The 57,671-nt window shown below is 70.6% G+C and carries 47 protein-coding genes (2 of these 47 cut by a window edge); 29 read left to right on the top strand and 18 right to left on the bottom strand.

Annotated features, from left to right (window positions below):
• The 5 genes from uvrB to FB157_RS01065 all read left to right on the top strand — a co-directional run.
• Positions 1-1,885, top strand: the 3' portion of a protein-coding gene (gene uvrB / locus FB157_RS01085; protein ID WP_145874986.1) for an excinuclease ABC subunit UvrB. It extends 263 nt beyond the left edge of the window; only the last 1,885 of its 2,148 coding nucleotides appear in the window; its start codon lies beyond the left edge, outside the window; its stop codon occupies positions 1,883-1,885.
• Positions 1,886-2,042: 157 nt separating this feature from the next.
• Positions 2,043-2,621 (top strand): TerD family protein, encoded by a 579-nt coding sequence (locus FB157_RS01080; RefSeq protein ID WP_145874984.1) that lies wholly within the window; start codon positions 2,043-2,045, stop codon positions 2,619-2,621.
• Between the two features lie 50 nt (positions 2,622-2,671).
• Positions 2,672-4,600 (top strand): TerD family protein, encoded by a 1,929-nt coding sequence (locus FB157_RS01075; RefSeq protein WP_145874983.1) that lies wholly within the window; start codon positions 2,672-2,674, stop codon positions 4,598-4,600.
• Positions 4,601-4,824: 224 nt separating this feature from the next.
• Positions 4,825-5,826 carry a TerC family protein gene (locus tag FB157_RS01070; protein ID WP_145874981.1) on the top strand — a complete coding sequence of 334 codons (1,002 nt, stop codon included), beginning with the start codon at positions 4,825-4,827 and terminating at the stop codon, positions 5,824-5,826.
• Between the two features lie 157 nt (positions 5,827-5,983).
• A complete protein-coding gene (locus tag FB157_RS01065) occupies positions 5,984-7,084 on the top strand; it encodes a calcium:proton antiporter (RefSeq protein WP_145874979.1) in 1,101 nt (366 codons plus the stop codon).
• 14 nt (positions 7,085-7,098) lie between these two features.
• Here FB157_RS01065 and FB157_RS01060 read toward each other — a convergent pair whose 3' ends face one another.
• On the bottom strand, positions 7,099-8,370 hold the full coding sequence (locus tag FB157_RS01060) for an MFS transporter (protein ID WP_145874977.1): 1,272 nt from the start codon (positions 8,368-8,370) through the stop codon (positions 7,099-7,101).
• A 208-nt stretch (positions 8,371-8,578) separates the two neighbouring features.
• On the opposite strand from FB157_RS01060, the gene aroQ reads away from it, so the two are divergent.
• The gene (aroQ, locus tag FB157_RS01055; RefSeq protein WP_145874975.1) at positions 8,579-9,052 is read left to right on the top strand and encodes a type II 3-dehydroquinate dehydratase; all 474 of its coding nucleotides are present in this window, start codon (positions 8,579-8,581) and stop codon (positions 9,050-9,052) included.
• Between the two features lie 12 nt (positions 9,053-9,064).
• On the opposite strand, the gene FB157_RS01050 is transcribed toward aroQ, so the two are convergent.
• The 5 genes from FB157_RS01050 to FB157_RS01030 form a co-directional block, all read right to left on the bottom strand.
• Positions 9,065-9,832 carry an amino acid ABC transporter ATP-binding protein gene (locus FB157_RS01050; RefSeq protein WP_145874973.1) on the bottom strand — a complete coding sequence of 256 codons (768 nt, stop codon included), beginning with the start codon at positions 9,830-9,832 and terminating at the stop codon, positions 9,065-9,067.
• Positions 9,829-10,770 carry an amino acid ABC transporter permease gene (locus FB157_RS01045; protein WP_145874971.1) on the bottom strand — a complete coding sequence of 314 codons (942 nt, stop codon included), beginning with the start codon at positions 10,768-10,770 and terminating at the stop codon, positions 9,829-9,831. The genes FB157_RS01050 and FB157_RS01045 overlap by 4 nt, the downstream gene beginning before the upstream one ends.
• Positions 10,767-11,642, bottom strand: coding sequence for an ABC transporter substrate-binding protein (locus FB157_RS01040; protein WP_145874969.1), 876 nt, complete (start codon positions 11,640-11,642; stop codon positions 10,767-10,769). The genes FB157_RS01045 and FB157_RS01040 overlap by 4 nt, the downstream gene beginning before the upstream one ends.
• 374 nt (positions 11,643-12,016) lie before the next feature.
• Positions 12,017-12,673, bottom strand: a complete 657-nt coding sequence (locus tag FB157_RS01035) for an MBL fold metallo-hydrolase (RefSeq protein WP_145874967.1) — start codon at positions 12,671-12,673, stop codon at positions 12,017-12,019.
• Between the two features lie 46 nt (positions 12,674-12,719).
• Entirely contained in the window at positions 12,720-13,406 is a 687-nt protein-coding gene (locus tag FB157_RS01030; RefSeq protein ID WP_145874964.1) for a maleylpyruvate isomerase family mycothiol-dependent enzyme, read from the bottom strand.
• A gap of 225 nt (positions 13,407-13,631) precedes the next feature.
• Here FB157_RS01030 and uvrA point away from each other — a divergent pair, with 225 nt between their 5' ends.
• The gene (gene uvrA, locus FB157_RS01025) at positions 13,632-16,661 is read left to right on the top strand and encodes an excinuclease ABC subunit UvrA (protein WP_145874962.1); all 3,030 of its coding nucleotides are present in this window, start codon (positions 13,632-13,634) and stop codon (positions 16,659-16,661) included.
• A 170-nt stretch (positions 16,662-16,831) separates the two neighbouring features.
• On the opposite strand, the gene FB157_RS01020 is transcribed toward uvrA, so the two are convergent.
• Together FB157_RS01020 and FB157_RS01015 are read right to left on the bottom strand one after the other, a co-directional pair.
• Positions 16,832-17,743, bottom strand: a complete 912-nt coding sequence (locus tag FB157_RS01020) for a carbohydrate kinase (RefSeq protein ID WP_145874960.1) — start codon at positions 17,741-17,743, stop codon at positions 16,832-16,834.
• Positions 17,740-18,876 (bottom strand): LacI family DNA-binding transcriptional regulator, encoded by a 1,137-nt coding sequence (locus FB157_RS01015; RefSeq protein WP_145874958.1) that lies wholly within the window; start codon positions 18,874-18,876, stop codon positions 17,740-17,742. The genes FB157_RS01020 and FB157_RS01015 overlap by 4 nt, the downstream gene beginning before the upstream one ends.
• A gap of 267 nt (positions 18,877-19,143) precedes the next feature.
• Between FB157_RS01015 and FB157_RS01010 the strand changes: the two genes are divergently transcribed.
• Positions 19,144-19,578: a ubiquinol-cytochrome c reductase iron-sulfur subunit gene (locus tag FB157_RS01010; RefSeq protein WP_145874956.1), complete on the top strand. Its 435-nt coding sequence runs from the start codon at positions 19,144-19,146 to the stop codon at positions 19,576-19,578.
• Positions 19,579-19,701: 123 nt separating this feature from the next.
• Here FB157_RS01010 and FB157_RS01005 read toward each other — a convergent pair whose 3' ends face one another.
• A complete protein-coding gene (locus FB157_RS01005; RefSeq protein WP_145874954.1) occupies positions 19,702-20,649 on the bottom strand; it encodes a hypothetical protein in 948 nt (315 codons plus the stop codon).
• A gap of 433 nt (positions 20,650-21,082) precedes the next feature.
• Here FB157_RS01005 and uvrC point away from each other — a divergent pair, with 433 nt between their 5' ends.
• The 12 genes from uvrC (at position 21,083) to pgi (ending at position 36,811) form a co-directional block, all read left to right on the top strand.
• On the top strand, positions 21,083-23,170 hold the full coding sequence (gene uvrC, locus FB157_RS01000; RefSeq protein WP_145874952.1) for an excinuclease ABC subunit UvrC: 2,088 nt from the start codon (positions 21,083-21,085) through the stop codon (positions 23,168-23,170).
• Positions 23,167-24,156: an RNase adapter RapZ gene (gene rapZ, locus FB157_RS00995; RefSeq protein ID WP_145874950.1), complete on the top strand. Its 990-nt coding sequence runs from the start codon at positions 23,167-23,169 to the stop codon at positions 24,154-24,156. The genes uvrC and rapZ overlap by 4 nt, the downstream gene beginning before the upstream one ends.
• A complete protein-coding gene (gene yvcK / locus FB157_RS00990; protein ID WP_145874948.1) occupies positions 24,153-25,247 on the top strand; it encodes a uridine diphosphate-N-acetylglucosamine-binding protein YvcK in 1,095 nt (364 codons plus the stop codon). Before rapZ ends, yvcK begins: the two co-directional genes overlap by 4 nt.
• Complete coding sequence (gene whiA / locus FB157_RS00985; RefSeq protein ID WP_145874946.1) at positions 25,238-26,227, top strand: DNA-binding protein WhiA; 990 nt, start codon at positions 25,238-25,240, stop codon at positions 26,225-26,227. Before yvcK ends, whiA begins: the two co-directional genes overlap by 10 nt.
• Before the next feature lie 152 nt (positions 26,228-26,379).
• Entirely contained in the window at positions 26,380-29,334 is a 2,955-nt protein-coding gene (locus FB157_RS00980) for a M14 family metallopeptidase (RefSeq protein WP_145874945.1), read from the top strand.
• 319 nt (positions 29,335-29,653) lie between these two features.
• Positions 29,654-30,664: a type I glyceraldehyde-3-phosphate dehydrogenase gene (gene gap, locus FB157_RS00975; RefSeq protein ID WP_145874943.1), complete on the top strand. Its 1,011-nt coding sequence runs from the start codon at positions 29,654-29,656 to the stop codon at positions 30,662-30,664.
• 147 nt (positions 30,665-30,811) lie between these two features.
• On the top strand, positions 30,812-32,023 hold the full coding sequence (locus tag FB157_RS00970) for a phosphoglycerate kinase (protein ID WP_145874942.1): 1,212 nt from the start codon (positions 30,812-30,814) through the stop codon (positions 32,021-32,023).
• Positions 32,024-32,064: 41 nt separating this feature from the next.
• Positions 32,065-32,820 carry a triose-phosphate isomerase gene (tpiA, locus tag FB157_RS00965; protein ID WP_145875681.1) on the top strand — a complete coding sequence of 252 codons (756 nt, stop codon included), beginning with the start codon at positions 32,065-32,067 and terminating at the stop codon, positions 32,818-32,820.
• Positions 32,821-32,916: 96 nt separating this feature from the next.
• Positions 32,917-33,153 carry a preprotein translocase subunit SecG gene (secG, locus tag FB157_RS00960; RefSeq protein ID WP_020939321.1) on the top strand — a complete coding sequence of 79 codons (237 nt, stop codon included), beginning with the start codon at positions 32,917-32,919 and terminating at the stop codon, positions 33,151-33,153.
• Positions 33,154-33,410: 257 nt separating this feature from the next.
• Positions 33,411-33,698 carry an RNA polymerase-binding protein RbpA gene (locus FB157_RS00955; RefSeq protein ID WP_007448238.1) on the top strand — a complete coding sequence of 96 codons (288 nt, stop codon included), beginning with the start codon at positions 33,411-33,413 and terminating at the stop codon, positions 33,696-33,698.
• 159 nt (positions 33,699-33,857) lie between these two features.
• Entirely contained in the window at positions 33,858-35,084 is a 1,227-nt protein-coding gene (locus tag FB157_RS00950) for an MFS transporter (RefSeq protein ID WP_145875679.1), read from the top strand.
• Positions 35,085-35,158: 74 nt separating this feature from the next.
• Positions 35,159-36,811, top strand: a complete 1,653-nt coding sequence (pgi, locus tag FB157_RS00945; protein WP_145874940.1) for a glucose-6-phosphate isomerase — start codon at positions 35,159-35,161, stop codon at positions 36,809-36,811.
• A 41-nt stretch (positions 36,812-36,852) separates the two neighbouring features.
• Here pgi and FB157_RS00940 read toward each other — a convergent pair whose 3' ends face one another.
• From FB157_RS00940 to FB157_RS00930, 3 genes are read right to left on the bottom strand one after another with little or no spacing between them, the layout of a single operon-like run.
• Complete coding sequence (locus FB157_RS00940) at positions 36,853-39,135, bottom strand: FtsX-like permease family protein (protein WP_145874938.1); 2,283 nt, start codon at positions 39,133-39,135, stop codon at positions 36,853-36,855.
• A 35-nt stretch (positions 39,136-39,170) separates the two neighbouring features.
• Positions 39,171-39,920: an ABC transporter ATP-binding protein gene (locus FB157_RS00935; protein WP_145874937.1), complete on the bottom strand. Its 750-nt coding sequence runs from the start codon at positions 39,918-39,920 to the stop codon at positions 39,171-39,173.
• Positions 39,917-40,432, bottom strand: a complete 516-nt coding sequence (locus tag FB157_RS00930) for a PadR family transcriptional regulator (protein ID WP_066992223.1) — start codon at positions 40,430-40,432, stop codon at positions 39,917-39,919. The genes FB157_RS00935 and FB157_RS00930 overlap by 4 nt, the downstream gene beginning before the upstream one ends.
• 129 nt (positions 40,433-40,561) lie before the next feature.
• Between FB157_RS00930 and FB157_RS00925 the strand changes: the two genes are divergently transcribed.
• From FB157_RS00925 to FB157_RS00905, 5 genes are all read left to right on the top strand, one after another.
• Complete coding sequence (locus tag FB157_RS00925) at positions 40,562-41,827, top strand: ABC transporter substrate-binding protein (protein WP_145874935.1); 1,266 nt, start codon at positions 40,562-40,564, stop codon at positions 41,825-41,827.
• A 131-nt stretch (positions 41,828-41,958) separates the two neighbouring features.
• Positions 41,959-43,626 (top strand): alpha-amylase family glycosyl hydrolase, encoded by a 1,668-nt coding sequence (locus FB157_RS00920; RefSeq protein WP_186581272.1) that lies wholly within the window; start codon positions 41,959-41,961, stop codon positions 43,624-43,626.
• A gap of 38 nt (positions 43,627-43,664) precedes the next feature.
• On the top strand, positions 43,665-44,990 hold the full coding sequence (locus FB157_RS00915; protein ID WP_145874931.1) for an ABC transporter substrate-binding protein: 1,326 nt from the start codon (positions 43,665-43,667) through the stop codon (positions 44,988-44,990).
• An 8-nt stretch (positions 44,991-44,998) separates the two neighbouring features.
• Positions 44,999-46,360, top strand: a complete 1,362-nt coding sequence (locus tag FB157_RS00910) for an ABC transporter permease subunit (RefSeq protein WP_145874930.1) — start codon at positions 44,999-45,001, stop codon at positions 46,358-46,360.
• Between the two features lie 8 nt (positions 46,361-46,368).
• On the top strand, positions 46,369-47,208 hold the full coding sequence (locus FB157_RS00905) for a carbohydrate ABC transporter permease (protein WP_145875677.1): 840 nt from the start codon (positions 46,369-46,371) through the stop codon (positions 47,206-47,208).
• 33 nt (positions 47,209-47,241) lie between these two features.
• Here the strand turns inward: FB157_RS00905 and pgl are convergent, their stop codons facing one another.
• The 5 genes from pgl to tkt are packed head-to-tail and all read right to left on the bottom strand — an operon-like array spanning position 47,242 to position 53,843.
• Positions 47,242-48,024 carry a 6-phosphogluconolactonase gene (gene pgl, locus FB157_RS00900; RefSeq protein ID WP_145874928.1) on the bottom strand — a complete coding sequence of 261 codons (783 nt, stop codon included), beginning with the start codon at positions 48,022-48,024 and terminating at the stop codon, positions 47,242-47,244.
• Complete coding sequence (gene opcA, locus FB157_RS00895; RefSeq protein ID WP_145874926.1) at positions 48,021-49,067, bottom strand: glucose-6-phosphate dehydrogenase assembly protein OpcA; 1,047 nt, start codon at positions 49,065-49,067, stop codon at positions 48,021-48,023. The genes pgl and opcA overlap by 4 nt, the downstream gene beginning before the upstream one ends.
• Complete coding sequence (zwf, locus tag FB157_RS00890; RefSeq protein WP_145874924.1) at positions 49,064-50,602, bottom strand: glucose-6-phosphate dehydrogenase; 1,539 nt, start codon at positions 50,600-50,602, stop codon at positions 49,064-49,066. Before zwf ends, opcA begins: the two co-directional genes overlap by 4 nt.
• A gap of 1 nt (position 50,603) precedes the next feature.
• The gene (gene tal, locus FB157_RS00885) at positions 50,604-51,722 is read right to left on the bottom strand and encodes a transaldolase (protein ID WP_145874922.1); all 1,119 of its coding nucleotides are present in this window, start codon (positions 51,720-51,722) and stop codon (positions 50,604-50,606) included.
• Between the two features lie 33 nt (positions 51,723-51,755).
• Positions 51,756-53,843, bottom strand: a complete 2,088-nt coding sequence (gene tkt / locus FB157_RS00880) for a transketolase (protein ID WP_145874920.1) — start codon at positions 53,841-53,843, stop codon at positions 51,756-51,758.
• A gap of 377 nt (positions 53,844-54,220) precedes the next feature.
• Between tkt and FB157_RS00870 the strand changes: the two genes are divergently transcribed.
• From FB157_RS00870 to FB157_RS00855, 4 genes are all read left to right on the top strand, one after another.
• Entirely contained in the window at positions 54,221-55,207 is a 987-nt protein-coding gene (locus tag FB157_RS00870; RefSeq protein WP_385169270.1) for a heme o synthase, read from the top strand.
• A gap of 73 nt (positions 55,208-55,280) precedes the next feature.
• Positions 55,281-55,613 (top strand): hypothetical protein, encoded by a 333-nt coding sequence (locus FB157_RS00865; protein ID WP_145874919.1) that lies wholly within the window; start codon positions 55,281-55,283, stop codon positions 55,611-55,613.
• A gap of 174 nt (positions 55,614-55,787) precedes the next feature.
• Positions 55,788-56,894, top strand: coding sequence for an amidohydrolase family protein (locus FB157_RS00860; protein WP_145874917.1), 1,107 nt, complete (start codon positions 55,788-55,790; stop codon positions 56,892-56,894).
• Positions 56,895-56,912: 18 nt separating this feature from the next.
• A complete protein-coding gene (locus FB157_RS00855; protein WP_145874915.1) occupies positions 56,913-57,650 on the top strand; it encodes a nucleotidyltransferase domain-containing protein in 738 nt (245 codons plus the stop codon).
• On the opposite strand, the gene FB157_RS00850 is transcribed toward FB157_RS00855, so the two are convergent.
• Positions 57,605-57,671: the final stretch of a heme A synthase gene (locus FB157_RS00850; RefSeq protein ID WP_145874914.1), read on the bottom strand. The gene runs 953 nt beyond the window's last position; only the last 67 of its 1,020 coding nucleotides appear in the window; its start codon lies off the right edge, out of view; the stop codon is at positions 57,605-57,607. The genes FB157_RS00855 and FB157_RS00850 overlap by 46 nt on opposite strands.

Below are 57,671 nucleotides of genomic sequence, written 5' to 3'. Positions count from 1 at the left end.
GCTCCTCCCGAACAACGCGGTCGAGTACTTCGTCTCGTACTACGACTACTACCAGCCCGAGGCCTACGTCCCGCAGTCGGACACCTACATCGAGAAGGACTCCTCGATCAACGAGGAGGTCGAGCGCCTGCGCCATTCGGCGACGAACTCGCTGCTCACCCGCCGCGACGTCATCGTGGTCGCCTCGGTGTCCTGCATCTACGGCCTCGGCACTCCACAGGAGTACGTGGACCGGATGGTCCCCCTCCGCGTCGGCGACGAGATGGACCGCGACGAACTGCTGCGCCGCTTCGTCGACATCCAGTACACGCGCAACGACATGGCCTTCACCCGCGGCACCTTCCGGGTCCGCGGCGACACCATCGAGATCTTCCCGGTCTACGAGGAGCTCGCCGTCCGCATCGAGATGTTCGGCGACGAGATCGAGGCCCTGTCCACGCTCCACCCGCTCACCGGCGAGATCATCAGCGACGACCAGCAGCTGTACGTCTTCCCCGCCTCGCACTACGTCGCCGGCCCCGAACGCATGGAGCGGGCCGTCAACGACATCGAGAAGGAACTCGGGGAGCGCCTGTCCGAGCTGGAGAAGCAGGGCAAGCTGCTCGAGGCGCAGCGTCTGCGGATGCGCACCACGTACGACATCGAGATGCTCCGCCAGATCGGCAGCTGCTCCGGTGTGGAGAACTACTCGATGCACTTCGACGGCCGCTTGCCCGGCTCGCCGCCCAACACCCTGCTGGACTACTTCCCGGACGACTTCCTGCTCGTCATCGACGAGTCGCACGTCACCGTCCCGCAGATCGGCGCCATGTACGAGGGCGACGCCTCCCGCAAGCGGACCTTGGTCGAGCACGGCTTCCGGCTGCCCTCCGCCCTGGACAACCGCCCCCTGAAGTGGGAGGAGTTCCAGGAGCGCATCGACCAGACGGTCTACCTGTCGGCGACCCCGGGCACCTACGAGCTGTCCCGCGGCGACGGCGTCGTCGAGCAGATCATCCGCCCCACCGGCCTCGTCGACCCGGAGGTCGTGGTCAAGCCCACCGAAGGGCAGATCGACGACCTGGTGCACGAGATCCGCAAGCGCACCGAGAAGGACGAGCGCGTCCTGGTCACCACGCTCACCAAGAAGATGGCCGAGGACCTCACGGACTACTTCCTGGAACTCGGCATCCAGGTGCGCTATCTGCACAGCGACGTCGACACCCTGCGCCGCGTCGAGCTGCTGCGCGAGCTGCGCTCCGGCGAGTTCGACGTCCTGGTCGGCATCAACCTGCTCCGTGAGGGTCTCGACCTGCCCGAGGTGTCACTGGTGGCGATCCTCGACGCTGACAAGGAGGGCTTCCTGCGCTCCGGCACCTCGCTGATCCAGACCATCGGACGCGCGGCGCGCAACGTCTCCGGCCAGGTCCACATGTACGCCGACAAGATCACCCCGGCGATGGAGAAGGCCATCGAGGAGACCAACCGCCGCCGGGAGAAGCAGGTCGCCTACAACAAGGCCAACGGCATCGACCCGCAGCCGCTGCGCAAGAAGATCAACGACATCGTCGCGCAGATCGCCCGCGAGCAGGTCGACACCGAACAGCTGCTCGGCTCCGGCTACCGCAAGCAGAAGGACGGCAAGGGCGCCAAGGCCCCCGTCCCGTCGCTCGGCGACAAGGCGGCCAAGGGTGCGAAGGGCGGCAAGGCCGCCAAGGGCAAGGCGGGGGCCGCGGTGCCCACGGACCGCCCGGCGGCCGAACTCGCCGAGCAGATCGAGGAGATGACGGAGCGCATGCGCGCCGCCGCCGCCGAGCTGCAGTTCGAGATCGCGGCCCGGCTGCGCGACGAGGTATCCGAGATGAAGAAGGAACTGCGCCAGATGCGGGAGGCGGGCCTCGCCTGACCCCTTGTGCCCCTGCCGGACCTCGGGATACGCGCCTCGTGTTGCAACACCGACACAAAGCGCGAGCCGGGGTTCGGCACTGTCACTGCCCCTGCGTAGGGTTCTGGACAGCCGCCCACTGTGCGGCAACAGGGGACCATTGAGAGGGGAATCAGCCGTGACCGTCAATTTGACCAAGGGTCAGGCCATCAGCCTGGAGAAGAAGGACGGGGCCACCCTGACCGCGGTCCGCATGGGTCTCGGCTGGCAGGCGGCGAAGCGGCGCGGCCTGTTCGGCTCGCGCACCCGCGAGATCGACCTGGACGCCTCCGCGGTTCTCTTCGCCGATAAGGAGCCGGTCGACGTCGTCTTCTTCCGGCACCTGGTGAGCGACGACGGCTCCGTGCGCCACACCGGCGACAACCTCGTCGGCGGCGTCGGCCAGGGCGGTGACGACGAGGCCATCCTCGTGGACCTGCAGCGCGTCCCGGTCCACATCGACCAGATCATCTTCACCGTGAACTCCTTCACGGGCCAGACCTTCCAGGAGGTGGAGAACGCGTTCTGCCGCCTCGTGGACGAGACCAACGGCCAGGAGCTGGCCCGCTACACGCTGGCGGGCGGCGGCGAGTACACCGCCCAGATCATGGCCAAGGTGCACCGCGTGGGCTCGGGCTGGACGATGACCGCCCTGGGTGAGCCGGCCAGGGGCCGCACCTTCCAGGACCTGATGCCGGCGATCCGGTCGTACCTGTAGGACCGCCCGACGCGGCGCGCACGACAACACGACACAGGGGGGCGTCGGCGATGACGGCCGAGCTGGTGCGGGGACAGAACCACCCGCTGTCGCAGGTCCGGCTTGAGATCCGGATCTCTGCCGGGGTGCCGGTCCTGGCGGGAGCCACACTCGGCGACGAGCACGGCTCAGTCCACGGTGCCGAGTGGGTGGCCCACCCCGGCGCCCCCACGCTGCCCGGGATCGAGGTCTCCGGGCAGGCCGCCGCCGACCACCGGCTCGCCGTCGACCTGGCCGCCCTGCCCGAGGCGGTCCACCGCGTCACCGTGCTGCTGGCCCTGCCCACGCAGCCGGGAGGCGCGCTCCGGTTCGGCGCTGTCGCCGCCCCGCGCACGGCGGTCACCGGCCTCGACGGCGCCGAGATCGTCCGCTTCAACCTCACCGGCCTGGACGCCGAGTCGGCCGTCGTCGCCCTGGAGCTGTACCGGCGGCAGGACGCCTGGAAGGTACGTGCGGTCGGCCAGGGCTACGCAGGCGGCCTCGCCGCACTCTTCACCGACCAGGGCCTGCCCCGGCCCGAAGCACTCGCGGCGGGTATCCAGGAGGCGGTGTCCCGAAGCCTCGCCCGCGCGATACCGGTGCCACAGCCGCAGGACACCGCCGGCTCTTCGGCGTCACGGCCGACACAGCCGTACGACGCGCAGGACGCGCAGGACGCCCGGACTTCGGGTGGTCCGGTCGACGCTCGGGCATCGGGCGGTGCGGTCGACGCCCGAACGCCGGGCGGCCCGATCGACTACACGCACCCCGGCCGCCGTACCCCCCTGGCCCCGCCGCCCCCGGCGTCCCCGGCCCCGGACGGGCAGCCTCCCCAGCCCGTAGCCGGTGACGCGGTGGGCTGGTCGATGGAGGAGCGGCTGTACAACCAGGTCTGGGGCATGTTCGAGGATCTGGCCCGCACCACGGCCGCGTACCGCAGTGCCGTGGACTTCGCCGGTGCCCGTCTGGAGAAGGAACTCGACCAGGTCCTCGCCGATCCCCGCAGCCGGCTCGGCGCGGCGGGCCAGGCCACGCGCGAGACGGCCCACGCCCGGCACTCCCAGCTGGTCGACCGGGCACGGGTCGTGTTCGACCGGGATCTCGCCCAGCTCACCGCCGAGTCCGAGGTCGTCGAGCCCGCGCTGCCTCCGGCGTACGCCCGCTGGGACAACCCCGTCTGGCACGGCTACCGGGTGCCGGACGAGCCGCCCATGGCCGTGCGGCTCGGCGATCTCCACCTGCCCGAGAGCGTGCCGCTGCGCATTCCCATGCTGGTCAGGCTGCCGCTGGAGCGGGGGCTGTGGATCGACAGCGGCCCGGTGGAAGGACCTGATGACACCTTCCTTGACTCCGCCGAGACCCGCCGGCTGGCCATGGACGCCGCGGTGGCGCTCGCGGTCCGGCTGCTCGCCGTCCACCCGGTGGGGGAGTTCGCCGTGCAGGTCGTCGACCCGGCCGGTGCCGGGGTCCAGGCGCTGCTGCCGTTGACGCGGGCGGGGGCTGTGGCGGTGCCCATCGCGAGCGGCGCGGCGGGCGTGGCGGACATGCTGGGACAGCTCATCCGTCGTGTCGACCTGACGCAGATGGCGGTGCGCGGCGGCGCGGCCGAATCGCTGCCACCCGACGTCGACACCGCCCAGCAGCTGCTGATCGTCAACGACTTCCCGCACGGCTTCGACGACCGGGCGGTGACCCAGCTGCGCTATCTCGCCGACGAGGGCCCGGCCGTCGGCGTGCATCTGCTGATGGTCGCGGACCGCGCGGACGCCGAGGCCTACGGCCCGTTGCTCGACCCTCTGTGGCGTTCGCTCATGCGACTCACCCCCGTACCCGACGATCATCTCGCCGATCCCTGGGTCGGCCACACCTGGACCTACGAACCCTCGCTCGTGCCGCCCGGCAGCGGGATCCTCCAGCAGGTGCTCTCCGAGGTGACGGCGGCCCGCATCAAGTATCAGTAAAGGGCCTCTGAACAGGAAGTTTGGTCTTTCTTTTACCAGTCACTTTACCTTTCCTTGGTAATTGGGGTACTGTCTTCCCAGCGGAGGGGAGTACTCCCTGACTGCGACGCACCCGTCAGTACGGATCGATGTGGATCCCGGGGCGTCGGCCCATCGCGGGTGGAAGAGACCTCCGGCAGCGACAACGCTGAAAACGTTTGCCGTTACGAAATGCCGGAGGTGCAGTGGAAGTCTCTGTGACCCTGTGGGTCCTGACCATCGCGGGTCTCGCCGCCCTGATCGCGGTCGATTTCTTCATCGGGCGCAAGCCCCATGACGTGTCGATCAAAGAAGCCGGCATCTGGACCGTCGTCTGGATCGCCCTCGCCGGACTCTTCGGCCTCGGTCTGCTCGTCTTCGGTGGCGGTCAGCCGGCCGGTGAGTTCTTCGCGGGCTTCATCACCGAGAAGTCGCTGAGCGTCGACAACCTCTTCGTCTTCGTCCTGATCATGGCGAAGTTCGCGGTGCCCTCGCAGTACCAGCAGCGGGTCCTGCTCGTCGGTGTCCTCATAGCCCTGGTCCTCCGGGCCGTCTTCATCGCGGCCGGAGCCGCGATCATCGCCGGCTTCTCCTGGGTCTTCTTCCTCTTCGGTGCCTTCCTGATCTGGACCGCCTGGAAGCTCGTCCAGGAGGCCCGCGCCGACGAGGGCGACGAGGAGTACGAGGAGAACAAGCTGCTGAAGGCCGCGGAGCGCCGGTTCGGCGTGGCCGACCGGTACCACGGCACCAAGCTCTGGATCCAGGAGAACGGCAAGCGGATCATGACCCCGATGCTGGTCGTGATGCTCGCCATCGGCACCACCGACGTGCTGTTCGCGCTGGACTCCATCCCCGCGATCTTCGGCCTGACCCAGGACCCGTACATCGTCTTCACCGCCAACGCCTTCGCCCTGATGGGTCTGCGCCAGCTGTACTTCCTCATCGGCGGCCTGCTCAAGAAGCTGGTCCACCTGTCCTACGGCCTGTCGATCATCCTCGGCTTCATCGGCGTCAAGCTGGTGCTGCACGCACTGCACGAGTCCGGCGTCCATGTCCCCGAGATCAGCATCCCGGTTTCGCTCGGCGTGATCTGCGCGGTCCTCGTCGTGACCACTGTCACCAGCCTCATGGCCACCAGGAAGCAGGCGGCCGCCGAGGCGGCGCACGGCGAGAGCGAGGGTGCCGCGAAGGACAGCGTCGACGCCTGACGGAAGAGGGCGACGCCGGACGGCACGGGACGCGAGAACCGTCGATCGACCCGCGGGGCACCAGCCGGATCGGCGCTGGTGCCCCGCACGGAAAGGATGAGAAGGGATCCGAAAAGAACGGAATGCGAACCCTGTACGTGTCTGTCACGATCGCTTCGTGATCGCTCGGCTCAGGTCGCTCACCACCCGGTGGACGCTCCTCGTGCCGGTGCTCGCGGTCGTCCTCCTGATCTTCACCTGGGGCCGTGATCTGCCCGGCGCGGTCGTCGCGCTGGTGACCCTGGTCCTTGCGGGGGCCGTTCTCGCGGCGGTGCACCACGCGGAGGTGGTCGCCCACCGCGTCGGTGAACCCTTCGGCTCCCTGGTGCTCGCCATCGCCGTCACCGTCATCGAGGTGGCCCTGATCGTCACCCTCATGGCCGACGGCGGCGACAAGACGTCCACTCTCGCCCGCGACACCGTCTTCGCCGCCGTGATGATCACCTGCAACGGCATCGTCGGGCTCTGCCTCCTCGTCGCCTCCCTGCGCCACGGGACCGCGGTCTTCAACCCCGAGGGCACCGGTGCCGCCCTGGCGACCGTCGCGACGCTGGCCACGCTCAGCCTGGTGCTGCCGACCTTCACCACCAGCAAGCCGGGCCCCGAGTTCTCCACCGTGCAGCTGACGTTCGCCGCGCTGTCCTCACTGATCCTCTACGGCCTGTTCGTGGCCACCCAGACCGTGCGGCACCGCGACTACTTCCTGCCGATCACCCGGCAGGGCGAGGTCGTCACCGGCAACGACCATGCCACGCCCCCCTCCGAGCGCGCCGCCCGGACCAGCCTCGGCCTGCTCGGCCTCGCCCTGATCGGCGTGGTGGGCCTGGCCAAGGGCGTGTCGCCCACCATCGAGTCCGGTGTGGAGGCGGCCGGGCTCAACCAGGCGGTCGTCGGCGTGATCATCGCCCTGCTCGTCCTGCTGCCCGAGACGATCGCCGCGCTGCGCTCCGCCCGGCGCGACCGTGTGCAGACCAGCCTCAACCTCGCGCTCGGCTCGGCCATGGCCAGCATCGGTCTGACCATCCCGGCCGTCGCCCTCGCCTCCATCTGGCTGTCCGGGCCGCTCGTCCTCGGTCTCGGACCGACGCACATGCTGCTGCTCGCGCTGACCGTGATCGTCAGTTCCCTGACGGTCGTGCCGGGCCGGGCCACCCCCTTGCAGGGCGGCGTGCACCTGGTGGTGTTCGCGGCCTACCTGGAGCTGGCGATCAACCCGTAGCGCGGCCGTCCCGGTCAGCCCGGGGCCGGCTCCACCGCCGGCACGGGCACGGGCCGCGTCTCCGGCAGCAGCGCGAAGCAGGCCAGGCTCAGCAGGGCGATGCCCGTCAGATACACGCCCACACCCCACGGAACGCGCCCGCCGTGCTCCGCCAGGGCCGTGGCCACGATCGGGGTGAGGGCGCCGCCCAGGACCCCGCCGAGGTTGTAGCCGACCGCGGCCCCCGTGCAGCGCACCCGCGCCTCGAACAGCTCCGGCAGATACGCGGCGATCACCGAGAACATGATGACGAAGGCGATCAGCGCGCCCAGGATGCCGAGGAACATCAGTAGCGGCTCGCCCGTCGCCAGCAGGGCGACCATCGGCAGCATCCACAGGGCGCATGCCGTGCACCCCACCAGGCACATCGGCCGGCGTCCGTAGCGGTCGCCCAGCAGTGCCATGAGGGGCGTGAGCGCGCCCTTCACCACCACGGCGGCCATGACACACGTCAGCATCACGGTGCGGCTCACCCCGAGCCGTTCGGTCGCGTACGCCAGCGACCACGTCGTCACCGCGTAGAACACGGCGTACCCGACGGCCAGCGCCCCGGCCGTCAGCAGCACCAGCCGTCCGTGGTGCCGTACGACCTCCACGAGCGGCACGCGCGCGTGGTCGTCGATCTCCAGGAACCCGGGAGTCTCGGTGAGCGACGAGCGCAGCCACAGCCCGGCCAGAGCCAGCACACCGGCCGCCCAGAACGGAACCCGCCAGCCCCACTGCGCGAACTGTGCGTCGGACAGCGCCGCCGACAGCGCGAGCATCACCCCGTTGGCGAGCACGAAGCCGAACGCGGGCCCCACCTGAGGGAAGCTCGACCACAGGGCGCGCCGTCCCGCGGGCGCGTGCTCGGCGGTCAGCAGTACCGCCCCGCCCCATTCACCGCCGAGCCCGAGCCCCTGGAGGAAGCGCAGGACGAGCAGCAGCACGGGGGCGGCCGTACCGATGGACCCGTACGTCGGCACGCACCCGACGGCGACCGTCGAAGCGCCGGTCAGCAGCAGGGAGATGACCAGCACCGGCCGCCGTCCGCGCCGGTCGCCGAGGTGCCCGAACAGCACCGAGCCCAGCGGCCGGGCGACGAACCCCACCCCGAACGTCACGAACGCCGCCAGGGTCCCCGCCACCGGCGAGAACGTCGGGAAGAACAGCGGCCCCAGGACCAGGGCCGCCGCTGTCCCGTAGACGAAGAAGTCGTAGAACTCGATCGCGGTCCCGGCGAGCGAGGCGGCCGCGAGCCGTGGCATGGAAGGGGCCCTTACGGCCTGTACATCGTGCACACCGCGTCAACTACCCACCGTGATCAAGGGTTACGGGGGCGCATGGAGGTGATCAACAAGCCGTGGCGCGCGCCGAGGCGGCCGGAGCGGGCGCACCTCGCCCGCGCCACGCGCCGTGATAGACCGGGTTCGAGCGAGCGGTCGTAGAAGCCGCCCCGAACGGACCGGAGGAACCGTGCCCCGCACCCTGGCCAACGCCCCGATCATGATCCTCAACGGGCCCAACCTGAACCTCCTCGGCCAGCGCCAGCCCGAGATCTACGGCAAGGACACGCTCGCCGACGTCGAGGCGATGTGCGCGAAGGCGGCGGCGGCACGCGGCGGCACGGTGGACTTCCGGCAGTCCAACCACGAGGGCGAGCTGGTCGACTGGATCCACGAGGCACGGCTCACCCACTGCGGGATCGTCATCAACCCCGGCGCCTACTCGCACACCTCGGTCGCGATCCTGGACGCGCTCAACACCTGCGACGGCATGCCCGTGCTGGAGGTGCACATCTCCAACATCCACCAGCGCGAGTCGTTCCGGCACCACTCGTACGTCTCGCTGCGCGCCGACGGCGTGATCGCGGGCTGCGGCGTGCAGGGCTACGTGTTCGGCGTGGAGCGGGTCGCCGCCCTGGTGGGGGCGGCGCAGGCCGACGCGTAGCCTCCACCGGCCCTACAGGCGGCCGGACTCCACGATCCGCCGCAGGAAGCGGCGCGTGCGCTCCTGCTGCGGATCGCCGAACACCTGCTCGGCGGTGCCGCGCTCCAGCACGACCCCTCCGTCCAGAAAGCAAACCTGGTCGGCGACGTCCCGGGCGAAGCCCATCTCGTGCGTCGCCAGCACCATGGTCATGCCCTCGTCCTTCAGACCACGGACCACTTCCAGGACCTCACCCACGAGTTCGGGGTCCAGCGCGGCGGTGATCTCGTCGAGCAGCAGCAGCCGGGGCCGTGCAGCGAGGGCCCGTACGATTGCCACACGCTGCTGCTGGCCGCCGCTCAGCCGATCCGGGTAGGCAGCCGCCTTTTCGCCCAGTCCGAGGCGCTCGAGCAGCTCCCTGGCCCGCTTCTCGGCCTCCGCGCGAGAGACGCCGTGCACCCGGCGCGGGGCGAGCGTGATGTTGTCCAGCACGGTCATGTGCGGGAAGAGGTTGTACGCCTGGAAGACCACGCCGATACGGCGGCGTACCGCGTCCTGGTCGACGCGCGGGTCGGTGATCTCCTCGCCGTCCAGCCAGATCGCGCCGTCGTCGATCTCCTCCAGGAGGTTGGCACAGCGCAGCAGCGTGGACTTGCCCGAGCCGGAGGCGCCGATCAGCGCGGTCACCGTGTGCGGGGCGACCTCCAGATCGACGTCCCGCAGTACGACGGAACCCCCGAAGGTCTTGCGGACGGACTCCATCCGCAGCACCGGCGAGCCGTCCTCGCGTGCCGTACTCATATCGATCCTCCCTGGGCCCGCTGCCGGTCCATCCTGGCCGTCACCCAGTCCGTGAAACGCGTCATCGGGATGGTCAGCGCGACGAAGACCAGGCCCGCGACGATGTACGGCGTGTAGTTGAGGCTCCGGCCCACGATGATGTCGGCGGCCCGAACCGCGTCCACCGCGCCGCCGATCGACACCAGGCCGGTGTCCTTCTGCAGCGACACCAGGTCGTTGAGAAGCGGTGGCACCTGACGGCGCACCGCCTGCGGCAGCACGACGTAGCGCAGGGCCTGCCGGTTGGTGAGGCCCAGCGAGCGGGCCGCGGCGCGCTGCGAGGGGTGGATGGACTCGATGCCGGCCCGGAACACCTCGGCCACGTACGCCGAGTACGTCAGCGTCAGCGCCGTACCGCCGAGCAGCACCGGATCCACGGTCACGCCCTGCAGCCGCAGCGCGGGCACGCCCAGCACCACGATCATCAGGTTGATGATGAGCGGCAGACCGCGGAAGAAGTCCGTGTACGCCGCCGCCAGCACGCGCAGCGGGAAGAACACCGGGCCGCGCAGGGTGCGGGCCACGGCGATGAGCATGCCGAGGACCAGTACGGCGGCACCGCACACGATCAGGAGGCGGACGTTCAGCCACAGGCCCTCGAGGACCTTGGGAAACGCCTCGCGCGCGTACTGCGCGCTGAAGAACGTCTCCTTGGTGCGCGGCCAGCCGGGCGCGTCGACGACGACCAGGTAGAGCACGGCGGCCGTGACCAGGGTGGAGAGCGCCGCGACGGCCGTGGCGCGGCGGGCCCGCACCCGCTTGTGGTGCTCGCGCTCCAGCCGCCGCCCGGAGGGCACATAGCCGTCACCGGCGCCGGGAACCGCGTCCCCGGCGCCGCCGGTCATGTCACCCTTGTCGTCCGCCCCCTCCGTCGCGGACTCGTCCTTGGCGACCGTCACTTGAGCACCGGAGCGTCGACGGCGTCGGAGAGCCACTGCTTCTCGATCCGCGCCAGCGTGCCGTTCTTGCGCAGCGCGTCGACGGCACCGGTCACACATGAGGTCAGCGCGCTGCCCTTGTCGAGCACGAGCCCGAACTGCTCGGGTGTGCCGCCCTGGTTCTCGAACTGGCCGACGATCTTCGCGTTCGTCACCTCGGCAGCGGTGATGTAGAACGCGGTCGGCAGGTCCGTGACGACCGCGTCGACCTGACCGTTCTTCAGCGCGGACTTGGCCTGGTCGTTCTTCGCGTACACGGCGGGCTCCTGCTTCGGCTTCACCACGTCGGTGATGTAGTCGAGGCTCGTGGTGCCCACCTGGGCGCCCAGCTTGAGGTTCTTCAGATCCGCGATGCTCGTCGCCTTGGCGGCCTTGCTGCCCTTGAGCGCGATGACGGCCTGGCGCACGTCGTAGTAACCGGAGGAGAAGTCCACGGCCTTTTTGCGCTCCGTGCTGATCGACACCTGGTTGATGTCGAAGTCGAAGGTCTTCACGCCGGGTGCGAACGCCTTGTTGAAGGGCACGCTCTGCCAGACCACGGCGCTCTTGCCGTAGCCCAGCTGCTGCGCCACGGCGTAGGCCACCGCTGACTCGAATCCCTTGCCGTTCGCGGGCTTGTCGTCCTTGAACCATGGCTCGTACGCCGGCTCGTCCGTCGCGATGGTCAGCTTCCCGGACGTCTTGGTGGCCAACTTGCCCTTGGCGCAGCTCTTCCCTGCGGACCCGGACGACGCCTTGACCTCGGGCTGCGGAGCACAGCCGACAGCGGTGGCGAGCAGGGCTATGGTGGCGGCGGCTACCGCGCGGCGCAGTGCGCGAGAGGCAAGGTGCATGGCGGGAGATTGGCAGCGAACCCCATGTTTGTCCAGGTCACGGCGTTCATTGTCCGCATAGTGGGAACGGGTGTTGCGTTCGCGTGAACGGTGCCACCCGAGGTGGCCTGGGCCGCCGGCCGAGGGCGGGGTTGGAAGGCCGGCGGCCCATCCGCGCAGGAGCCGTCATCCTGTGCGGGGCTCCCACCAGTTGACTGCGTGACACGGCGCGAGGGGAGCGCGCATGCGCGCCCGGCGTGTGCGAACAGTTCACACGGGGCGCGCGCCCGGCGCGCAGTCGGCGATTTCCCGGGCTACGTCAGCTTCACCATGCACCCGCACGACCGCACCCGGACATGAACCAGGCGCCCTTGGCTATCGGGGGTCCCGGCGATTCACCACCCGCGCGCGTGCCACTCCGGCAGATGCGGCCGTTCCGCCCCCAGCGTGGTGTCGTTGCCGTGCCCCGGGTACACCCAGGTCTCGTCCGGCAGCACATCGAAGATCTTGGTCTCCACGTCGCGGATCAGACTCGCGAACGCCTCGGGGTCCTTGCGCGTGTTGCCGACACCGCCCGGGAAGAGGCAGTCACCGGTGAAGACGTGCGGGTGGCCGTGCGGGTCGTCGTAGACCAGCGCGATGGAGCCCGGAGTGTGCCCCACGAGGTGGCGTGCGGTGAGTTCCACGCGCCCCACCCTGATGACGTCACCGTCGTCGACCAGGACGTCGGTGGGCACCGGGATGCCCGGGGCGTCCTCCCGGCCGGCGTACGTACGGGCACCCGTGGCGGCGGCGACCTCGGCGAGTGCCTGCCAGTGGTCGCCGTGCTGATGCGTGGTGACCACGGACGCGATGCCGTCGTCGCCGATCATGGCGAGCAGGGTCTGTGCCTCGTTGGCGGCGTCGATCAGCAGTTGTTCGTCGGTGGCCCGGCAGCGCAGCAGATAGGCGTTGTTGTCCATCGGGCCGACCGCGATCTTCGTGATCATCAGGTCTTTCAGCTCGTGCACGTCCGCCGGGCCGCCGACCTTGACCTCTCCGCTGTACGTCATGGTGATCAGCCTATAGCGGGGGAGTGCCCGGCGGGCCGTCCTCGCGCTACAGCGGAGGCAGCTTCGGGAGCGCTCCGCCGACCGCCTCCAGGGCGGCGCCCTCGCGGCGTCCGGCGAGCCAGCCCAAAAGGTCCGCCGGAGACCCGGTGACCGTGATCTCGGGCTCGGCGGCCTCGCGTCCCGTGCTCCACGCGCGCGTGCCGTCCGTGACGAGGGTCGCCGGGACGTCGGGGTGCCCGGAGAACCGCTGTGCCAGGAACTCGATCTCCCGCTCGGTGAACTCCGCCGGGAGGTCCTCCAGCTCGTACCCGGTCCCGAGATCCACATGGTGCAGGTCGACCTCGGCCCAGCGCCGGAACGGCACCCGGGACGCGGAGTCGGTGACCCCGTTGCGCAGCTCCACCGTGCGCGTCCAGTCCGCCGGCGCGGCCCCCGTCTCCTGGAACCGGGCCCCGCTCTCCCGCACGTCGGCGAGCTGGACGTCCAGGAGGCGGGGGGCGTCCCGCTCGATGTCGGCGTCACGGGCCTCGGCGCTCGCGTACATGGGACGGCCCTCGAGGACGTTCACGAGCGCGTCCGCGTTGCGGGCGAGGTGGGCGAGGACGTGTCCACGGGTCCAGCCGGGCAGGCGTGACGGCTCGGCGAGAGACGCGTTGTCCAGCTTGGTGACAGCGGTGAGGAGCCGCTCGGTCGCTTCGTGTACACAGGCCAGGTCATGAGCGTGATCAATCATGGGCCTGACCTTAGCCGCGCCACACCTTTGGGTGAAGGTGGTGAACCTCCACCGAAAATCGAAAGCACGTGCTATATCGTCGGGGGTGGCGTCGGGCATGCTGGATGACCGGGGGTTGTTATGCAACCGGGAAATCCGACCGGCGTTGTCAGTGGCTCCCCCTAGTCTCGAAGAAGCACAGGGGCCCCGCCCCTGTCACTTCTCTCAAGAAAGGTGCGGACCGGCGTGGCCGACCGTCTCATCGTCCGTGGCGCGCGCGAGCACAACCTGAAGAATGTCTCGCTCGACCTGCCGCGTGACTCGCTCATCGTCTTCACGGGCCTGTCGGGGTCGGGCAAGTCCTCGCTGGCCTTCGACACGATCTTCGCCGAGGGCCAGCGTCGCTACGTGGAGTCGCTCTCCTCGTACGCCCGCCAGTTCCTCGGCCAGATGGACAAGCCGGACGTCGACTTCATCGAGGGTTTGTCCCCGGCGGTCTCCATCGACCAGAAGTCGACCTCGCGCAACCCGCGCTCGACGGTCGGCACCATCACCGAGGTCTACGACTACCTGCGTCTGCTCTTCGCGCGCATCGGCAAGCCGCACTGTCCCGAGTGCGGCCGCCCGATCTCGCGCCAGTCGCCGCAGGCCATCGTCGACAAGGTCCTGGAGCTGCCGGAGGGGAGCCGCTTCCAGGTCCTCTCGCCGCTGGTGCGCGAGCGCAAGGGCGAGTTCGTCGACCTCTTCGCCGACCTGCAGACCAAGGGCTACTCACGCGCGCGTGTGGACGGCGAGACCATCCAGCTGTCCGACCCGCCGACCCTGAAGAAGCAGGAGAAGCACACCATCGAGGTGGTCATCGACCGCCTCACGGTGAAGGACTCCGCCAAGCGCCGCCTCACCGACTCCGTCGAGACCGCCCTCGGTCTGTCCGGCGGCATGGTCGTGCTCGACTTCGTGGACCTCCCCGAGGACGACCCCGAGCGCGAGCGCATGTACTCGGAACACCTGTACTGCGCGTACGACGACCTGTCCTTCGAGGAGCTGGAGCCCCGCTCCTTCTCCTTCAACTCGCCCTTCGGCGCCTGCCCCGAGTGCACGGGCATCGGCACGCGCATGGAGGTCGACCCGGAGCTGATCGTCCCGGACGAGGACAAGTCCCTGGACGAGGGCGCCATCCACCCCTGGTCGCACGGACACACCAAGGACTACTTCGGCCGCCTGATCGGCGCCCTCGCGGACGCGCTCGGCTTCCGTACCGACATCCCCTTCGCCGGCCTGCCGCAGCGGGCGAAGAAGGCCCTGCTCTACGGCCACAAGACCCAGATCGAGGTCCGGTACCGCAACCGGTACGGCCGCGAGCGCGTGTACACCACGCCCTTCGAGGGCGCGGTGCCCTTCGTGAAGCGCCGGCACAGCGAGGCCGAGAGCGACGCCAGCCGCGAGCGCTTCGAGGGCTACATGCGCGAGGTGCCCTGCCCCTCCTGCAAGGGCACGCGCCTGAAGCCGATCGTCCTCGCCGTCACGATCATGGAGAAGTCGATCGCCGAGGTCTCCGCGATGTCGATCAGCGACTGCGCGGACTTCCTGGGCCAGCTGACGCTGAGCACCCGCGACAAGAAGATCGCCGAGCGCGTCCTGAAGGAGGTCAACGAGCGGCTGCGCTTCCTGGTCGACGTCGGCCTCGACTACCTCTCCCTCAACCGTGCGGCCGGCACCCTCTCCGGCGGCGAGGCCCAGCGCATCCGCCTGGCCACCCAGATCGGCTCCGGCCTCGTCGGTGTCCTGTACGTCCTCGACGAGCCGTCCATCGGCCTGCACCAGCGCGACAACCACCGGCTCATCGAGACCCTGGTCCGGCTGCGCGACATGGGCAACACGCTCATTGTCGTCGAGCACGACGAGGACACCATCAAGATCGCCGACTGGATCGTCGACATCGGTCCGGGCGCCGGCGAGCACGGTGGCAAGGTCGTGCACAGCGGCTCCCTGAAGGAACTGCTCGGCAACACCGAGTCGCAGACCGGCCAGTACCTCTCGGGCCGCAAGTCCATCCCGCTGCCGGACGTACGGCGACCGCAGGACCCGACCCGCCGGCTGACCGTGCACGGCGCCCGGGAGAACAATCTGCAGGACATCGACGTGTCCTTCCCGCTCGGCGTGTTCACGGCCGTCACGGGTGTGTCGGGGTCCGGCAAGTCGACACTGGTCAACGACATCCTCTACACGCACCTGGCCCGCGAGCTGAACGGCGCGCGCAGCGTCCCCGGACGGCACACGCGCGTGGACGGCGACGACCTGGTCGACAAGGTCGTGCACGTCGACCAGTCGCCCATCGGCCGCACCCCGCGGTCCAACCCGGCGACGTACACCGGCGTCTTCGACCACATCCGCAAGCTGTTCGCGGAGACCACCGAGGCGAAGGTCCGCGGATACCTGCCCGGGCGGTTCTCCTTCAACGTCAAGGGCGGCCGCTGCGAGAACTGCGCGGGCGACGGCACCATCAAGATCGAGATGAACTTCCTCCCGGACGTCTACGTCCCGTGCGAGGTCTGCCACGGCGCCCGGTACAACCGGGAGACCCTGGAGGTCCACTACAAGGGCAAGTCCATCGCCGACGTGCTGAACATGCCGATCGAGGAGGCGACCGAGTTCTTCGAGGCGGTCCCGGCCATCTCCCGGCACCTGCGGACGCTGAAGGACGTCGGTCTCGGGTACGTGCGGCTCGGTCAGTCCGCGACCACCCTGTCCGGTGGTGAGGCGCAGCGCGTGAAGCTCGCCAGCGAGCTCCAGAAGCGCTCCACCGGACGCACGGTCTACGTCCTGGACGAGCCGACCACCGGTCTGCACTTCGAGGACATCAGCAAGCTGCTGACGGTCCTCGCCGGCCTGGTCGACAAGGGCAACACGGTCATCGTCATCGAGCACAACCTCGACGTGATCAAGACCGCTGACTGGGTTGTCGACATGGGTCCGGAAGGCGGGGCCGGCGGTGGCCTCGTGGTCGCCGAGGGCACGCCCGAAGAGGTCGCCGGAGTTCCGGCCAGCCACACCGGCAAGTTCCTGCGCGAGGTCCTCGGCGCCGACCGCATCAGCGACGCGGCGCCGGTCAAGGCATCGCGCGGCGCTGCGGCGAAGAAGACGGCCGCGGCCAGGTCGACGGCGAAGAAGACGGTGACGGCCAAGGCCAACAACACGGCGACCAAGAAGGCCGCCGCGGCCACGAAGAAGACGGCACCGGCCAAGAAGACGACGACGCGGGCCCGCAAGGCCTGAGGCCGGTTCGGGGCATGCCCTGACACGTCATCAAAAAAGCGGCGCCCCGCGGGAACTCTCCGCGGGGCGCCGCTCGTTCCATCATCAGCCACCCCGGCGCCACGGTTCGGTCGTCCGACGAACCGCGAATCCGGCCGAACCTTGATACGAGCACAGTGGAAAGAGACCGCTCACAAGTCGCCCAGCTCGGCCGCGTACGGCGGCTCCGCACCCGCGCGTGAGCAGGTGATCGCCGCCGCGCGTGCCGCGAACCGCAGCAGTCGCTGCCAGCCGTCCCGTCCCAGGGCGGCGATTCCCTCCGGCGACAGCGCCTCCTGAGCGGACAGGCCGTGCAGCAGGGCCGCGTTCACCGTGTCACCGGCGCCGATGGTGTCCACGACCTCGACCTTCTCGCCCGGTACGGAGTATTCCGCGCCGTCCCGGGTGTGGACGGTGAGACCGTCGCCGCCCCGGGTCACCACGACGGCCGCCGGTCCCGCGGCCAGCCACTCGCGGGGGGTGCCGCCCAGCCACTCCGCGTCCTCCGCGGACAGCTTCAGCAGCGTCACCGAGGGCAGCCAGCTCTTGAAACGCGCCCTGTAGGCGTCCGCGTCCGGGATGAGACCCGCCCGGATGTTGGGGTCGAGGGCGGTGAACAGGCCCTGTGCGGCCGCTGTCCGCATCAGCTCCTCGTAGGCGCTCGCCCCCGGTTCCAGGACGAGCGAGCACGTGCCGAAGGACATCGCACGCGTGCCGGCGGGGAGAGCGGCGGGGGAGCTGAAGAGACGGTCGGCGGTGCCGTCGACATAGAAGGAGTAGGCGGCCGAGCCGCCGCCGTCGATCGTGGCGACCGCGAGCGTGGTCGGCTCGGGGCCGCGCTGCACGCCGGACACGTCCACCCCGGCCCGGCGCAGCCCGTCCAGCAGGGCCTCCCCGAAGGCGTCCTGCGAGGTGCGGGAGCAGAACGCGGTCGGTGAGCCGAGGCGGCCGAGGGCCACGGCGGTGTTGTACGGGCCGCCGCCGAGTGCCGGCTTCAGGTCCGCAAGGGCACCCGGGCCGTGCGGTACCAGGTCGATCAGTGCCTCACCGGCGACGACGATCACGAGGCGGTTCCCTTCTCGGGCAGCGCGGACTGCTCGGACAGTGCGGAATGTGCGGAGAGCGTGGGCGGTTCGGTCTTCCCGCCGCCCCCGGCCGGCCCTGCGCCACTTGCGTCTGCGGCCCCGTCCAGGACCTCCGGGCACCCGCAGGAGGTGCGGTGGACGAGAGTGCAGGGCAGCCGGACGGTCCGGGCCGGCCGGCCGGGGTCGGCCAGCCGGTCCAGGAGCGCCCGGACGGCCCGGGCGCCGATCTCCCTGCTGGGCTGGGCGACGGCGGTGAGCCGGGGCGAGAACAGGTCGGCCCAGGCGAAGTCGTCGAAGCAGCACAGGGCGATGTCGTCCGGGACGGTCAGGCCGTCCCGGCGCAGGGCGCGCAGTGCGCCGATGGTCATGGCGTTGTTGGCGGTGACCAGCGCCGTGGGCGGGACCGGCAGGGAGAGCAGGGCGGCAGTGGCCCGCTCGGCACCCGTCGACTCGGAGTTGCCGGACACCACGAGGTCCTCGTCGTGGTCCAGTCCGGCGGCGGCGAGGCCCTGCCGGTAGCCGGTGATCCGCTCATCGGTGGTGCTGAGCCCGGGCAGGCCCGCGACCAGGCCGATCCGGCGATGGCCGAGCCCGGCGAGATGGGTGACGAGGCGGGCCGTCGGACTCTCGTTCTCGGCGCAGACCTGATCGAAAAGGCCCTGCTCGGGGAGCACCCGGTCCAGGAACACCGTCGGAACCTCGTGGCGGCCGAGGTAGGCGACGAGGTCGTGCGGTTGTGCGGAGGGGGCGACGATCATGCCGTCCACCCGGCGTTCGTGAAGAAGCTGGACGGCCTTCCGTTCGTGCGCGGGGTCGTCGTGCGGGTCGGCGATGAGGAGGCTGTAGCCCGCCTCCAGTGCGGCGGCCTCGACGCCCTGCAGGATCTCCGTGAAGTACGGGTTGCTGATCGCCGACACCGCGAGGCCGATGGAGCGGGTGCGGGAGGTCACCAGGGAGCGGGCGAGGGTGTTGGGTGTGTAGCCGAGGGCGTCGACCGCGTCCAGTACGGCCTGACGGGTGTGGGGCAGCACCGGACGCGTGCCGTTGAGCACGTGGGAGACGGTCGCCACGGAGACTCCGGCACTCCGGGCGACGTCAGCCATGGTGGCCATCGCGTTTTCCTCTCCCTGAGCCGCTCAGCCGCTCAGCCGCTCAGCCGCTCAGCCGCTGAGCCGCTGAGCCGCTGAGCCGCTGAGCCGCTGAGCCGCGGGACTGTCGAACGCCGGGAAGGTATCCCATCCACCGCCCCCGCGTAAACGCTTACGCAAACGTTTACGCGCCAGGATCCACTCTCCCTTCCGTTCACCGCCCCCACCCCGGAGCCGCTCGTTCCGTCCGGGTATCGTCGGCTTGCGCATCCCCTGACCAGTGGAGACCTGATGTCCGCCCGATCGGCCCGCCCGTCCACGAGTCGTCGTACCGTCCTTCGAGGAGCCGCCGTGGCTCCGGTGGCAGGGCTCGGGCTGGCCGCCTGCTCGGCGCCGGGCGGCGCCACCGCCGACGCGACGCCGACCGCGCCGGTCGACCTGGGTGCCGAGAGCGAGGTCGCAGAGGGCGGCGCGAAGCTCTACCGGGAGCACAACGTGGTGGTCAGCCGGGACGGGAGCGGGGCCCTCAAGGCGTACAGCACGATCTGCACGCACGCGGGGTGCCCCATCAACAAGCTGCAGGGGACGACCTTGATCTGCCCCTGCCACGGCAGTCAGTTCGACGCCGTGACGGGCAAGGTGGCCCAGACGCCGGCCACCGAGCCGTTGAACGAGCTGCCGGTGAAGGCGTCGAACGGCAGGATCATCGCCGGTCCGGGCGCCTGACCGGCCCACCCCGCCGAGCGGCGCCCGGCTACCTGCACCTGGCCTCCGCCATGCCGGCCCCCGCCACACCGGCCTCCGCCACGCCGGCCTCCGCCACACCGGCTCCGGGTGTCCGGCCTCGCGTCATTCCCAGTCCCAGGCGATGCCGACCAGGCCCGGACGTATCCGGGGTTCGACCACATGGACGCTGTGGTGGGGCCCGCTGACCGTCAGCTCGTGGCGGCCGCTGCGCGGGGCCGCGGGGGAGTGCTGGGTGAAGCGGTGGCAGTGGGCCGGCAGCGCTGCCCGGTCGAAGCGCACCTGGAGCGCGTACTGTCCGCCCGGGAAGCCGAACCCGTGGACGTACTCGCGCGAGACTCCCGCCGTGCCGTCCTCGATGCCGTACCGGAAGAGGAAGGTGTCGCCGGCGCGCAGCCGGGTGCCGAAGAGGAGTTCGGCCACCAGTACGCCGGTGTCCTGGTCCAGGCGGACGCGCCCGGTCCGGCAGTTCTCCAGGGCGTGCACCGCCATGGCGCGGGGGCTGCAGCCGGGGTCGCCGTGGTGGACGGCGAGGAAGCGGTCGACTCCGTCGCGGTGGGCCCGCACGATGTGGTGGGATTCGAGACCGGCCAGTTCGCGGCGGGGGCCGATCCGGACCCGCTCGTGGTGGCCGAGGGTGTGCAGGCCGCCGTCGAGGGACCAGCCCAGGTCGCCCTGGAGCCGGCTCAGGGCGTCTGATGCCTCGATCAGGGAGCGGTAGGAGCGGGCCGAGGGGCGGCGGCCGGAGACGGGCTCGCCGGACTCGGTGAGCAGCCGGATCAGGGACTCGTCCGGCAGCTGGAGGATCTCCTCCAAAGCCCGGACGGCGCGCAGCGACTCGGGGCGCTGCGGACGGCGTGCGCCCTGCTGCCAGTAACTCAGGCTGGTGACACCGACCTTGACCCCGTGGCGCGACAGATGGTGCTGCACGCGCTGGAGCGGCAGTCCGCGGGCGGCGATGGCGGCGCGCAGCGCCACGTGGAAGGGGCCGCCCCGCAGGGCCGTGTCCAGTTCCGCGGTGGGGACGTCCGCGTGCTCTGTGGCGTGCCGCATGGACAGGGGCCTTTCTGTGAGGTGTCGCGACGGCTGGTCAGACCGCTGGCGCAGGTGTGCGGGGCCACCCCCGTGGGCGTCGGGAGACGCCCCTGTACGCGCACACCGCGTTCGTGGGCCGGTGTGCACGGCCCCGAGTTCCCCCGCATTGAAGCGTGTTGACCAGACCCCGACAACACCTCGGACCCGGTCACGGCGTACTCCTGGCCGAGCCGCGACCCCCACACGTGCGGGCCGGGGCCGCCACTGGCCGCAGGAGTGCAGCCCGGGTGCCCTGCCGGGCAGGTTCTCGGGGGCCGGCACGGCCGAAATGCAGCCCTCGGGGGCAGTGTGGCGAGGACCGCGCCGATCGGGCCCGACCGGGGGATCCGCGCCGGTGGGCGTTGTCCACAGGCGCGACGCGGTGTCGGTGCTCGCCAGTAGGGTGTGAGACATGGCCGACCCCTCCAGCTACCGCCCCAGGCCGGGTGAGATCCCGGACTCCCCGGGGGTGTACAGGTTCCGTGACGAGCACCGCCGGGTGATCTACGTCGGAAAGGCGAAGAGCCTGCGTCAGCGCCTGGCGAACTACTTCCAGGACCTGGCGAACCTGCACCCGCGCACCCGGACGATGGTGACCACCGCCGCGTCCGTGGAGTGGACCGTGGTGTCCACGGAGGTCGAGGCGCTGCAGCTGGAGTACTCCTGGATCAAGGAATACGACCCCCGGTTCAACGTCAAGTACCGCGACGACAAGAGCTACCCGTACCTCGCGGTGACGATGAACGAGGAGTTCCCGCGCGTCCAGGTGATGCGCGGTCACAAGAAGAAGGGCGTCAGGTACTTCGGCCCGTACGGCCACGCCTGGGCCATCCGGGACACCGTCGATCTGCTGCTGCGGGTCTTCCCGGTGCGCACCTGCTCGGCCGGTGTCTTCAAGAACGCCTCCCGCACCGGCCGCCCCTGCCTGCTCGGCTACATCGGCAAGTGCTCCGCCCCCTGCGTCGGCCGGATCACCCCCGAGGACCACCGGGATCTGGCCGATGACTTCTGCGACTTCATGGCGGGCCGCACCGGCACCTACCTCCGCCGTCTGGAGACGCAGATGATGGAGGCGGCCGAGGAGATGGAGTACGAGCGGGCCGCCCGCCTGCGCGACGACATCGGGGCCCTGAAGAAGGCCATGGAGAAGAACGCGGTCGTGCTCGCCGACGCGACCGACGCCGACCTCATCGCTGTCGCCGAGGACGAGCTGGAGGCGGCCGTCCAGATCTTCCACGTGCGCGGCGGCCGGGTGCGCGGCCAGCGCGGCTGGGTGACCGACAAGGTCGAGGAGGTCACCACCGGCGCCCTCGTCGAGCACGCTCTGCAGCAGCTGTACGGCGAGGAGACCGGGGACGCCGTCCCCAAGGAGGTCCTGGTCCCGGCCCTGCCCGAGCCGGTCGAGCCGGTCCAGGAGTGGCTGACCGGCCGCCGCGGGTCGAACGTCTCGCTGCGGATCCCGCAGCGCGGCGACAAGAAGGCGCTCATGGAGACCGTGGAGCGCAACGCCCAGCAGGCCCTAGCCCTGCACAAGACCAAGCGTGCCTCCGACCTGACGACGCGCTCCCGTGCGCTGGAGGAGATCGCCGACGCCCTCGACCTGGACAGCGCCCCTCTGCGGATCGAGTGCTACGACATCTCCCACCTGCAGGGAGACGACGTGGTCGCCTCCATGGTCGTGTTCGAGGACGGCCTGCAGCGCAAGAGCGAGTACCGCCGCTTCCAGATCAAGGGCTTCGCCGGTCAGGACGATGTCCGCTCCATGCACGAGGTGATCAGCCGCCGCTTCAGGCGCTATCTCGCCGAGAAGGAGAAGACGGGTGAGTGGACCGACGGCGAGGAAGCGCTCACCGACGGCGAGCCGGTCCTCGGCGACGGCGATCCCCTCGCGAGCTCCCTCAAGGACGACGACGGCCGTCCCAGGAAGTTCGCCTACCCGCCGCAGCTCGTCGTGGTCGACGGCGGGCAGCCGCAGGTCGCGGCGGCCCGCCGGGCGCTGGACGAGCTGGGCATCGACGACATCGCCGTGTGCGGCCTCGCCAAGCGCCTGGAGGAGGTCTGGGTGCCCGGCGACGACGACCCGGTGGTCCTGCCCCGCTCCAGTGAGGGCCTCTATCTGCTGCAGCGCGTCCGCGACGAGGCGCACCGCTTCGCGATCACCTACCAGCGCACCAAGCGTGCCAAGCGCTTCCGTGCCGGCCCCCTGGACGACGTGCCCGGCCTCGGTGAGACCCGCAAACAGGCGCTCATCAAGCATTTCGGTTCGGTGAAGAAGCTGCGGTCCGCCACAATCGAGGAGATCCAGGAGGTGCCCGGGATAGGCCGGAAGACGGCCGAGACCATCGCAGTGGCCCTCGCTCAGGCGGCTCCGGCCGCACCCGCCGTGAACACGGCGACCGGAGAGATCATTGATGACGAGGAACCCGATACGACGCCGGGTTCCTCGGGGGAGCCCGTGTCCGCGGGTCTCCCGGACGAACGACGGGGGCAGGAGAGATGACCGAGCACGACGCACAGCCCGCAGCGGACCGAGATCAGGCGGCCGCGGGGGAGCCGCAGCAGGCGGCTGAGAAAAACGGAGCACAGGTGAGTACGGATGCCACGCCGGCCGGGGCGCCCGAAGCGGCCATCCCCGAGCTGGTGATCATCTCCGGCATGTCCGGAGCGGGCCGGTCGACGGCCGCGAAGTGTCTGGAGGACCTCGGCTGGTTCGTCGTGGACAACCTCCCGCCCGCCCTGATCCCCACCATGGTGGAGCTGGGTGCCCGCTCGCAGGGCAACGTGGCGCGGATCGCGGTCGTCGTCGACGTCCGCGGGCGGAGGTTCTTCGACAACCTGCGCGAGTCCCTCGCCGACCTCGACAGCAGGGGCGTCACGCGCCGGATCGTCTTCCTGGAGTCCTCGGACGACGCCCTGGTGCGCCGTTTCGAGTCGGTGCGCCGCCCGCACCCCCTCCAGGGCGACGGCCGCATCGTCGACGGCATCGCCGCCGAGCGCGAGCTGCTGCGCGAGCTGCGCGGCGACGCGGATCTGGTGATCGACACCTCCAGCCTCAACGTGCACGAGCTGCGCGCCAAAATGGACGCCCAGTTCGCGGGCGAGGAGGAGCCCGAGCTGCGGGCGACCGTGATGTCCTTCGGCTTCAAGTACGGCCTGCCGGTCGACGCGGACCTGGTCGCGGACATGCGGTTCCTGCCCAACCCGCACTGGGTCCCGGAGCTGCGCCCGTACACCGGCCTCAACGAGGAGGTCGCCGCCTACGTCTTCAACCAGCCCGGCGCCAAGGAGTTCCTCGACCGCTACGCCGAGCTGCTGCGGCTCATCGCGGCCGGGTACCGGCGCGAGGGCAAGCGGTATGTGACCATCGCCATCGGCTGCACCGGCGGCAAGCACCGCTCGGTCGCGATGTCGGAGAAGCTCGCCGCACGTCTCGCGGCCGAGGGTGTGGAGACGGTGCTCGTACACCGGGACATGGGACGGGAATGACGGAACGTACATCGCGGCTGAGCAGGCTGCGCCGGGTGGTGCCGGAGGGCCGTGCGAGCCGTGCCGCGACCGACGCGCGGGCGGCCCGCCCCGTCGAGGTCCGCGGCGGCCGGGTCCGCCGGCGCGGCGCCCAGCCCAAGGTCGTCGCCCTGGGCGGCGGCATGGGCCTGTCCGCCTCGCTCGCCGCGCTGCGCCGGATCACCGGCGACCTCACCGCCGTCGTCACGGTGGCCGACGACGGCGGTTCCAGCGGGCGCCTGCGCGACGAGCTGGGGGTGCTTCCCCCGGGCGATCTGCGCAAGGCCCTGGCCGCGCTGTGCGGCGACGACGACTGGGGCCAGACCTGGGCCCGGGTCATCCAGCACCGGTTCCAGTCCCAGGGCGAGATGCACGGCCACGCGGTCGGCAACCTGCTGATCGTGGCGCTGTGGGAGCAGCTCGGCGACCACGTCCAGGCCCTGGACCTGGTCGGCAAGCTGCTCGGCGCGCACGGCCGCGTGCTGCCCATGTCCGCCGTGCCGCTGGAGCTGCAGGCTCTGGTCAAGGGGCACGACCCGGAGCGCCCGGACGAGGTCGACACCGTGCGCGGGCAGGCGACCGTCGCCCTCACCCCCGGTGAGGTGCAGTCCGTGCACCTCGTGCCGCACGACCCGCCCGCCGTCCCCGAGGCCGTCGCGGCGGTCCTGGACGCGGACTGGGTGGTGCTCGGCCCCGGCTCCTGGTTCTCCTCGGTGATCCCGCACCTGCTCGTCCCGGACCTGCTGGACGCCCTCACCGAGACCAAGGCGCGCAAAGTCCTGTCCCTGAACCTCGCCCCGCAGCCCGGAGAAACCGAGGGCTTCTCCCCGCAGCGTCATTTGGAGGTTTTGGGGCGACACGCCCCTAAACTCGCCCTGGACGTGGTGCTGGCCGACGAGGCCGCGGTGCCCGACCGCGACTCGCTCACCGAGGCTGCCAAGCGGCTGGGAGCCGCGGTCGAGCTGGCGCCGGTGGCCCGGACCGACGGCAGCCCCCGGCACGACCCGGAGCTGCTGGCCGCCGCGTACGACCGTATTTTTCGGATGCATGGAAGGATCGGCCCATGGCGATGACGGCAGCGGTGAAGGACGAGATCTCCCGGCTCCCCGTCACCCGGACCTGCTGCAGGAAGGCGGAGGTCTCCGCCATTCTGCGGTTCGCCGGCGGCCTCCACCTGGTGAGCGGGCGCATCGTGATCGAGGCGGAGCTGGACACCGCGATGGCGGCCCGCCGGCTCAAGCGGGACATCCTGGAGATCTTCGGCCACAGTTCGGAACTGATCGTGATGGCGCCCGGCGGCCTGCGCCGCGGCTCGCGCTACGTGGTGCGCGTGGTCGCGGGCGGCGACCAGCTGGCCCGCCAGACCGGCCTGGTCGACGGCCGGGGCCGCCCGATCCGCGGCCTGCCCCCGCAGGTGGTCTCCGGGGCCACCTGTGACGCGGAGGCGGCCTGGCGCGGGGCCTTCCTGGCGCACGGCTCGCTGACCGAGCCCGGCCGCTCCTCGTCCCTCGAGGTGACCTGCCCGGGCCCGGAGGCCGCGCTCGCGCTGGTGGGTGCCGCCCGTCGGCTGTCCATCGCGGCGAAGGCCCGCGAGGTGCGCGGGGTGGACCGGGTCGTCGTACGCGACGGTGACGCGATCGGCGCCCTGCTGACCCGGCTCGGCGCGCACGAGTCCGTGCTGGCCTGGGAGGAGCGCCGGATGCGGCGCGAGGTGCGGGCCACCGCCAACCGGCTCGCCAACTTCGACGACGCGAACCTGCGCCGCTCGGCGCGTGCCGCCGTGGCCGCCGGTGCCCGTGTCCAGCGTGCTCTGGAGATCCTCGGCGACGAGGTGCCCGATCATCTCGCGGCCGCCGGGCGGCTGCGCATGGAGCACAAGCAGGCCTCCCTGGAGGAGCTGGGCGCTCTCGCCGACCCGCCGCTGACCAAGGACGCGGTGGCCGGCCGGATCCGCCGTCTGCTGGCGATGGCCGACAAGCGTGCTGCCGATCTGGGCATCCCGAGCACGGAGGCCAACCTCAGCGAGGAGCTGGCGGACAACCTGGCGGGCTGACCCGAAACACCGTCAACTCGCCGGTGCCGACGTCCATTCGGGTGGTCGGCACCGGCGTTTGCGTGTCTATGAGGCGCCCTTGACTCGATCATGAAGTGACATGAGCCTGGCAACCTGTTCGCCGCTGTGGCGGACCACCGGTAGGGGGGTTCATGAGACCCAGAGCGAGATCGATCCTCGCTGTCGGCGCGCTCCTGATCGGGGGAGCGAGCCTTGCACCCATCGCCCAGGCGCAGAGCGGAGGACCGGGCCCGTCCGACCCCGACGCGGTCAAGGTCTTCCGGGCAGACGTCACCCAGAAACAGATTCCCCTGCTCCTCAAGGCCGGGCAGGACGGCCAGGAACTCGGCGAGCAGGTGGCCGGGCACGGGAAGAGCACCGTCGAGGTCTACCTCACCGACAAGCAGGCGAGGAAGCTGGAGAAGCAGGGCGTCCGGCTCACCGAGCACGCCCTCTCGGCCAGGGCCGAGGCGCGCGTCGAGGGCGCCGCCCAGGGCGTGTTCCGGCCCTACGGCGGAAGCGGAGGCCTGGAACAGGAGATCGTCCGGACCGCGCAGACCCACCCCGGCCTCACCAAGGTCGAGTCCATCGGCAAGACCATCAACGGCCAGGACATCCTCGCGCTCAAACTGACCAGGAACGCGCGGAAATCGAAGGACGGCTCCAAACCGGCCGTGCTGTACATGTCCAACCAGCACGCGCGCGAGTGGATCACGCCGGAGATGACCCGGCGTCTGATGCACTACTACCTGGACAACTACGGGACGGACCGGCGCGTCAAGAAGATCGTCGACTCCACCGAGCTGTGGTTCGTCCTGTCGGCCAACCCCGACGGCTACGACTACACGTTCAAGGACTCCTCGACCCGTCTGTGGCGCAAGAACCTGCGGGACGTCAACGGCGACGGCGTCATCAGCACGGGTGACGGCGTCGACCTCAACCGCAACTTCCCCTACAAGTGGGGCTACGACGACGAGGGTTCGTCCCCGAACCCCACCAGCCAGACCTACCGCGGCGCGAGCCCCGAGTCCGAGCCGGAGACCAAGGCCCTCGACGCCTTCGAGAAGCGCATCGGATTCACCTACGCCATCAACTACCACTCCGCCGCCGAACTCCTCCTCTACGGCGTCGGCTGGCAGGTCGCCACCCCCACCCCGGACGACGTGCTCTACAAGGCGCTCGCCGGCACGCCCGACAACCCGGCGATCCCCGGCTACCGCTCGCAGGTCTCCTCGGAGCTGTACACCACCAACGGCGAAGCGGACGGCCACGCCTCGAACGTCAACGGCATGGCGATGTTCACCCCCGAGATGTCGACCTGTGAGACCGCGTCGGACATCGACCCGAACGACGCCTGGAAGCCGGACGACTGTCAGTCGGTCTTCAACTTCCCCGACGACGAGAAGCTGATCCGGCAGGAGTTCGAGAAGAACGTCCCGTTCGCGCTCTCGGTCGCCGAGACCGCCGCGCACCCCGACCGGCCGGTCTCCTCGGTCGGGCTGAGCGCCGTCGACTTCACCCCGGCAGCGTTCTCCACGTCGTACGCGCGGGGCGCGGACCAGGAGGTCTCGGTCGTCGTCCGCAAGGCCGTGCGCGACAAGGAGCTCAAGTACCGCGTCAACGGCGGCCGTACGTGGGACCGGACGCTCAGGCACTGGAAGGGCGGCGAGACCTACGGCGGCGAGGACAACCTCTACTTCGACGAGTACCGGGCCAAGGTCCGGGACGGCGAACCGGGTGACAAGGTCGAGGTGTGGTTCACCGGTGAGACCAGGAACGGCAAGAAGGTCTCCAGCTCCCACTTCACCTACACCGTCGCCGAGCGGCCCAGGGCCGACACCCTCGTCGTCGCCGAGGAGGGCGCGGCCGCCGCACAGGCGCAGACGTACGTGGACGCGCTGAAGGCGGCCGGGCACAAGGCGATCGTCTGGGACGTCGCCACCCAGGGCGCACCGGACGCGCTCGGCGTGCTGGGGCACTTCAGGACCGTCGTGCACTACTCGGGCGCGAACGGCCCGGGCAACGCCACCCAGCTCCAGCTGCGCGCCTACCTCAACGAGGGCGGCCGGCTGATCGAGGCCGGCGAGCTGGCCGGCGGCAGCGTCGACCTCGGCGGCGGCACCCTCTCGGACGACTTCAGCCAGTACTACCTGGGCGCCTACAGCCGTACGTCGACCAAGGGGGCCACCGCCTTCACCGGCTCCGGCGGCCTCGACGGCTACACCGGCGCCCTCGGTGACGCGCCCGGCAACCCGCTCGACGGGGCCGGTACCTACGGCGTCACCTCGGACGAGCTGCCCGCCGCCGCGTACCCGCAGTTCAAGAGCGCCGGCGCGGGCCGGTTCGCCGGGACCGTCAGCCCGTACGGCCCGTATTCCGGGTCCTACATGGCAGCGGCCCTGCACACCGACGACGCCTACAAGCGCCTGACCCGCACCATCGACCTCACCGGGGTCACCGCCGCCGACCAGCCGGCCCTGCGCGCCCGCCTGTTGTGGGACACCGAGCCCGGCTACGACCACGCGGTCGTCGAGGCCCACACCGTGGGCGCCGACGACTGGACGACCCTCCCGGAGGCCGGCGGTGCCACGAAGACGGCGGTACCGGCCGAGTGCGGGGCCGGGTTCCTGATCGGGGAGCACCCCTGGCTCAGGCACTACCTCACGCTCGCGGGCAACGCCTGCACCGCGACCGGCACCACCGGTTCGTGGCACAGCCTCACCGGCAGCTCCGGCGGCTGGCAGCAGGTGAGCTTCGATCTGAGCGCGTACGCCGGCAAGTCCGTCGAGATCTCGGTCAGCTACGTCACCGACCCGGGCAGCGGCGGGCACGGCGTCCTCGTCGACGACGCCTCGCTCGTGGTGGGCGGCACGGCGAAGGAGACCGAGGGCTTCGAGTCGTCCCTGGGCGCCTGGAAGGCGGCCGGACCGCCCGCGGGCAGCCCGGCGGTCCTGAAGGACTGGACGCGCACCGGAACGCTCTTCCAGACGTACGGAGCGGTCACCACCGCGGACACCGTTCTGCTCGGCTTCGGGCTGGAACAGGTGCCGTCGGCTGCCGACCGGGCGGCCCTGCTGAGGAAGGCCTTCGGCTCGCTCGACAGATGAGACAGCCGTATTCAACATGTGAGCGGGACCCCCACTCAACGGTGCGCGAAAGTGGCACTCATCAGGTGAGCCGACCCGCTCACGAACGAGTGAAAAGAGCGTCAACGAGCGGCGGCATTACGTAACAAAGAGCGGCAAAACAACCGCCGATCCGAGGTGGTCCGTACCCTACTGGCCGGTACGGACCGCCTGCCCTTTTATGCGGCATCTCGATGTCACCGCGGGGCCCCCGGAGGGGTAGGGTCGGGGGTGGTCGGGGACATCCCAAATACAGCTCGCCGGCACCGCATGGCCGGCGTACCAACGAGGAGATCGGTTCGTGACGATCCGCGTAGGCATCAACGGCTTCGGCCGTATCGGGCGTAACTACTTCCGCGCACTGCTGGAGCAGGGTGCCGACATCGAGGTTGTGGCTGTCAACGACCTGGGTGACACCGCGACCACCGCTCACCTGCTGAAGTACGACACCATCCTGGGCCGTCTGAAGCAGGAGGTGTCCCACACCGCCGACACCATCACCGTCGACGGCCACACCATCAAGGTGCTCTCCGAGCGCAACCCGGCCGACATCCCCTGGGGCGAGCTGGGCGTCGACATCGTCATCGAGTCGACCGGCATCTTCACGAAGAAGGCCGACGCCGAGAAGCACATCGCCGGCGGCGCCAAGAAGGTCCTCATCTCAGCTCCGGCCAAGGACGAGGACATCACCATCGTGATGGGCGTCAACCAGGACAAGTACGACGCGGCCAACCACCACGTCATCTCCAACGCCTCCTGCACCACCAACTGTGTGGCGCCGATGGCCAAGGTCCTCGACGAGAACTTCGGCATCGTCAAGGGCCTGATGACGACGGTCCACGCGTACACCAACGACCAGCGCATCCTGGACTTCCCGCACTCGGACCTGCGCCGTGCCCGCGCCGCCGCCGAGAACATCATCCCGACCACCACGGGCGCCGCCAAGGCCACCGCCCTGGTCCTCCCGCAGCTCAAGGGCAAGCTGGACGGCATCGCCATGCGCGTCCCGGTCCCGACCGGCTCGGCCACCGACCTGGTGGTGACCCTCCAGCGCGAGGTCACCAAGGACGAGGTCAACGCCGCGTTCAAGAAGGCCTCCGAGGACGGCGACCTCAAGGGCTACCTGTCCTACACCGAGGACCAGATCGTCTCCTCGGACATCGTCGGCGACCCGGCCTCCTGCACCTTCGACTCCTCCCTGACCATGGTCCAGGAGGGCAACTCGGTGAAGATCCTCGGTTGGTACGACAACGAGTGGGGCTACTCCAACCGCCTCGTGGACCTGACGGTCTTCGTCGGCAACCAGCTCTGATCGGCCGCAGCAGGCCGCTGATGCGTCACGCAGGGCTCGGGCAGCGCACCGTCGCGCTGCCCGAGCCCTGATGCGCGTGCAGGCCGCCCCGGCCGACCTGCGAAGATCGGCCCTCGTAGGAACAAGAGCCCTCAGGAGTCTCCTCTCATGAAGACCATCGACGAACTTCTCTCCGCGGGCGTGGACGGCAAGCGGGTCTTCGTCCGTGCCGACCTCAACGTCCCGCTCGCCGACGGCGTCATCACCGACGACGGCCGCATCCGCGCCGTTCTGCCCACCGTCAAGGCCCTGGCCGAGGCGGGCGCCAAGGTGGTCGTCGCCTCGCACCTGGGGCGTCCCAAGGGCGCCCCGGACCCCGCCTTCTCGCTGCTGCCCGCCGCCGAGCGGCTCGGTGAACTCCTCGGCGCGCCGGTCGCGTTCGCCCAGGACACCGTCGGCCCTGCCGCCCACGACGCCGTGAACGGCCTGCAGCCCGGCCAGGTCGCGGTCATCGAGAACCTGCGCTTCAACGCCGGTGAGACCTCCAAGGACGACACCGAGCGCGGTGAGTTCGCCGACCGGCTCGCGGCCCTCGCCGACGTGTACGTCGGTGACGGCTTCGGTGCGGTGCACCGCAAGCACGCCTCGGTCTACGACCTCCCGGCCCGGCTGCCGCACTACGCCGGCTACCTGATCGCCACCGAGGTCGGCGTCCTGAAGAAGCTCACCCAGGACGTCGAGCGCCCCTACGTCGTCGCGCTCGGCGGCGCCAAGGTTTCCGACAAGCTCGCCGTCATCGACGAGCTGATCGGCAAGGCCGACCGCCTCCTCATCGGCGGCGGCATGGCCTACACCTTCCTCAAGGCCAAGGGCTACGAGGTCGGCATCTCCCTCCTCCAGGCGGACCAGGTCCCGGCCGTCACCGAGTACATGGAGCGCGCGGAGAAGCAGGGCGTCGAGCTGCTGCTCCCCGTGGACGTCGTGGTCTCCCGGGAGTTCCCGGACCTGAAGGCCAAGGCCCCCACCGAGAACACCGTGGTCGACGCGGACAAGATCCCCGCAGACCAGGAGGGGCTGGACATCGGCCCCAGGACCCGAGAGCTGTACGCCTCGAAGCTCGCCGACGCCCGGACCGTCTTCTGGAACGGTCCCATGGGAGTCTTCGAGCACCCCGACTACGCCGAGGGCACCAAGGCGGTCGCCCAGGCCCTCGTCGAATCGGACGGCTTCACCGTCGTCGGTGGCGGTGACTCCGCCGCGGCCGTGCGTACGCTCGGCTTCGACGAGAACGCATTCGGCCACATCTCGACCGGTGGCGGCGCCTCCCTCGAATACCTCGAGGGCAAGACGCTCCCCGGCCTCGCCGCACTGGAGGACTGACCTCAATGGCTGCATCTAATTTTTCCGGGCGCACGCCGCTGATGGCGGGCAACTGGAAGATGAACCTCAACCACCTCGAGGCCATCGCGCACGTCCAGAAGCTCGCCTTCGCCCTGGCCGACAAGGACTACGAGGCCGTCGAGGTCGCCGTCCTGCCGCCCTTCACCGACCTGCGCTCCGTGCAGACCCTGGTCGACGGCGACAAGCTCAAGATCAAGTACGGTGCCCAGGACCTCTCGGCGCACGACTCCGGCGCCTACACGGGCGAGATCTCGGGTCCGATGCTGGCCAAGCTGAAGTGCACCTACGTGGCCATCGGGCACTCCGAGCGCCGCCAGTACCACAACGAGACCGACGAGGTCGTGAACGCCAAGGTCAAGGCCGCCTACAGGCACGGTCTGACCCCGATCATGTGCGTCGGCGAGGAGCTGGAGGTCCGCGAGGCGGGCAACCACGTCACCCACACCCTCGCCCAGGTCGAGGGCGGTCTGAAGGACCTCCCGGCCGAGCAGGCCGAGACCGTCGTGATCGCCTACGAGCCCGTCTGGGCCATCGGTACCGGCAAGGTCTGCGGCGCCGAGGACGCCCAGGAGGTCTGCGCCGCGATCCGTGCCAAGATCGCCGAGCTGTACTCCCAGGAGCTGGCCGACCAGGTCCGCATCCAGTACGGCGGCTCCGTGAAGTCGGGCAACGTCGCGGAGATCATGGCGCAGGCCGACATCGACGGCGCCCTGGTGGGCGGTGCCTCGCTGGACGCCGACGAGTTCGTCAAGATCGTGCGCTTCCGCGACCAGTGAGTATGCGCTAGACGCGATCCGTCGTACCCTGGCGGGGGCACAGCCGTCGTGCTGTGTCCCCGTCGTTTATCCGAATCCGAGGAAGTTGGTCCAGCCGTGGTTTTGGGGTTCTCGATCGCCCTGATCGTCTTCAGCCTGCTGCTGATGCTGCTGGTGCTGATGCACAAGGGGAAGGGCGGCGGCCTCTCCGACATGTTCGGTGGCGGCATGCAGTCGTCCGTCGGCGGCTCCTCGGTCGCCGAGCGCAACCTCGACCGCATCACCATCGTGATCGGTCTGCTCTGGTTCGCGTGCATCGTCGTCCTCGGCATCCTGATGAAGACGAACAGCTGATCGGCGTCTCGCAAGCACATACATTCCGTACGTAAGGCCCCATGTTCGGTACGCGCTCGTGAGCGCGGCCTATCATGGGGCTTGCGTCTAGATGTGGGGGCTGTAACTCCAATCACTGGACGCGCGTTGGGCCTTACGTAGACTGAGGCGCTCGCGGCGAAGCGGAACGCCGACTCGCTTCGCGGCACCATTACGCAGGGAGTTACACCGTGGCAAGTGGCAACGCGATCCGAGGAAGTCGGGTCGGGGCGGGGCCGATGGGCGAGGCCGAGCGCGGCGAGTCCGCGCCGCGTCTGCGCATCTCCTTCTGGTGCTCCAACGGGCACGAGACGCAGCCGAGCTTCGCCAGCGACGCGCAGGTGCCCGAGACCTGGGACTGCCCGCGCTGCGGCTTCCCGGCCGGCCAGGACCGGGACAACCCGCCGGACCCGCCGCGCACCGAGCCGTACAAGACGCACCTCGCGTACGTACGGGAGCGGCGCAGCGACGCGGACGGCGAGGCGATCCTCGCGGAGGCGCTCGCGAAACTGCGTGGCGAGATCTAGGACTTGTCATCGGCCGGGTGCCCCCAGGGTGCCTGGCCGAAGCCGTTCCTCCCCGCACGTCCGGCCGGCTGTCAGTGGCACCCCCTACGGTTTTCGTGAAGGCGTGAACCGCGAGGGGGAGTTGTGACGGGAGCCGAGGTGGCGAAGCCGGGTGCGCCGATGTGGCGCGGGGGATTCGGACGGTTGTGGAGTGCCGCGGTGCTCTCCAGCTTCGGTGACGCGCTGCGTACGGCCGCGCTCCCGCTGCTGGCCGCCTCGCTGACGGACGAGCCCCTGCTCATCGCGTCGGTCACCGCCTGCGGCTATCTGCCCTGGATCGTCTTCGGGCTGCTCGGCGGCGCCGTCGCCGACCGGGTGGACCAGCGGCGGGCCATGTGGACGGTGGACACGCTGCGGGGCCTCCTGGTCGCGGGCTTCGCGGTGGCCGTCGCGCTGGGGCAGGCCTCGATCGGTCTGCTGATCCTGCTGGCCTTCACCCTGACCACGCTCCAGACACTGTTCGACAACGCGTCGACCGCCCTGCTGCCCGCCCTGGTGGAGACCGAGGCCCTCGGCAGTGCGAACGCCCGGCTGATGACCGGACAGCGGATCGCCGGCGGACTGCTCGGCGCGCCCGCCGTGCCGCTGCTGATCGCAGCCGGGGCTGCCCTCCCCTTCGCCGTCGACGCGGCCACGTTCCTGGTGGCCGCCGCACTGGCCGCCAGCCTCCCGGTCACCCGGCGGGCGGCCGGCCCCGGTGCCGGCACCCTGCGCCGGGACATCGCCGACGGACTGCGCACGCTGTGGCGCGACGGCGCCCTGCGCGGACTCTGTGCCGCCACCGCCCTGTGCAACATCGGCATGGGCGCACTGCTCGCCACCCTGGTCGTCCTGGTCACCGGCTGGCTGGACGCGGGACCCGCTGGATTCGCGGCGGCGGGCACCGCCGTCACCCTGGGCAACCTGGCCGGAGGGCTGCTGAACCGCCGGCTGGTGGACCGCCTCGGCCGGACGGGCTCGGTCCTGCTCGCCGGCGCGGTGCAGACCGGGGCGCTCGTCGTCATGGGCACCGTGCGCAGCCTGGCCGTGCTGGTGGGGGCGCTCTTCGTCTTCGGGGTCATGGGCATGGTGTGGAACGTGAACACGACGACCCTGATGCAGGAGCGCAGCCCCGCCGGAACGCTCGGCCGGGTGGCCGCGGCCTTCCGGACCCTGGCCTGCGCCGGAGTGCCCTTGGGGGCCCTGCTGGGCGGCGCCGTCGCGACCGCCTGGGGCGTCAGCACCCCGCCTCTGCTCACGGCCGGATTCTTCGTTCTCGCCGTCATCGCGCTGATACCCGCGCGCAAGCCGGACGTACCTGTTGTTGCCCCGCAGGACGGCGCCGTAACAGCTCAGGGCCCCCACTGATCAACTAGGTTGGAACCGGCAGCGGGGAAGGTACGCGGCAGGACAGGTCGCAGGAAAGAAGGCTGAAGTCGGATATGAACGCAGACGGACGCACCAGGCTCAACCAGACGCCCGAGTGGACCGCTCTCACGAAGCACCGGGAGGAGCTGGCCGACACTCATCTGCGGGAGCTGTTCGCCGCCGACCCGGAGCGTGGCGCCGGGTACACCCTGCAGGTCGGCGACCTGTACATCGACTACTCGAAGCACCTGGTCACCGACGAGACGCTGCGGCTGCTGCGCGAGCTGGCCGCCGCCACGGACGTCTTCGGCCTGCGCGACGCCATGTTCCGCGGCGAGAAGATCAACGTCACCGAGAACCGGGCGGTGCTGCACACCGCGCTGCGCGCTGCGCGGGACGCGGTGGTCGAGGTCGACGGGGAGAACGTCGTCCCGGCCGTGCACGCCGTGCTGGACAAGATGAGCGGCTTCGCCGAGCGCGTGCGTTCGGGCGCGTGGACCGGCCACACCGGCAGGCGCATCAAGAACGTGATCAACATCGGCATCGGTGGCTCCGACCTGGGTCCCGCGATGGCCTATGAGGTGCTGCGCAGCTTCACCGACCGCGACCTCACCGTCCGCTTCGTCTCCAACGTGGACGGTGCCGACCTGCACGAGGCCACCCGCGGCCTGGACCCGGCCGAGACGCTGTTCATCATCGCCTCCAAGACCTTCACCACGATCGAGACGATCACCAACGCGACCTCTGCCCGGAAGTGGCTGCTGGACGCGCTCGGTGCCGAGTCCGCGGTGGCCAAGCACTTCGTGGCCCTGTCGACCAACACCGAGAAGGTCGCCGAGTTCGGCATCGACACGGCCAACATGTTCGAGTTCTGGGACTGGGTCGGTGGCCGCTATTCGTACGACTCCGCGATCGGCCTGTCCCTGATGATCGCCATCGGACCCGACCGGTTCCGGGAGATGCTCGACGGCTTCCGCCTGATCGACGACCACTTCCGGACCGCGCCCGCCGAGGACAACGTGCCCTTGCTCCTGGGCCTGTTGGGCATCTGGTACGACAACTTCCACGACGCCCAGTCGCACGCGGTGCTGCCGTACAGCCACTACCTGTCCAAGTTCACGGCGTACCTCCAGCAGCTGGACATGGAGTCCAACGGCAAGTACGTGGGGCGGGACGGCAAGCGGGTCGAATGGCAGACCGGGCCGGTGGTCTGGGGCACGCCCGGCACCAACGGGCAGCACGCCTACTACCAGTTGATCCACCAGGGCACCAAGCTGATCCCGGCGGACTTCATCGGCTTCGCCGAGCCGGTCGCCGAGCTGAGCGGTGAACTCAGGGCCCAGCACGACCTGCTGATGGCCAACTTCTTCGCCCAGACCCAGGCCCTCGCCTTCGGCAAGACGGCCGAGGAGGTCCGTGCGGAGGGCGTGTCCGAGGAGCTCGTCCCGCACAAGACGTTCCCGGGCAACCGGCCGACCACCACGATCCTCGCCCGCGAGCTGACCCCGTCCGTGCTCGGCCAGCTGGTCGCCCTCTACGAGCACAAGGTGTTCGTCCAGGGCGCGGTCTGGAACATCGACTCCTTCGACCAGTGGGGCGTGGAACTGGGCAAGGTCCTCGCCAAGCGCGTCGAACCGGCCCTGACCGAGGGCGCCGACGTGCCGGGCCTGGACGCCTCCACGAAGGCACTGGTCGCCAGGTACCGGGAGCTGCGCGGCCGTAGCTGACCCACACGCGAAAGCGCTGCCGCGGACATGCGGAACCGGGCTCAGGCCACCGCGCTCAGGGTGTCCGCCAGGCGGCGGCGTGCCGCCCGGGCCGCGGGGAGGGCGGCCAGGGCCGCGGCTCCCAGTACGGCGCCCGCGTCCAGCAGGAGCAGCAGGCTGGGCGAGGGCGACTCGGCGATGCCGGCGCCGATGCCGTTGGAGCTGCCCTGGGCGTCGATCAGCCGGTGCGCCAGCGGCAGCCCCAGGGCCGTGGCGGCGAGGACCGCGGCCAGGGCCGTGCAGGTCGTCGCCGTGACGGTGATCGCGGTGATCTGCCGAGGGGACATGCCGATCGCTCTGAGGGCGAGCATGTCCCGCTCGCCCTCCCGGACGCTTCCGCCGATCGCGGTGAGCAGCTCGACGAGCCCGATGAGGGCGAGCACGGCGATCAGCCCGGCGACGACCGCGCGCAGCGGGGACAGCCCGTCGGCCGGGTTGGTCATGGCGTGCACGTCCAGATGGCCGTTCCCGGCGGTGGTCAGGGCGGAGGCGACCCGCTGCGGGTCGGTGCCCGGGCGCAGCCGCAGCTGGTAGAAGGCCGGGGACAGCCGCGGGTCGTTCTCGCGCAGGGTGTCCAGGGAGGTCGTCACGACCCGGCCGGCGTTCTGCGGTTCGATGCTGCGGCCCACGATGTGCAGGATCTGCGGCTGCTCGCCCACCGTCATCCGCACCCAGTCGCCGACCCGCACATGCAGCAGGTCCAGCAGGCCCTGGCCGGCCACGGCCTCGTCCGGTCCGTGCGCGGCCCGGCCCTCGGCGAGGGTGCAGGGGTACGGCTGCGAGCGGGTGCCGAGGCCGCGCAGGGCGATCGTTCCGGTCTGACCGGGGACCAGCGCCGCGAGCTCGACGCCCGGATAGGCGGCGGTGACCTGGTCGTTCGCCGCCAGCAGGGCCCGTACGTCAGGGTCGCTCAGGTCGCCGTCCGAGCGGAGGGCGAGCGCCGTGGGCAGGCCCACCCGTTCCGGGCTGCCGTGGAAGCGGTCGATGGTGGTCCACGCGCTGAGCGCCACCACGATCAGCAGCAGCGGCAGCGTCAGCCGGGCCACACCGGCCAGCGACCGGCCGCGGCCCGCGAACGCCTTGTGGCAGCCCAGGACCAGCGCGGCCGGCAGCCGCAGCCCCAGGGCACGGCGGGCCAGGCCGGTCAGCCGGCCGCCCGCCGGAGCTGACGGGCGGGGCACCGGCACCGGGGGCACCCGGCCCGCCCGCCAGGCCGCGAGTCCCGTGGTCAGGCCGATGAACAGCACCGCTGCCACGGGCACGGCGGACAGCGTCACGGTGTGCCCCGGCAACCCCTGCCACACGCCCACGGCGTCGCCGAGCCGCCCCGGGATCCGGGTGCCGAGGCTCTCGGTCACCGCGGCCGCGGCCGCCGCACCCAGCATGGCGTACGCCAGGTGCTGGAGCAGGAAGATCCGTACGACCTGGCCCGGCGTGAAGCCGATCGCCTTCAGCACCGAGATGTCCCGCAGATGGCCGCGGATGCGGGTGCCGATCGCCCCGTGCACGGCGAATCCCGCGGCGACCAGGGCGCCGAGCCCGAAGAGGCCGAGCACCTGGCCGAGGAGCCGGTTCTCGCCCTGGGCGTCGGCCCGCGCCTGCTGCCAGGTGGAGACCTCGCCGACCGCGCCCGCGCCCAGCACGGTGACGGCACGCTGGACCGCGTAGTCCGTGTCGGAAGGGGCCTTCAGGCGCAGCCCGGTCACCTGGCCGCCGGGGGCCCGCACGGCGGACGGCAGTGCCCAGACGAGCCCCGGCTGGGCGCCCGGGCTGTAGCCGGGCTCCGCGCTGTCGGCGATGCCCTCGACGGTGAGGGTGCGGGCGGTACCGGGGAGGGTGAGGGTGTCGCCGGGCTCGGCCAGCAGGGCCCGGGCCAGGCGGGTCTCCAGGACCACGCCGTCCGGCCGCGCCGGGTCCAGCCAGTGGCCGGCGGTGAGCAGCGGGCGCCCGACGGAGGGCAGGTGCGGGGTGCCGCGCAGCTCCACGGCGGCGCGGGTGCCGCGGGAGGCGACGGTGGCGGCCTCGGTCCGGTAGGGGCCGGCGACGGACTCGACGCCGTCCAGCCGGGCGAGCCGGCGGGCGTCGGTGGAGGCGGCCGTGTGGATCCAGACGTGGGCCCCGCGTGCCTGGGTGAAGGTCCGCTGCCACGGGTTGGTGGCGTAGCCGAAGAGGGCGGCGGCCAGCAGCAGCGAGGCGACGATCCCGGCGGTGGCGAGCGTGATGAACAGCGCCTCGCCGCGGTGCGTGCGCAGATCGGAGTGGGCCCAGCGCAGGGTGGCTCGCACGGCTCAGTCCCCGGCCCCGCGCAGTCGGCGCGCCATCAGTCCCTCAGCTCCAGCACACCCGAGGTCCCGGGCCTGCGGGACGGGGAGCCGTCCAGTGCGGCGTCGTCGGCTATGCGGCCGTCGAAGAAGCTGATCACGCGGTCGGCGGCGCTGGCCAGCCGGGCATCGTGGGTGACGAGGACGATGCTCTGCCCGCGCCCGTGGAAGCGGGACAGCAGCCGCATCACCTCACGGGTGCCCTTGCTGTCGAGGCTGCCGGCGGGCTCGTCCGCGAGCAGCAGCGGCGGGTGGTTGACCAGGGCGCGGGCGAGTGCGACCCGCTGCTGTTCGCCGCCGGACAGCTCGCCCGGCATGCTGCGCTCCTTGCCCTCCAGGCCCAGCTCGGAAAGGAGTGTCTCGCGCTCGGCCCGGGCCCGCTTCGGCGGGACGCCGGCGAGCAGGGCGGGCAGCTCGACGTTGTCGGCGACCGACAGGTTCGACACCAGGTTGAAGAACTGGAAGACGATCCCGATGGCCTTCCTGCGCTCCACCGCCCAGCGCGCCTCGCTGAAGGAGTCCGTGCACCGGCCGTCGAGCCAGATGCTGCCCTCGTCCGGCCGCTGCAGGCCGCCGAGCAGGTGCAGCAGTGTGGACTTGCCGGCGCCGGACGGCCCGGTGATCGCCACGAACTCGCCCCGCTCGACACTCAGGCCGACCCCGCGGACGGCACGCGCGGGCGCGCCCTCGCCGTGGTGGGTCTTCACCAGACCCTCGGCGCGCAGCACAGGAGCGTGGGCGTCGCTCACTCCAGCTCCTCCAGTTCCTCCTGGCACCGCTCCAGCCAGTCGAGGTCGGCCTGCAGGTGCAGCATCGCGCCCTCTATGAGCAGATGGGCGATTCGGTTGTCCCGGTTCTCGGCCGCGGCCAGCTTCGACAGGTTGCGCATGGTGTTGAGGTACTGGCGCCGCTGCTTGTTGATGAGGGCGATCTGCTCGGCGAGACCGGTCTGCGGGGCGAGCGCGAGCTTCATGAAGAACTCGTCCCGGACCCGCGGCTCGTCCTCGGTCTCCTCGAACCAGGCGTGCAGCGCCTCGCGCCCGGCGTCGGTGAGGTGGTAGACCTTCTTGTTGGGCCGGCTGGACTGCTCGACGTCCTCGCCCTCGATCAGTCCCGACTTCTCGAGGCGGCCGAGGGTCACGTAGATCTGGCCGACGTTCGGCTGAGGGTACGCGGAGCCCAGCAGTAGCTCAAGGTCCTGCTTCAGCTCGTAGCCGTGGGCCGGGCCGCGTGCGAGGAGTGCCAGGAGGGGCAGACGCACTCGTGCTGTCCTCCTGTTCTCGTAATGTGCTCCAGGCCCTAGTATCGCCCATACCTAACAGGTATACATGGCCTCTGACCGTCGGGCGAGGGTGCTCGTGGCCGGGTGTACGTGTTCAGGGAGGAACCTATGCGGTGGATGCGCGCCGCCGGTAGGGGGCTCCTCGTTCTGGCCGTGGTCCTGACCGGGTACACGGCCTCGGGGGCGCACCCCGACGAGCGCGACCGCAGCGGTCCGCTCACCCTGGCCACCGCCGGTGACCTGACCGGCTACCTCGGTCCGCTCCTGGAGGGCTGGAACCGTACGCATCCCGCGGAGAAGGTCACCCTCGTCGAGCTGCCGGACTCCGCCGACGAGACCCACGCGCAGATGACCACCGACCTGCGCGGCGGCGACCGGGGCCGGTTCGACGTGCTCAACATCGACGTCAACTGGACCTCGGAGTTCGCGGCCGCCGGCTGGATCCGCCCGCTGCCGCGCGACCGCTTCCCGCTGAAGAGCTTCCTGCAGCCGGTCGTGGACACGGCCACGTACGACGGGCGGCTGTACGCCGTGCCGTACGTCACCAACGCCGGGCTGCTGCTGTACCGCAAGGACGTCCTCGCCGAGGAGGGCGTGCCGCCGCCGCGAACCTGGGCCGAGCTGGAGCACGATGCGAAGACCATCGCGCCGAAGTACGGCCTGGACGGCTACGCGGGCCAGTTCCTGTCCTACGAGGGCCTGACCGTCAACGCGGCCGAGGCCGTGTACTCGGCGGGCGGCTCCATCCTCGGCGACGAGGGCACCCGCGTCACCGTCGACTCGGACGCGGCCCGTGAGGGCATCGGCTTCCTCGCCCGCGGTCTGCGCGAGGGCTGGATCCCGAAGGCGGCGCTGACGTACAAGGAAGAGGAGTCCAAGCAGGCCTTCCAGGACGGCCGGCTGCTCTTCCTGCGCAACTGGCCCTACGCCTACGCCGTGGCCTCGGCCCCGGGGTCCAGGGTCGCCGGCCGGATCGGCGCCGTACCGCTGCCCGGGCCCGACGGGCCGGGCAAGAGCGTCCTCGGCGGCTCCAACCTGGCCGTCAACACCCACGCCCGGCACCCCGACTCGGCCGCACGCCTGATCGCGTACCTCACCAGCGAGGGCGTCCAGCGTCAGGTGCTCACCCGGGGTTCGCTGCCTCCGGTACGCGCCGCGCTCTACGAAGATCCCGCGCTCGTACGGAAGTTCCCCTATCTGCCGACCCTGCGCACGGCCGTCCTCACGGCCGAGCCGCGCCCCAAGAGCCCGCACTACGACCAGGTCAGCCTGGTGGTGCAGGCGGTCGTGCAGGACGCGCTGACCGGGCACGAGACGCCCGAGGCCGCCGTGCGACGACTCGCGCGCGAGCTGGCCGCCGTCTCCAACCGCTAGTTACTTGTTAGGTAACGCGGACATCTCATCTGGCTTTGGAATGCCCTGGGAAGTCCGTATTTGTGACCCCAACTCTCCAGTAGCCTTTGTTCTTTTCATTGACACCCTCGCGACACGCCTACCTAACATGCATGCATAACTGCTGCCCTTCACAGAGACAGGCCACAGGGTTGAACAGGCATCATTGGTGGCGTGACGCGGTGATCTACCAGGTCTACGTCCGCAGCTTCCTCGACAGCACCGGCGACGGCGTCGGCGATCTCGCCGGAGTCCGCGCGGGACTGCCGTACCTGAAGAAGCTCGGCGTCGACGGGATCTGGCTGAGCCCCTTCTACCCCTCGCCCCAGCACGACCACGGCTACGACGTCGCCGACTACTGCGGCGTCGACCCGCTCTTCGGCGACCTCGCCGAGTTCGACCTGCTGGTGGCGGCAGCCCGGCGGCTCGGCGTCAGGGTGCTCCTGGACATCGTCCCCAACCACTGCTCCAGCGAGCACCCGTGGTTCCGCGAGGCCCTCGCCGCCGGGCCCGGCAGCCCGGCCCGCGCCCGCTTCCACTTCGCCGACGGCCGTGGCCCGGACGGCAGCGAACCGCCCAACAACTGGCACGCCATGTTCGGCGGCCCGGCCTGGACCCGGGTCACGGAGGCGGACGGCCGCCCCGGCCAGTGGTACCTGCACATGTTCACGCCCGAACAGCCCGACTGGAACTGGCGCAACCCCGAGATCCCCGCCGAGTTCGACCGCGTCCTGCGCTTCTGGCTGGACCGTGGAGTGGACGGCTTCCGCATCGACGTCGCCGCCGGCCTCTACAAGCACCCCGCACTGCCCGACTCCGACGACCCGGAGGCCGACGCCCGCACCCGCGACTCGGTCAACCCGCTCGCCTGGAACCAGCCCGAGGTGCACGACGTGTGGCGGCACTGGCGCGCGGTGTGCGAGGAGTACACGGCACGCGACGGACGCGAACGGCTGCTGGTCGGCGAGGTCTCGGTCCCCACCGCCCGCGAACACGCCCGGTACGTCCGCCCGGACGAACTGCACCAGGCCTTCTTCTTCGACCTGCTCGGCGCGGCCTGGGACGCCGACGCCTTCCGCAAGGTCATCTCCGAGGCCATGCAGGACATAGCCGGCACGGGTTCCACCGTCACCTGGGTCCTCAACAACCACGACCAGGTCCGCACCGTCACCCGCTACGGCGAACCCGCCACCGAGGGCAGTGGTCTCGGCGCCGCCCGCGCCCGCGCCGCCGCGCTGCTGATGCTCGCGCTGCCCGGGGCCGCGTACATCTACCAGGGCGAGGAGCTGGGCCTGCCCGAGGTCGTCGACCTGCCCGACGACGTGCTCACCGACCCGATCTTCCACCGCACCGGGAGCCGCGCCCGCATCCGCGACGGCTGCCGGGTGCCCCTGCCCTGGTCCGGACAGGCCTCCCCGTTCGGCTTCACCTCCGGCGCCGAGAGCGCCAAGCCGTGGCTGCCGCAGCCCGAGTACTTCGCCGAGTACGCGACCGACCGCGCCCTCGCCGACACCCGCTCCTTCTGGCACCTGTACCGAGACGGTCTCCAGCTCCGGGCCTCGCTGCCCCAGCTGGGCGAGGGCGCGCTGCGCTGGCTGGACACACCGCCGGGCGTCCTCGCCTTCGTCCGCGGCGACGGCCTCGTCTGCGCCGTCAACTTCGGTACGTCCCCCACGCCCTCGCCGGTCTCCGGCACCCCCCTGTTGTCCAGCGGTCCCTGCACGGCCGGGGTGCTGCCCGGCTCGACGGCCGCCTGGTGGCTGAGCGACTCCGACCTCTGATCCTCCGTCAACTCACACCCCTCGAAGGGACATCAACGATGATGCGACGCCGTACCACCCTGCTCACCAGCTGCACCGCCCTCGCCCTGGCGCTCGGCGCGACCGCCTGCGGCGGCGGCCCGGTCACCGCGGGAGGTGGCGACAAGGCGCTCAGCGGCCAGACCGTCACCGTGGCCGGCGTCTGGTCCGGCAGCGAGCAGAAGAACTTCCAGAAGGTGCTCGACGCGTTCACCGCGAAGACCGGTGCCAAGACGCAGTTCGTCTCCACCGGCGACAACGTCTCCACGGTCGTCGGCAGCAAGATCGAGGGCGGCAACGCGCCCGACGTCGTGATGGTCCCGCAGGTCGGCGTGCTCCAGCAGTTCGCACAGAAGGGCTGGCTCAAGCCGCTGTCCCCGACCGCCGGGAAGACGGTCGACGCCGACTTCGCACCCGTGTGGAAGAAGTACGGCAGCGTCGGCGGCACCCTCTACGGCCTCTACTTCAAGGCCGCCCACAAGTCGACCGTCTGGTACAGCCCCGACGCCCTCGCCCAGGCCGGCGTCAAGCCGCCCAAGACCTACGACGAGATGCTCAAGGCCGGGCACACCGTCTCCGACTCCGGGCTCTCGGCCTTCGCCGTCGCAGGTCAGGACGGCTGGACGCTCACCGACTGGTTCGAGAACATCTACCTCTCCCAGGCCGGACCCGCGAAGTACGACGCCCTCGCCGCCCACAAGCTGAAGTGGACGGACTCCTCGGTCGTCACGGCGCTCACCACGCTCGGCAAGCTCTTCAAGGACAAGCAGCTGATCGCCGGCGGCCAGAAGGAGGCGCTGAACACCGACTTCCCCAGCTCCGTCGAGAAGGTCTTCGGGCCCAAGCCCGAGGCCGGCATGGTCTACGAGGGCGACTTCGTCGCCGGTGTGGCCCACGACCAGTTCCAGAAGACCATCGGCAAGGACGCGAACTTCTTCCCGTTCCCCGCGGTCGGCGGCGGCACGGCACCGGTGGTGAGCGGCGGCGACGCGGCCGTCGTCCTCAAGGACGGCAAGAACGCCAAGGCCGGCATGAAGCTCCTGGAGTACCTCGCCACCCCGGAGGCGGCGGCCGTGTGGGCGAAGGCGGGCGGCTTCCTGTCCCCGAACAAGAAGCTCGACCTCGCCTCCTACAGCGACGACGTCACCCGGGCCACCGCCAGGTCCCTCGTCTCGGCCGGGGACTCGGTCCGCTTCGACATGTCCGACCAGGCACCGGCCGCCTTCGGCGGCACCAAGGGCGCCGGTGAGTGGAAGCTGCTCCAGGACTTCCTGCGCGACCCCTCCGACCCGAAGGGCACCGCGGCGAAGCTGGAGTCCGCGGCGGCCAAGGCCTACCAGGGCTGAGCGGACCGATGACCCCCACCACACTCGCCGAGCGACAGGCGAACCCGCGGGCCGCAGGCGCGGCCCGCGGGCGCCGCGGTCGGCGCCGCGCCCGGACCGTCGCCCTGCTCTTCGTCTTCCCCGCCCTGCTCCTGCTCGGCGCCCTCGTCGTCTACCCGGTGCTGTTCTCCGTCGGCCGCAGCTTCTTCGACGCCTCCGGCACCCGGTTCGTCGGCGGCGACAACTACACCGAGATGTTCCGCGACCCGGCCACCCTGAAGGCCATCCGCAACACCACCATCTGGGTCGTCGTGGCCCCGGCCCTGCTCACCGGCCTCGGCCTGATCCTGGCCGTCCTGGTGGAGAAGGTGCGCTGGGCCACCGCCTTCAAGCTCCTGCTGTTCATGCCGATGGCCGTGTCCTTCCTCGCCGCCGGCATCATCTTCCGGCTCGCCTACGACGAGGACCCGGACAAGGGTGTCCTCGACGCCGCTGTCGTCTCCGTCCACGACGCCTTCACGGGGACCTCGTCGTACCCGACGGCCCGGGCGCGTGACGGGCACGGCCTCAGCCGGGGCCGGGACGGCTCCTACCTGACGGACGCGGGCCTGTCCCCGGGGCACTCGGTCGCCCTCGGCCTGGTGGGCGTACTGCCCAAGGACCTGCCGAAGGGCACCTCGCCCGCCTACCCGGCCGCGGCCCGCACGGCGGCAGCCGGCGAACTGCGCGGCGTGGTCTACCTGGACTTCACGCCCGGCGGCGGAGGGAAGCAGGGCAGGGTCGACCCGAAGGAGAGCGGCCTGCCCGGCATGAAGGTCGAGGCGCTGCGCGACGGAAAGACGGTCGCGAGCACCACGTCCGCCTCCGACGGCTCCTTCCGCTTCTCCGGGCTCGACCGGGGCTCGTACACCGTCAAGCTGCCCGCCTCGAACTTCGCCCCGCCCTACCAGGGAATCTCCTGGCTCGGCCCGACGCTCGTCACACCGGCCATCATCGGCGCGTACCTGTGGATCTGGACCGGCTTCGCGATGGTGCTGATCGGCGCGGGTCTGTCGGCCCTCCCGCGGGACGCGCTGGAAGCCGCCCGGATGGACGGCGCGAACGAGTGGCAGATCTTCCGCAGGATCACGGTCCCGCTGCTCGCCCCCGTGCTGACCGTCGTGTTCGTGACCCTCGTGATCAACGTGATGAAGGTCTTCGACCTCGTCTACATCATCGCGCCGGGACCGGTGCAGGAGGACGCCACCGTCCTCGCGACCCAGATGTGGCTGGTGTCCTTCGGCGGCGGCAACAACCAGGGCCTGGGCAGTGCCCTCGGCGTGCTGCTCCTGCTCCTGGTGATCCCCGCGATGGTCTTCAACGTCCGCCGCTTCCGAAGGAGCCAGCGATGAACTCGGCCATGAACACGGTCAGGCGCGGCCTGGGCAACAGTCTGGTCCAGGCGTTCCTCGTGGTGATCGGCCTGGTCTGGCTGACCCCGCTGGCGGGACTGTTCGTGTCGTCGATGCGGTCGGCCCAGGACACGGCGAAGGGTGGCTGGTGGACCGCCCTGGCGAGCCCCGGCCAGCTGTCCTTCGACAACTACTCGGCGCTGCTGAAGAACTCCGGGATGACCCAGGCGTTCTGGAACACCGTGCTGATCTCGGTGCCGGCGACCACCCTGGTCGTCGTCATCGCGGCGCTCGCCGGATACGCCTTCGCCTGGCTGGACTTCCCCGGCCGCGAACCGCTGTTCCTGCTGGTGGTGGCCCTGTTGGTGGTGCCGGTGCAGATCGGCCTGCTGCCGGTGGCCAAACTCTTCGGCCAGCTGGGCCTGTTCGGCACGATCCCCGGTGTGGTCCTCTTCCACGTCGCCTACGGTCTGCCGTTCGCGGTGTTCCTGCTGCGGAACTACTTCGCGGAGATGCCGAAGGAGATGCTGGAGGCCGCGCGCATGGACGGCGGCAGCGAATGGCGCATCTTCACCCGCCTGGTCCTGCCGGTGGGCCGTCCGGCCATCGCCAGCCTCGCCATCTTCCAGTTCCTGTGGGTCTGGAACGACATGCTGGTCGCCCTGCTCTTCGCCGACAGCTCGTCCCAGCCGCTGACGGTCGAACTCCAGTCCCAGATCCGCCAGTTCGGCAGCAACATCGACGTCCTGGCCCCGGGCGCGTTCCTGTCCCTGATCGTGCCGGTGGTGGTGTTCTTCGCCTTCCAGCGGCACTTCGTGCAGGGGGTGATGGCGGGGTCGGTGAAGTAGGGGTGGCGGCGCCGGGCGCCCCCACCCCCCGGTTCACGGCGAAGCCGGCGGGTACAGCGACCGCGGCAGCTGCGAAGCCGCAGCCGCGTCCAGCAGCCAAAGGGTGCGCTGCCTGCCGTACGCGCCCGCCGCCGGCGCCTGGACCTCGCCCGCGCCCGACAGGGCGATGGCCACGGCCTGGGCCTTGTCCTCGCCGGCCGCGAGCAGCCAGACCTCACGGGCCGAACGGATCGCCGGAAGGGTCAGTGAGACCCGGGTCGGCGGTGGCTTGGGGGCGCCGTGGACGCCGACCACCGTCCGCTCCGTCTCGCGCACCGCGGGCAGCTCCGGGAAGAGCGAGGCCACGTGGGTGTCCGGGCCGACGCCCAGCATCAGCACGTCGAAGGAGGGGACGGCACCGTGGTTCTCGGGGCCGGCCGCCTTCGCCAGTTCCGCCGCGTAGGCCTCCGCGGCCGCCTCGACGTCCGCACCGTGGGGCCCGTCGGAGGCGGGCATGGCGTGCACCCGCTCAGGGTCCACCGGTACGGCGTCCAGCAGGGCCTCGCGGGCCTGCGTGACATTGCGCTCCGGGTCGCCCTCGGGGAGGTAGCGCTCGTCGCCCCACCAGAGGTCGATCCGGCTCCAGTCGACGGCGTCCCGGGCAGGGGCCGCCGACAGCGCGGCCAGCAGGCCGTTGCCGTTGCGGCCGCCTGTGAGGACCACGGACGCGTGGCCCCGGGAGGCCTGCGCGTCCACGATCTTCGTGATCAGACGGGCCGCGGCGGCCTGCGCCATCAGTTCCTTGTCGCGGTGCACGACCAGCTGCGGGGTGCTCACTTCGCCACCGCTTTCTTCGCCGGAGCCTTCTTGGCGGCCGCCTTCTTCGCGGGCGCCGCGGCGGCCTCCGCCTCCGCCCCGGCCTCCGCCACCGGCTCCGCCGCTGCGGCCTCGGTGCCCGAGTTCAGTCGCTCCACGCCGTAGCGCAGCGCCGACGCGTAGGTGTCGTCCGGGTCCAGCCGGCGCAGCTCCTCCGCGATCAGCTCGGCGGTGTCCCGCCGCTTGAGCGCCACCGCGCGGGCCGGCTGGCCGTCGATCGCCAGGGTGGCCAGCGAGCCGTCGGCCCGGTCCAGGACGATCGGACCGCAGCTGGTGTCGATGCGGACGGCGGTCAGGCCCGGGCCCGCGGACAGCGAGCGCTTGACGGGGACGTCCAGCCGGTCCGCGAGCCACATCGCCAGCAGCTCACAGCTCGGGTTGAACTCCTCGCCCTCCACCTCGACGGCCTTCACCTCACAGACCACCTGGTCCAGGGCCGCCGCCAGCATCGAGCGCCACGGCGTGATCCGGGTCCAGGACAGATCGGTGTCGCCGGGCGTGTAGGCCGCGGCACGGGCGGACAGCTCCCGCACCGGCTGCTCGGCGGCGTAGCTGTCGGTGACCCGGCGCTGGGCGAGCGCGCCCAGCGGGTCCTTGGCCGGGTCGAGCGGGGCGTTCACCGGCCACCAGACGACGACCGGGGCGTCCGGCAGCAGCAGCGGCAGGACGACCGAGTCGGCATGGTCGGACACCTCGCCGTACAGCCGCAGCACCACCGTCTCGCCGGTGCCCGCGTCCGCGCCGACCCGCACCTCGGCGTCCAGCCGGGACGACGTACGGCCGCGCGGGGAGCGGGAGACGCGCTTGATGACCACCAGCGTGCGCGAGGGGTGCTCGCGCGAGGCGTCGTTGGCGGCCTTCAGGGCGTCGTAGGCGTTCTCCTCGTCGGTGACGATGACGAGGGTCAGGACCATGCCGACGGCCGGGGTGCCGATGGCCCGGCGGCCCTGTACGAGCGCCTTGTTGATCTCGCCGGCGGTGGTGCCGGTCAGGTCTATCTTCATGGCCGGCGCCAGCTCCGTCCGTCTCGTGCGAGCATCTCGTCCGCCTCGGCGGGGCCCCAGGTGCCCGACGGGTACTGCGCGGGCCTGCCGTGCTTGTCCCAGTACTGCTCGATCGGGTCGAGGATCTTCCAGGACAGCTCGACCTCCTCCGTGCGCGGGAAGAGGTTGGCGTCGCCCAGCAGGACGTCCAGGATCAGCCGCTCGTAGGCCTCCGGGCTGGACTCCGTGAAGGACTCGCCGTAGGCGAAGTCCATGGACACGTCCCGGATCTCCATCGAGGTGCCCGGCACTTTCGAGCCGAAGCGGACCGTGATGCCCTCGTCCGGCTGCACGCGGATGACGACCGCGTTCGAGCCCAGCTCCTCCGTCGCCGTGTGGTCGAAGGGGGAGTGCGGGGCCCGCTGGAAGACGACGGCGATCTCTGTGACCCGGCGGCCGAGACGCTTGCCGGTGCGCAGATAGAAGGGGACACCCGCCCAGCGGCGGTTGTCGATCTCCAGCTTCACGGCCGCGTAGGTGTCGGTCTTCGACTTCGGGTCGATGCCGTCCTCTTCGAGGTAGCCGATGACCTTCTCGCCGCCCTGCCAGCCCGCGGCGTACTGCCCGCGGACGGTGGCGCGGCCCAGGTCCTTCGGCAGCCGGACGGCGCCGAGCACCTTGGTCTTCTCGGCGGCCAGCGCGTCCGCGTCGAAGGAGGCGGGCTCCTCCATCGCGGTCAGCGCGAGCAGCTGGAGCAGGTGGTTCTGGATGACGTCACGGGCGGCGCCGATGCCGTCGTAGTAGCCGGCACGGCCGCCGACGCCGATGTCCTCGGCCATGGTGATCTGCACATGGTCCACGAAGGACCGGTTCCAGATCGGCTCGAACATCGTGTTGGCGAAGCGCAGCGCCAGTATGTTCTGGACGGTCTCCTTGCCGAGGTAGTGGTCGATCCGGAACACCTGGTCCGGCTCGAACACCTCGTGCACGACCTTGTTCAGCTCCTCGGCCGACTCCAGGTCGTGGCCGAACGGCTTCTCGATGACCGCGCGGCGCCAGGAACCGCCGGTCTGGTCGGTCAGGCCGTGCTTCTTCAGCTGCTGGATGACCACGGGGAAGGAGCGCGGCGGCACCGACAGGTAGAAGGCGAAGTTGCCGCCCGTGCCCTGTGCCTTGTCCAGCTCCTCGATGGTGGCGCGCAGCCGCTCGAACGCGTCGTCGTCGTCGAAGGTGCCCTGGACGAAGCGCATCCCCTGGATGAGCTGCTGCCAGACCTCCTCACGGAACGGCGTACGAGCGTGCGCCTTGACGGCGTCGTGGACCTCGGCCGCGAAGTCCTCGTTCTCCCACTCGCGGCGGGCGAAGCCCACCAGGGAGAAGCCCGGCGGAAGCAGACCCCGGTTCGCGAGGTCGTACACCGCGGGCATCAGCTTCTTGCGCGACAGGTCGCCCGTGACGCCGAAGATCACCAGGCCCGACGGCCCCGCGATACGCGGGAGCCGTCGGTCGGCGGGGTCACGAAGCGGGTTCGCTCCGGAACCAGCAAGGGGTGACAACTCAGCCCTCCGAGGGGGCGAGGCGCTTCAGCTCCGCCTCGGTCGACTTCAGCAGGTCGTTCCAGGACGCCGCGAACTTCTCGACGCCCTCGTCCTCCAGGACCTGGACCACGTCGTCGTACGAGATCCCGAGCTTCTCGAGCGCGTCGAGGTCGGCGCGGGCCTGCTCGTAGGTACCGGCGATGGTGTTGCCGGTGATCTCGCCGTGGTCCTCGGTGGCCTCCAGGGTGGCCTCCGGCATGGTGTTGACCGTGTTCGGCGCGACCAGGTCCGTCACGTACATCGTGTCCTGGTACGCCGGGTCCTTGACGCCGGTCGACGCCCACAGCGGCCGCTGCTTGTTGGCGCCCGCGTTCTCCAGCGCCTTCCAGCGGTCGGAGGAGAAGACCTCCTCGTACGCCTCGTAGGCGAGACGGGCGTTGGCCACGGCGGCCTTGCCGCGCAGCGCCTTGGCCTCGTCGGTGCCGAGCCCGTCCAGGCGCTTGTCGATCTCGGTGTCCACACGGGACACGAAGAAGGACGCCACGGAGTGGATCAGGGAGAGGTCGAGGCCCTTCTCGCGCGCCTTCTCCAGGCCCGTGATGAAGGCGTCCATGACCGCGCGGTAGCGCTCCAGGGAGAAGATCAGCGTGACGTTGACGCTGATCCCGTTGCCGATCGTCTCCGCGATCGCCGGCAGACCCGCCTTGGTGGCCGGGATCTTGATCAGGGTGTTCGGGCGGTCGACCAGCCAGGCGAGCTGCTTGGCCTCGGCGACGGTCGCCCGGGTGTTGTGGGCCAGGCGCGGGTCGACCTCGATGGAGACCCGGCCGTCCTGGCCTTCGGTGGCGTCGAAGACCGGGCGCAGGATGTCGGCGGCGTCCCGGACGTCCGCCGTGGTGATCATGCGGATGGCCTCGTCGACGGTGACCTTGCGGGCGGCGAGGTCCGACAGCTGCTGCTCGTAGCCGTCGCCGCCGCTGATCGCCTTCTGGAAGATCGTCGGGTTGGTGGTGACGCCCACGACGTGCTGCTGGTCGATCAGCTCGGCGAGGTTGCCGGACGTGATCCGCTTGCGCGACAGGTCGTCCAGCCAGATCGCGACGCCCTCCTCGGAGAGGCGCTTGAGTGCGTCTGTCATGGAATTACATCTCCTACGTGTCGTATATGAGCGTCAGCGCTGGGCGTCGGCGAGGGACTCGCGGGCCTTCGCGGCCACGTTCTCGGCAGTGAAGCCGAACTCGCGGAAGAGGACCTTGCCGTCCGCGGACGCACCGAAGTGCTCCAGGGAAACGATGCGGCCGGCGTCGCCGACGTACTTGTGCCAGGTGAGGCCGATGCCCGCCTCGACCGCGACACGTGCCTTCACCGACGGCGGCAGCACGGAGTCCCGGTACCCCCGGTCCTGCTCCTCGAACCACTCCACCGACGGCATCGACACGACCCGCGTCGGAACCCCGTCGGCCTGCAGCTGCTCGCGCGCCTCCACGGCCACGTGCACCTCGGAACCGGTGGCGATCAGGATCACCTGCGGCTCGCCGCCATCAGCCTCGAACAGGACGTAACCGCCACGCGCGGCGTTGTCGTCGGGCTCGTACACCGGCACGCCCTGGCGGGTCAGCGCGAGGCCGTGCGGGGCGCCCTTGCCGAACTCCTTGGTGTAGCGCTTGAGGATCTCGCGCCAGGCGATCGCGGTCTCGTTGGCGTCCGCCGGGCGGACGACGTTCAGACCGGGGATCGCGCGCAGCGAGGCCAGGTGCTCGATGGGCTGGTGCGTCGGGCCGTCCTCGCCCAGACCGATGGAGTCGTGCGTCCACACGTACGTCACCGGCAGGTGCATCAGGGCCGACAGACGCACCGCGTTGCGCATGTAGTCGGAGAAGACGAGGAACGTACCGCCGTAGACACGGGTGTTTCCGTGCAGGGTGATGCCGTTCATCTCCGCGGCCATGGAGTGCTCGCGGATGCCGAAGTGGATGGTGCGGCCGTACGGGTCTGCCTCCGGCAGCGGGTTGTCCGCCGGCAGGAACGAGCTGTCCTTGTCGATGGTCGTGTTGTTCGACCCGGCGAGGTCGGCGGAGCCGCCCCACAGCTCGGGGACGACCGCGCCCAGCGCCTGCAGCACCTTGCCGGAGGCGGCACGCGTCGCGACGCCCTTGCCCGGCTCGAAGACCGGGAGCTTCTCCTCCCAGCCGGTGGGCAGCTCGCCCGCGCTGATCCGGTCGAACTCGGCCGCGCGCTCGGCGTTGTTGTCGCGCCAGAGCTGGAAGGACTTGTCCCACTCGGCCTTGGCCTCGCGGCCGCGCTCCACGGCCTTGCGGGTGTGGCCCAGCACCTCGTCGGAGACCTCGAAGGACTGCTCCGGGTCGAAGCCGAGGACACGCTTGGTGGCCGCGACCTCGTCGTCGCCGAGCGCCGAGCCGTGCGCGGCCTCGGTGTTCTGCGCGTTCGGAGCGGGCCAGGCGATGATCGAGCGCATCGCGATGAAGGACGGCCTGTCCGTGACCTGCTTCGCGGCCTCGATCGCGTTGTAGATGGCGTGCGGGTCGAGGTCGCCGTCCGGCTTCGGGGCGATCCGCTGCACGTGCCAGCCGTAGGCCTCGTACCGCTTGACCGTGTCCTCGGAGACGGCCGTCTCCGTGTCGCCCTCGATCGAGATGTGGTTGTCGTCCCACAGCAGGATCAGGTTGCCGAGCTTCTGGTGACCGGCGAGCGAGGACGCCTCGGCGGAGATGCCCTCCTGCAGGCAGCCGTCACCGGCGATGCAGTAGATGAAGTGGTCGAACGGGGACTCGCCCTGCGGGGCGTCCGGGTCGAACAGACCGCGCTCGTAGCGGGCGGCCATGGCCATGCCCACCGCGTTGGCGACACCCTGGCCCAGCGGGCCCGTGGTGGTCTCGACGCCCTTGGTGTGCCCGTACTCCGGGTGGCCCGGGGTCTTCGAGCCCCAGGTGCGGAAGGCCTTCAGATCGTCCAGCTCCAGGCCGAAGCCGGCCAGGTAGAGCTGCGTGTAGAGGGTCAGGGACGAGTGGCCGGCGGACAGCACGAAGCGGTCGCGGGCGACCCACTCCGGGTCGGCGGGGTCGTGCCGCATCACCTTCTGGAAGAGGGTGTACGCGGCCGGAGCCAGGCTCATCGCCGTACCGGGATGGCCGTTGCCGACCTTCTGTACGGCGTCGGCGGCCAGGACGCGAGCGGTGTCCACGGCCCGCTGGTCGAGCTCGGTCCACTCAAGGTCTGTGGTGGTCGGCTTGATGCTCACCCTGGGTCAGGGCTCCTCTCCACATGTCGGTCGCCGGTCTTCGGGGCATGCGCCCACCCGGCCGCCGGTGCACTTCTGCCCACCGGCCGATGTTGAGCCTACCCCCGTAAGGACGTGCATTTTTTCGAGTGATTCCAGACTGCCGGGACTCTCGGAGATCCGCCTCCCGACTGGCCGAGGACGCATTCGGCACATGAATACGGAGCCGCTCATCTGACTGCTCAATCGAGCCCAACGACCCCTCTGATGCGCCACCCGCCAACACGACCCCACCCCCGCGAAAGCAGAGGTATGGGCAACGTCTAAAGTGGCGTGGTACGCGCGAGCCTTTACCCCGACTTCACACGGGGAGGCTTGCTGGGATGTCTCTGTCAGGGGTGTGCGTGACGGCCGTCGAATCCCGGCCTGGGGGCACCTCCCAGGCCGTCAAGGCCCTGGGGGAGGGTGCGCTCGGGACGAGCCAAAGCCCGGTTCACCGGCCGTTCGGGGCCCGTGTCAAGGCGTTCGTGGCTCTGACCAAGCCGCGGATCATCGAGCTGCTGCTCATCACCACCGTTCCGGTGATGTTCCTGGCACAGCAGGGTGTACCCGACCTGAAGCTGGTGCTGCTCACCTGCATCGGCGGCTACCTCTCCGCGGGCGGCGCCAACGCGCTGAACATGTACATCGACCGGGACATCGACGCCCTGATGGACCGCACCTCGCAGCGCCCGCTGGTGACCGGCATGGTCAGCCCGCTCGAGTGCCTGGTCTTCGGCATCGCCCTCGCGGTCGTCTCGACGCTGCTGTTCGGGTTGACCGTCAACTGGCTGAGCGCCTGGCTGTCACTCGGAGCGCTCCTCTTCTACGTCGTCGTCTACACGATGATTCTCAAGCGGCGTACGTCGCAGAACATCGTGTGGGGCGGTATCGCCGGCTGCCTGCCGGTGCTGATCGGCTGGTCCTCGGTCACCAATTCGATGTCCTGGGCGCCGGTCATCCTCTTCCTCGTCATGTTCTTCTGGACGCCGCCGCACTACTGGCCGCTGTCCATGAAGGTCAAGGAGGACTACGCGCGCGTGGGCGTGCCGATGCTCCCGGTCGTCGCCTCCAACAAGGTGGTCGCCCGGCAGATCGTCGTCTACAGCTGGGTGATGGTCGCCGTCTCCCTGCTGCTGACCCCGCTCGGCTACACCGGCTGGTTCTACACCCTGGTCGCCCTCGCGGCCGGCGGCTTCTGGCTGTGGGAGGCGCACGGGCTGCAGAACCGGGCGAAGGCCGAGGTGACCGGCGCCAAGCTCAAGGAGATGCGCCTCTTCCACTGGTCGATCACCTATGTGTCGATCCTCTTCGTCGCGGTCGCGGTGGACCCCTTCCTGCGCTGACGGACCGCCGTACGGCACAGGTCACAGGGCCCTGCTCTCGCCAGCTGATCTACCCGTGAGTAGCATCCTGGCCATGGCAGACACGCAGCAGGTTGACCCGAAGGCCGAGCGCATCGCGGCCCGGCTCGCGAAGCAGATCAGCGCCTTCTCCAAGGCCCACGGCGGCGCCGAGGGCCAGGTCGCCCACATCGGCGAGCGCGGCGCCCGGATCGTCCTCGTGGGCGAGGACGGCGGATGGGGCGACCTGGTGGCCCCCAGCACCGAGATCGCCGAGCAGGCGGTGCAGCAGGCGGGCATCACGGTCCACGAGTCCTTCGACGGCGAGTTCGCGGCGAAGGTGAAGACGGGGCCGTACGAGTGGAAGCGCATGGCGGGCATCCAGGTGGGCGGCTCGGCCAACAGCTGAACAGCTGTCAAAAAGGGGCACGGGGCCGCACCGGCCTGCGGCTTCGCCGTGTGGGCGCGAGCGGCCACGAATCACTCGCGGGCGCCCGGCATCGTGTACGCCCGAACCGAACCGCGACCTCGAACCCCGTTCACCCGTTAGGACGTGTAAGACCACGTCCCACGGGGAGTCCGGATGATCGAAACGCCGTCCCTCGTGGACCAGTACTGCCACGGCGTACTGAGAACGGAACTGGGCCTCGGCACCTTCGAGGCCCAGCTCGCACGCACCGAGGGCCCGCCCGCCCCGGGCACCACCCTCTTCGACACCCAGACGGGTTTCGCCGTGCGGCGCTGGTGCCCGCCCCTCCTCGGGCTGGAACCCCACTGCCCGCCCGCCCACTACCTCGCCCAACGCCGTGAGCTCGGCACGCTGGAAGCCGGCCGCAGGCTGCTGCGGGGCAGCGGGATCACCACCTACCTCGTGGACACGGGCCTGCCCGGCGACCTCACCGGCCCTGCCGAGATGGCCTCCGCCGGCGACGCCGAGGCCCGCGAGATCGTCCGGCTCGAGCTGCTCGCGGAGCAGGTCGCCGACACCTCCGGCACGGTCGAGTCCTTTCTCGCCAACCTCGCCGAGTCGGTGCACGGAGCCGCCGCGAACGCCGTCGCCTTCACCTCCGTCGCGGGCGTACGGCACGGCCTCGCGCTCGCGCCGGAACCGCCGGGACCGGGCGAGGTGCGCGGCGCGGCGGGGCGTTGGCTGGCCGGGCGGCGGGTCGGCGGGGAGCTGACCGATCCGGTGCTGCTGCGGCACCTGCTGTGGATCGCGGTCGCCTCGGGACGGCCCCTGCAGCTGCACTCCGGGCTCGGCGAGCCGGGCTCGCGCATCGACCGCACCGACCCGGTCCTGCTCACCGACTTCGTCCGGGCCACGGCCGGGCTCGGCACGGATCTGATCCTGCTGCACAGCTACCCGTACCACCGCCACACCGCCCATCTGGCCGGCGTCTTCCCGCACGTCTACGCCGACTCGGGCGCGGCCCTCGTCCGCACCGGTGCCCGTGCCGCCACGGTCCTCGCCGAGATCCTGGAGCTGGCCCCGTTCGGCAAGATCCTGTTCTCCAGCGGCGCCCACGGCCTGCCCGAGCTGCACGTCGTGGGGGCGCGGCTGTTCCGCGAGGCGCTGGGCCGGGTGCTGGGCGGCTGGGTGGCCGAGGGCGCGTGGTCGCTGGAGGACGCGCAGCGGGTGGCCCGGATGGTCGCGGCGGACAACGCGCGGCGGGTGTACGGGCTGGGGTGAGCCGTACAGACTGAGGGGGTGGACACCGAGACGTTACTGGCCCGCTTCCTCCGTGAACTGACGTCACTGAGTCCTGTCGCCGTCTGGGCGCACGGTTCGCTCGCCGCGGGCGACTACCAGGAGGGCCGCAGCGACCTCGATCTGATCGCGGTGCTGCCTCACTCCGTGGCCCCGCGCGTCGTATGGAGGGTCGCGGTGGTGCATGCCCGCATGCGTGCCCACCCCCTCGCCGCCCGGATGCACTGCACCTATCTGACCCCGGACACCGTGGACGACGCCGCCCGCCGCCATCTGACGTGGGCGCACGAACAGCTGTTCAAGCGGCCGGTCACCCCGGTGACCCGGCGGGAGCTGCACACCTTCGGGCGGGTGCTGCACGGGCGCGGGCCCGCCGGGCTGCTGCCGCCGGTGCCGGACCGGGAGCTCGGCGACTTCGTCGTACGGGACCAGCGGGACTTCTGGCGGCCCGCCGTCGACAACGTCCCGCTGTGGACGCGGGACGTGTGGGTCGACCTGGGGATGATCACCTTCGCCCGGGCCACCGTCACCGCGCGCGACGGCCGGCTGATCTCCAAGCGCGAGGCCCTGGACCTGCTGCCCGGCCTGGGCGCACCCGTCGAGGTCGTCGAGGACATCCGCCGACGCCGCTACGGCGACCGGGTCCCGCCCACCGAGGAGTGGACGGCTCGGCGGGCCCGGCTGACCCGGGACTACCTGGGGCCGGCGATCGAGGCGTTCACGGATTCGTACGCCTGAGCGGGGAGACCGGACGTCGCA

Origin of the sequence: Streptomyces sp. BK340 (assembly GCF_007827595.1) — a bacterium.
GTDB lineage: Bacteria > Actinomycetota > Actinomycetes > Streptomycetales > Streptomycetaceae > Streptomyces.
This window is presented reverse-complemented; position numbering and strand designations above follow the sequence as displayed.

What these genes read in the sequence shown, in the direction of transcription:
- FB157_RS01075 (WP_145874983.1), top strand. Translation starts at nt 2,672, where the DNA reads ATGACGGCCGAGCTGGTGCGGGGACAGAACCACCCGCTGTCGCAGGTC.
- FB157_RS01060 (WP_145874977.1), bottom strand. Translation starts at nt 8,370, where the DNA reads ATGCCACGGCTCGCGGCCGCCTCGCTCGCCGGGACCGCGATCGAGTTC.
- FB157_RS01050 (WP_145874973.1), bottom strand. Translation starts at nt 9,832, where the DNA reads ATGAGTACGGCACGCGAGGACGGCTCGCCGGTGCTGCGGATGGAGTCC.
- FB157_RS01040 (WP_145874969.1), bottom strand. Translation starts at nt 11,642, where the DNA reads ATGCACCTTGCCTCTCGCGCACTGCGCCGCGCGGTAGCCGCCGCCACC.
- FB157_RS01035 (WP_145874967.1), bottom strand. Translation starts at nt 12,673, where the DNA reads ATGACGTACAGCGGAGAGGTCAAGGTCGGCGGCCCGGCGGACGTGCAC.
- FB157_RS01030 (WP_145874964.1), bottom strand. Translation starts at nt 13,406, where the DNA reads ATGATTGATCACGCTCATGACCTGGCCTGTGTACACGAAGCGACCGAG.
- FB157_RS01015 (WP_145874958.1), bottom strand. Translation starts at nt 18,876, where the DNA reads ATGGCCACCATGGCTGACGTCGCCCGGAGTGCCGGAGTCTCCGTGGCG.
- FB157_RS01010 (WP_145874956.1), top strand. Translation starts at nt 19,144, where the DNA reads ATGTCCGCCCGATCGGCCCGCCCGTCCACGAGTCGTCGTACCGTCCTT.
- FB157_RS01005 (WP_145874954.1), bottom strand. Translation starts at nt 20,649, where the DNA reads ATGCGGCACGCCACAGAGCACGCGGACGTCCCCACCGCGGAACTGGAC.
- uvrC (WP_145874952.1), top strand. Translation starts at nt 21,083, where the DNA reads ATGGCCGACCCCTCCAGCTACCGCCCCAGGCCGGGTGAGATCCCGGAC.
- rapZ (WP_145874950.1), top strand. Translation starts at nt 23,167, where the DNA reads ATGACCGAGCACGACGCACAGCCCGCAGCGGACCGAGATCAGGCGGCC.
- yvcK (WP_145874948.1), top strand. Translation starts at nt 24,153, where the DNA reads ATGACGGAACGTACATCGCGGCTGAGCAGGCTGCGCCGGGTGGTGCCG.
- whiA (WP_145874946.1), top strand. Translation starts at nt 25,238, where the DNA reads ATGGCGATGACGGCAGCGGTGAAGGACGAGATCTCCCGGCTCCCCGTC.
- FB157_RS00980 (WP_145874945.1), top strand. Translation starts at nt 26,380, where the DNA reads ATGAGACCCAGAGCGAGATCGATCCTCGCTGTCGGCGCGCTCCTGATC.
- FB157_RS00970 (WP_145874942.1), top strand. Translation starts at nt 30,812, where the DNA reads ATGAAGACCATCGACGAACTTCTCTCCGCGGGCGTGGACGGCAAGCGG.
- tpiA (WP_145875681.1), top strand. Translation starts at nt 32,065, where the DNA reads ATGGCGGGCAACTGGAAGATGAACCTCAACCACCTCGAGGCCATCGCG.
- FB157_RS00955 (WP_007448238.1), top strand. Translation starts at nt 33,411, where the DNA reads ATGGGCGAGGCCGAGCGCGGCGAGTCCGCGCCGCGTCTGCGCATCTCC.
- FB157_RS00950 (WP_145875679.1), top strand. Translation starts at nt 33,858, where the DNA reads ATGTGGCGCGGGGGATTCGGACGGTTGTGGAGTGCCGCGGTGCTCTCC.
- pgi (WP_145874940.1), top strand. Translation starts at nt 35,159, where the DNA reads ATGAACGCAGACGGACGCACCAGGCTCAACCAGACGCCCGAGTGGACC.
- FB157_RS00925 (WP_145874935.1), top strand. Translation starts at nt 40,562, where the DNA reads ATGCGGTGGATGCGCGCCGCCGGTAGGGGGCTCCTCGTTCTGGCCGTG.
- FB157_RS00920 (WP_186581272.1), top strand. Translation starts at nt 41,959, where the DNA reads ATGCATAACTGCTGCCCTTCACAGAGACAGGCCACAGGGTTGAACAGG.
- FB157_RS00915 (WP_145874931.1), top strand. Translation starts at nt 43,665, where the DNA reads ATGATGCGACGCCGTACCACCCTGCTCACCAGCTGCACCGCCCTCGCC.
- FB157_RS00910 (WP_145874930.1), top strand. Translation starts at nt 44,999, where the DNA reads ATGACCCCCACCACACTCGCCGAGCGACAGGCGAACCCGCGGGCCGCA.
- FB157_RS00905 (WP_145875677.1), top strand. Translation starts at nt 46,369, where the DNA reads ATGAACACGGTCAGGCGCGGCCTGGGCAACAGTCTGGTCCAGGCGTTC.
- opcA (WP_145874926.1), bottom strand. Translation starts at nt 49,067, where the DNA reads ATGAAGATAGACCTGACCGGCACCACCGCCGGCGAGATCAACAAGGCG.
- tal (WP_145874922.1), bottom strand. Translation starts at nt 51,722, where the DNA reads ATGACAGACGCACTCAAGCGCCTCTCCGAGGAGGGCGTCGCGATCTGG.
- FB157_RS00865 (WP_145874919.1), top strand. Translation starts at nt 55,281, where the DNA reads ATGGCAGACACGCAGCAGGTTGACCCGAAGGCCGAGCGCATCGCGGCC.
- FB157_RS00860 (WP_145874917.1), top strand. Translation starts at nt 55,788, where the DNA reads ATGATCGAAACGCCGTCCCTCGTGGACCAGTACTGCCACGGCGTACTG.